Here is a 51,992-nt window from a genome sequence, read left to right on the forward strand (position 1 = left end):
TCGCCGGGGTATAGCCCTGCGGCCGTTCGCTACGAGCAGTTCCGCACCGTCGATCAGGGGGCTGCGCGCCGGTTCTTTGCCGGCGCCTACACGCCGGGCTGGCGGATCAACGGACACATCGGCCGCTGGGCCATCACCCATCAACGTTGCGCAGCGGGCTCGATGACGATCGACGAAGTGGTGATTGAGGGTCGGTTGGGCGTCGAGATTCCACCCGCCGACTCCGTCGTCGTGATCCAACCCCGGGCGGGATCGCTGGCAGTGACCGGTGTGCCGTTCCCGCATGTGGAATGCCCAGTGCTGGTGGCGCACGGCATGTCTTGCGCGCTGCAGGTGAACGGCGCCCGGTTCGACGTGGTGACTATCCAGGCGGAGGCGCTGAACAAGGTCGCCGCGGAGTCACATACGCCGTTGTCGCAGCAGGTCCGGTTCCTGAGTTGCCGCCCACGCTCGCGCGGCGCCGTGCCCGCCTGGCATCGAGCGCTGGAGTACGCGACGGCAACCCTGGCCGCCCCCGAGACCGCCCAGCAACCCCTGGTGGTCGCGATGCTGGCCCCCTTGCTGGCCGGCGCGCTGCTCGAGTGCTACCCGTCGAATGTGACCGAGCTGGATCCGGCCAGCGACCCCGCGCTCCCAGCGACGCTCAAGGACGCGGTGGCCTTCATCCACCGCCACGCCGCGGCGGACATCGGCATCAACGACGTGGCCGGCGCGGTGCATCTGACGCCCAGGGCGGTGCAGTACCTTTTCCGGCGCCAGCTCGATACCACGCCGACGGAGTACCTGCGCCGCGTCCGGCTGCACCGCGCGCATCAAGAGCTGATGGCGGGTGGGCCGACGACGGCGACCGTCACCGAGATCGCGCAGCGTTGGGGCTTCGCCCACACCGGCCGGTTCGCGGTGCTCTATCGGCAGACGTACGGGCAGAGCCCGCACACCACGCTCAAACAAACGATGTAGCCCGGCCGCGTCTAGCATGTGGGCGTGGTCGAGATTCACGTGGAGCGCACCATCAACGCGCCGGAGGAGCAGGTCTTCGACTGGCTGGCCGACCCGGTCAACCTGGCCGCCGCCCCGCTCGCCCTGCGGGGCCGTTACGCGAAGGGTTCGCCGGGGCCGGGTGCGGGCGCGGTGCGCGAGGTGCTCGGGGTGGGGACGTGGTTCCGCGAAGAGATCACGGCCTACGACCGGCCGCGCAGCTACTCCTATCTCATCGTGCGGTCGTTCCCGCCGTTCAATCATGACGGCGGCACGCTGACGTTCACCGCTTCGGGAGGCGGCACCCACGTCGACTGGCTGAGCAACTACACCCACCCCGCGCGGGCCGGGGGCAGGCTGCTGGAGGCGGTCACGTATCCCCTGCTTCGCTCCAGCTTCCTGGCGATCCTTGACGCCTGCGCGCAGCGGCTGGGGAAGTAGTCGCCGTCAACCGCTCAATCGGTGCATCAGCTGGCCGGCGGCGTATCGCCCGCTGACCACGGCGCCGGTGACGGTGGCCGGATTATTGACGCCGACGGCCTCACCCGCCAGGTAGAGCCGGTCGCCGATCGGTTCGGCCAGCCGTCGCCGGTCTTCCAGGCCGGAACCCGGCGCGTGAAACGAATACGCGCCGCGTGCATAGGGGTCGATCGTCCAATTCGACGTTCGGACCTCCACGGGGGAGATGTCGTCGCCGAACAGTCGCCGGGCGACGGGCAGGGCGGTCGCCATCAGGTCGCCGGGCGAAGACGACTCCGCCGACCGGCCGCGATCACCGGCGTTGAACGCCAACACAATTGGGCCCGCCGCGCTGGGCAGGGTGAACCACTGCGACCACACGCCCGGGGCGGTGCCGAGGAATTGGTAGAAGGCGTTCTCCACGTTCCAGGTTCGGCGGGTGAAACGGAAGAAGCTCTTGGACAGCGCGCCGAATCCCAGTGCGGTCACGGCACGCGTGTGTCCGTCGGGAAGGGGCGGATCGAACGCGATGGCACCCGATTTCAGCACCCCCAGGGGGACGGTGACGATCGCGGCGGCGCCCTCGAACGACCGGTTGGGAGCCTGCACGACGACGGAGCTGTCGCGTCGCGCGATCGCGGTGACCGGCGTGCCCAGCGTGACCTGAAGGCCGTCGGCCAGCAGCCTGGGCAGGGCGTCGTACCCGCTGGTGACCACGCACTGCTCGCCGCCGGCGTAATCGCCCTTGTCAAATGTGGTGGCCGACAGCTGATCCGCGTCGGCGGCGTATTCGTTCTCGATCTCGGTGGTGAGGTAAAAAGCCAGCTGGGCGCGGTCGGATCCGGAAAGCTCTTCGGTTTGTGCCGCGGAGTTGACGGCGGCGCCGAGGCTCCCGCCGTCCACCTGGCCACGAGCCGCTTCGACGAACTTGCGCCAGGTATTCGGGTCGTAGTGCAGCGGCTGCAGCGGGGGATCGACCGCGAGCTTCGCCCACCCGTAGTAGTCGGTGGCGGCCAGCTGGGCCCGCGCCCGGCGCGCCAGTTCCGTCACCGGGTTGTCCGCTGTGCCGTGGATCCAGGACGCGCCCATCTCGAGCGGTACGCCCCAGTCGTGGTTGGTGTATACCCTGCCGCCGATGCGATCGCGGGCTTCGATAACGCGCACCGGCCACCCGGCGTCGGCGAGGCTGCGCGCGGCGGACAGCCCCGCCATGCCGGCGCCGACGATGAGCACCGACTTGGTGTCGGGTGGCGGCGGGTGACCCGTCGCGCAGGCGGCCGCCAGCCCTCCGCCGACCACGCACGTCGAGGCCGCGAGAAACTCCCGACGGCTCATCGGGGACACGTCTGTCAGCGTCCCACACCGCAACGGGCCGTGGGCCGGGATTGTTGCACGATCGTGCTGAAAATGTCGGCGTGTATCGGCCCATTTCGCCGCGGCCATCGTTCGGTGAGGACTAAACTCGCGTACATCCGGAGTGCGGCAATGTTGCCGCGTTCGAAGGGGGAGCGCGATGGGTGCTGGGCAATCGATTCGCACAATCGGGCGGCTCCCCGACGAACTGCCGCCAAGTCGCACGCTGACCGTGCGCGCGGCCGACGGAACTCCTTTGCACACCGAGGTTTTCGGGCCACCCGACGGGTATCCGATCGTGCTTACGCACGGCATCACCTGCGCGATCCGGGCGTGGGCACACCAGATCGCCGACCTGGCCACCGATTACCGGGTGATCGCCTTCGACCATCGTGGCCACGGGCGCAGCGGCGTTCCGCGGCGCGGCGGCTACAGGCTCGAACACCTTGCCTCCGACCTCGATTCGGTCCTCGAGGCGACATTGGCGCCGGGTGAGCGCGCGGTGCTGGCCGGTCACTCGATGGGCGGCATCGCCATCGCCGCCTGGTCGACGCACTACCGCGACAAGGTCCGCCGGCGCGCCGACGCCGTCGCGCTGATCAACACCACCACCGGGGATCTGGTGCGGGAGGTCAAGCTGCTGTCGGTGCCGCGCGAGTTGCGGGGATTTTCAGAGGCGCGGGTCCTGGCCGCCCGTGGCCTGATCAACGTGTTGGGCGGGTTCCCGGTGCCCACCGCGGCCCGGCTCCCCAGCCGCTATGTGGTCGCGATGCTGGCGGTCGGACGGGACGCGGACCCGAGCGCCGCTCGGATCATCTACGAGCTCTTCGCACAGACATCACCCGCCGGGCGCGGCGGATGCGCCAAGATGCTCGTCGACGCGTTGGGGTCGCGGCATCTGCACCTGGACGGTTTGACGGTGCCCACCTTGGTCATCGGCAGCGAACGCGATCGGCTGACGCCGATCGGCCAGTCCCGCAGGATCGCCCGCACCGCGCCCAACGTGATCGGCCTCGTCGAGCTGCCCGGTGGGCACTGCTCGATGCTGGAACACCCGGGTGAGGTCAGCCGCCACCTGCGGTCGCTCGCCCAATCGGTGAGCCACGACGTGCGGATCAGCTCATAGCAGGGCGGCCACTTCTGCGGCCGCGCGTTGGCCGGACCTGACGGCGCCGTCGAGGAACCCCGTCCATTCGTCGGCGGTCTCGGTCCCGGCCCAGTGGATCGGCCCGACCGGCGCGCGCAAACACCGCCCGAATCGCGTCCATGAGCCCGGTGGCACCGCCGCCGTCGGGCCGCCCGGTGCGAAACCCTCTGCGCCCCAACGGTGATCGACATAGTCGAGGGGTTTGAGCGCCTCGTCGCCGAACAGCGACGCGAAGCAGCGCAGCGCGTCGCGGCGGCGCTGCTCGGGGAGAAGCGAGTCGAACGCGCGGGCGTCCACGAATCCCATCAGGATCCCAGGCCCGTCGGCGTGCGGGCTGACGTCGAAGGTGATGAACACCGGGCCCTTGTCGGACAGCGCCTGCCCGGAGAACCCGTCGGCGCGCCAGAACGGTGTCTCGTACGCCGCGTACGCCTTGCTGAGCCGGCCCTGCGGCCAGTGCCGGGCGAGTTGGTCGTACTCGGCGGGCAGCGGGGGAGCGAACTCGATCGACGCGCGATGGGCCGGGGGGATCGCGACGATGACGAACCCGGCCTCGACGGGGCCGGCGTCACTGGTTACGGTCACTCCCGCGCCGTGGCGGTCGATGCGGCGCACCGGCGCGTTGAGCACGACGCGCGCGCCCAGTTCGGCGGCCGCCACCTGGGCGATCTGCTGGGTGCCGCCCGGAAAACGGTCCTGCTGGGCACCGTTTTCGACGTCGAGCAGCCGGTCCAGGCCGCCGGCGGCGTGGGTGTAGCGGGCGGCGTGCAGCATCGACACATCGTCGGGTTCACACCCCCAGGTCACCCGGGCCACGATGGCCATCAGGTCGAGCGACGAGGCCGTCGCGCGCACCGAGCGCAACCACCCGCCGAGCGACATGCCGTCCAGCTCGCGCGCCCGGCGCGCGTCCCAGGGGGTCGCCACCGGCACGCCACGGGCGATCCTCTCGAATTGCCAACGCAGCCGGCCGATATCGAGCAGCCCGGTCAGCGACAGCTTGGGAATCGTGCCGCGGTACGGGCGGGCCCAGCCGCGCCAGTGGATCACATTCTTGCCGTCGTGGTGGGTCGGGGCGGTCGGGACCTCGAGCTCGGCCGCCAGCGCCAGGACGGCGTCCTGGGTTGGCCCGACGAACGTGCCGCCCAGATCGGCGGGCAACCCCGCGACGCTGCCCGTGAACGAGCGCCCGCCGACGCGGTCGCGGCCCTCGAACACCAGCACGTCGTGGCCCTGGCGCGTCAGCTCGCGCGCCGCGCACAGCCCGGCAAAGCCGGCACCGACGACGACAACGTCGACAATCCGCGGCGGCTTTGTCACGCCCCTAGTCAACCGCATCTCGACGGTGTCGCAGGCGCGAACGTGGACTTGTGGCGCGAATGACCCGAAAACTCGCCGCCGGCGGGCAAGGTCTAGGGCGCGACCGTCAGCCAGTCTTTGAAGCCGGAGGGGTCGTGGCGGCCCAGCGCGCCGTGCTCGTAGAGGCCCCAGCCTTCGACCGGTTCCCCGTCGCCGTCGCGGCACAGCGCGCGACCCACGTGGTCGATCACGCCGAAGCCCGAGCGCGCGACGATCGCCGGGTCGGTCATGTCGTAAGTCAGGCGCTCGACGAACTTTTCGCCCTTCCACATGCCGTGCAGCCAGTCGGAGTCGCCGCCGTAGCCGCCTCCGACGTGGATGGGCACGGGCAGCTTGGACTCCACGTCGAAGTGAACCGGTGTGCCGTCGGGGGCCGTCGCGTCGATCGTCGCCCCGGTGGGGATGCGGGTGCCGGAGCGGTAGTGGATCTTGACCCGCGGCCAGCCGAGCTGTTCGACGCGGCCGTCGCGCCAGATCCGGGTGCAGTCGTTGAGCGAGCGGAACCCGTTGGGCTCCTCCTGGATGATCAGCACGATGGCGAAGTCGTTGAACGCCATGGGCACGTACAGCCACCACATGCCCTCGAACGGGGGGTCGGCGGGCCGGCCCGCGGGCTCGGGCTCGCCGATAGGCCTGATGCCCCAGGACCGGTCGCGGCTGCCGAGCCAGGTTCCCGGGTCGACGGCGATCTCCTCGCCGTCAATGGCGATGCGGCCGCTCCAGCTGCCGAGCTGGGCGAACCGCTGGGCGTCCAGCGTCACCCGGTTGCCGGTCCGCAGGACGTGCGGCTGTTCCTGGACGACGTCGAACAGCCCCTCCCAAGTGAGATCGGCTGCGATGCCCTCGGTTTCGTCGAGGACGAGGCGCAGCTTGCGCAGCGGTTCGCTGACCTCGATCCGGTAGCCGTTGACGCGCTGGTTGAGCCGGTCGGAGTCGATGGCGTCGGACAGGTGCACGGCGGTCTGCGTGTCGCCGCGGCGGATGAGCACGAACGCGTCCTTGACGCCGAGGTTGGGGTAGTAGCCCATGCCGCTGATCAAGAAGATGTCGCCGGTGCGGTCGTGGGCGTTGAAGTAGGAGCGGTCGTAAAAATTGCGGTCCGAGCTACCCGGCCACGCGATGGGTTGCGGAAGCTGGTGTACCGGGAACTCGTCGAGCGGGCCAAGTATTTGCGGCATCAGCGCTCCTCTCCGATGAGACGTTTCATCAATCCGGCGTGGTAGAACAGCGATTCTGCAAAATTGGGGTCGTCGGGCATCTCTATCTCGCCGAAGTGCACCCGCCGGGCGCCGGTGCGCATGAACACGCACGCCCACATCACCCCGGAGTAGACGTAAAACCAGCGCAGGTCGCCAACCTGCACGCCGGTGAGCCGCTGGTAGGTGGCGCGAACGTCGTCCTCGCGCATCACGTCGGGCAGTCCGGGCAGCGTCGCCAGGCCGGCGAGCTCCTGAAAGACCATGTGCGCGTAGATCATCCAGGCGACATCCAGCTCGCGTGGCCCGAGCGTGACCATCTCCCAGTCGAGCACGGCGACGGGCCGGAAGTCCCGGTACAACACGTTGCCCACCCGCGCGTCGCCCCATAGCAGCACGGGTTCGCGTGCGGCCACCTCGGCCGGCCAGTTGTCTTCCAGCCATCCGAAAGTGCGCTCCAGCAAGGGCGATCGGCCGATGTCGGGCACGGCGAAGTCGTACCACGCGCGCACCCAGTTGAAGTGCCTGCGCAGCGCGGTGTCGCCGTCCTGGCCTTCGGTCAGGAAGCTGAAGGTCTTTTCCGCGTTGGGAATCGAATGCAGCGTCGCCAGCACCCGGACCGTGGCGTCCTGCAGTTCGCGCCGGCGTTCGGCGGGGGCGTCGGCAAACCAGTTGCCGCCGAAGGTATATGGCATGACGTCGGGCGGCACCACGCCATCGACGTAATCCATCAGGAAGAAGGGCGTGCCCAGGACGCTGCCCGTCGGCTCGAGCCAGCGCACGCGCGGGACGGGGACGTCGGTCAGCTCGCCGACGGTGCGTATCACCTCGAACTGGTGGTCGAGCCGGTACGTCGGGAAGACCTGCACGTCCTCGGCGGTCGGCGCCACCCGGGCCACCAGTTTTTCCTCGACCGGTTGGCCGTCCTTTTGCCAGCGGGCGCTCAGGATGATGGTTTCCGACGACATCCCCGTTGAGTCGACGCCGCTTTCCACGGTCACCTCCGGCGTCGCCCCGCCCGGTAGGACGGTCGACAGCCATTCCGACAGCACCGCGGGCAGCGTGGTGACGTCGCGGCTGGAGCGCTGAAGTCGGTCGACTTTGTCGAGCACGGGTTCCGTGGCCATAGGTGCCTCCTTCGTTGAGGCTTCTTCGCGGCAATTACGATACGGTAGGTAGCGTTATGAAAGCAGACCCATCCGACCTTGACAAGGGCCCCGGCGCCGGGCGCCCCCGGGATCCGCGCATCGATTCGGCGATCCTGTCGGCGACCGCGGAACTGCTTGTGGAGATCGGTTATTCGAACCTTAGCCTGGCCGCGGTCGCCGAGCGGGCGGGCACCACTAAATCCGCGCTCTACCGCCGGTGGTCGAGCAAGGCCGAACTGGTGCACGAGGCGGCGTTCCCGACCGCGCCCACCGCGCTGGAGGCCCCGGCCGGGGACATCGCCGCCGACGTCCGGATGATGATCGAGGCCACCCGCGACGTGTTCACCACGCCGGTGGTACGTGCCGCATTGCCCGGCCTGGTCGCCGACATGACGGCCGACCCCGCGCTCAACGCCCGGGTGATGACACGCTTCGCCGACGTGTTCACCGCGGTCAGGGTGCGCCTGCGCGAGGCCGTCGACCGCGGCGAAGCGCATCGCGAGGTGGACCCGGACCGATTGATCGAGCTGATCGGGGGAGCGACGATGCTGCGGATGCTGTTGCGCCCGGAGGAAAAGCTGGACGACACGTGGGTGGAGCAGACCACGGCCATCGTCGTGCACGGAGTGACGGGATGACCCAGCGGCTCGCGGGCCGGGCCGCGATCGTCACCGGCGCCAGCCGCGGGTTGGGCCGCGCGATCGCGCTGGCCCTCGCGGCGGAGGGCGCGGCGGTGGCCGTCGCGGGGCGCACCGAACAGGTGTGGGACGACCGGTTGCCCGGCACCATCGGGGAGACGGTCGCCGCCATCGAGGCGGCGGGCGGGCGCGCCGTGGCGATCCGGGCCGACCTGACCGACCGCGACGACGTGGCCCGCCTGGCCGCCGAGACGCGAGAAGCCTTGGGCCCCATCACCATTCTGGTCAACAACGCGGCGTTCACCGCGCCCGGCCGTCCGCCGGTGCGCGGGGCGCCGCCGCGCGCCAAGCCCACCAGGCCCGCTGCTCCCGGTGGCAAACCCGGCTGGCCGGGCTTCGTCAGCACGCCGTTGCAGGCGTTTCGCCGCCACTTCGACATCGCGGTGTTCGCGGCCTACGAGCTGATGCAGCTGGTGTGCCCCGACATGTTCGACGCCGGCGGCGGCTCGATCGTCAACATCACCTCGGTGGCGTCTCGCATGCCCGGCGACGGGCCTTATCCGGACCGCAGCGGCGGGGTGCTGCCCGGCTACGGCGGGTCGAAGGCGGCCCTCGAGCACCTCACCCAGTGCGCCGCCTACGACCTCGCCGACCACAACATCGCGGTGAACGCACTAGCGCCATCCAAACCCATCCTGACGCCGGGCCTGGCCTACTATGCCCGGGACTTCGTCGATACCGCACCGGCGGACGAATTCGCCCGGGCCGCGGTCGAACTGGCGCTGGTGGACGCCGCGGCCGTCACCGGCCGCACCATCGGCCACCTGCAGGTGCTCGACGGCAGCTTCGGGCCGTTCACACTGGACTAGTCATCCGGCGGGTCGGGATCTCCGCGCAACAGTTCTTCGGGGTGGTGGGCGTGGTTGATTCGAGGTGGGCCGGTGCCGTCGGTCCAGCCGAGTCGCCCGCTGTTCGTGACCACGGTGTGCCATTCGCCGCGGCTGGCCCCGCCGTGGTCGCAATCGCAGGCAAAGTACAGCTTGTCGGCGTCGGTCCGCCCACCCTTTGCCCAGTCCGGTGCGTGGTGCACTTCGCAGCGATAACCCGATTCCAGGCAGTTGGGTCGGGTGCACCCGCGGTCGCGCGCATAGCAGATGAGTCGCTGGTCGGCGGTGGCGATGCGTTTTTGGCGGCCGAGATACAGCGGCCGGCTGGTGTGGTCGTCGAACACCGCCAAGTAGTGAATGGCCTTGGCGGCCATGCGAATCAGGTCTCGCATCGGCAACCGGGACCCGCCCCCGGTGCGCGCGGGCGCCGGCATCGGGATCGAGTCGTTGAGGACGGCGTGGGCGGCCTGGTTGAGTTCGGCCAGTGTCGTGGTGACGATGACGGTGACGGGGTGGCCGCGGTGTGTGCCGAGCTTGCCCGAGGCGATCGCGGCCGCCAGGCCCAGCTTGAGCGCGTCGTGGCAGCGTTGCGCCGGGGTGCGCTGATCGCGCTCCTCGGGCTGGGTGCCCTCGGGTTGGTGCCGGCCCGGCCGCACGGCCGCCTCGATCGCTTCGAAGTAGGCGCGGGCCTCGGGGTCCAGCAACCCCGAGAGACGCGACATGCCGTCGGGGCCCTGCGGCCCCAGGCGCAGCCCGCGCCGGCGCGCCCGGTCCTCGTCGGTGAACAGCCCGTCGGGATTGAGGTAGTCGGCGATGCGCTGGCCCAGCCTGACCACGACGCCGGCATCCAGCTTGGTGGCATGGCGCACCAGGGTGCGCTCGGCCTCGGCCACGTCGGTCGGCGAAACACAGGCCGGCAGCACGTCGACCGCCTGGCAGACCGCGCGGATATGGTCCTCACCGACCGCGCCGGCTTCCACCGCGGCCGCCAGCTCCGGAAGCTCGGGCTGCACCGGGGGACCGGTCAGCGAGCGGCGCGGCCGTATCCGGGCGGCGAGTTTGAAGCGCCGCACGATCTCCCTGGGCGTCACCCGCAGCCGCGCGCAAAGCGCTGCCCGCGTCGACGGGATGCACTCGCTGCCATCGGGCGGGTCGGCGATCTCCCCGAAAAACCGGTACATCAGCCCGCGGTTGATACGGTCCTGCGTCTCCAGCCGCTCGGCGACGTCGACGCGGAAACCGTTGCCCACCACGTCCGATGACGTGTCGCGCAGCACGTCGTGCGCGGCGTCGATAGCGTCGAGAGCAGCGCCGATCCGCTCCCGTGCCTCGTTGGCGCCCAAGCAGGAACCCATGCCCCGACACTATGAATCACCTCTGTCACGGTCGCCCGACCGGACAAGCCGTCGTCGCCGGCCTGTGGATGAAATCGCAACTGTGGATAAGCTCTCCGGCGCCACACGGGCGCCGTTCCTGGCGGCGAGACCTCCTGACGTGCCAGTATGAAGAAAGTCAGTGCCGCAACGGCGGCAGGCAACCGGCCGAGTGGTGTGCCAATGCCCGGTATCGACAAGCCGACGGGGCGGGTCATCGCCCTGATCGTCCTCTTGATCTTTGTTGCTGCCGCGCTGCGCGGCTATCTTCCGGCCCAAGACCACGCCGTGCACCGGGAGCCGGGCAGCAGCCGGGCGGCGCTGATGTTCGTCATCGCGGCCCTGAGCGGGACCCTCGCGCTCTTGACGATCGCGGTGGTCGCGCGGCTGCGCGATCCACGCGCCGTGGCACCAAAGCAGGGCGACCTGTCTGAGCTGCTCGGCACCGGCATTGGTCGTCCGAGCTGGCGGGTGCTGCTGATCGGGCTCGTGCTCATCCTGGCGTGGCTCTTGATCGTGACGCTGCTGATCCGATTCGTGATGCCGCACTCCGCCACTCCCACCGCGCCCAACGCGCCTCCGAACGCGCCGCCGTCGGGGCACGCCAGCACCGCGCCGCCCCCGCAACGACCGCCGAACAACACCGGGGACATGTTCGGTGTCCTGCTTGCCGGCGCGATCCCGATGATGCTGGTCATCGTCGCCGGTTCGGTGATCATGTCGCGGCGGCGGTGGCGCGCGACGACACCCGCCGCCATCGTCGGGGAGGATTCCGAGCCGCCGGCGCCGACACCGCCGTCGGAGTCGCTGGCCCGCGCGGCCGAACTGGGCCTGGCCGAGATGGGCGACCTGAGCCGGGAACCGCGCGAGGCGATCATCGCCTGCTATGCCGCGATGGAGCGCGAGCTCGCCAATGTCCCGGGAGCCGCCCCGCAGGACTTCGACACACCGACCGAGGTGCTGGTCCGGGCCGTCGAACACCACGCGCTGCACCCCGACAACGCGGTGCAGCTGGTGAACCTGTTCGAAGAGGCGCGTTTCAGCCCGCACGTGATGAACGAGGGCCACCGTGAGGTGGCGGTCAACGTGCTGCGGCTCGTCCTCGATGAGTTGCGGAGCCCGGTATGAGAAAGCTGGTGGCCCTGGGCGTTTGCCTCATCGTCGGGATCGAGCTGATGGCGCTCATCCTGCACGGTCGCCAACTTTTGTTGATTGCATCGGGAATCGCCCTGGCGCTGGTGTTGCTCAACATCCGCCGTTACCTGGGACGCGTCCCGGAACCCGCGGACGAGTCGGACCCCGACGACCGGACGGACTCGTTGCGTCGCTGGCTTTCCACTACCGAGACGACGCTGCGCCGGTCGGACTCCACCCGCGCGGACTGGGATCGGCATCTCCGTCCGATGCTCGCCCGACGGTACGAAATGACCACGGGGCAAAAGCAATCCAAGGATCCGGTGGCGTATCACGCCACCGGCCGGATGCTCTTCGGTGTCGAACTGTGGGAGTGGGTCAATCCCAACAACGTCACGCGCACCGGTGACCGGGAGCCTGGTCCCGGCCGTGCGGCGCTGGAAGAGATTCTGCGAAAGTTGGAGCAGGTATGAGGGGAGCCAGCCAGATATGACACTGCCGGCCGCGACTACCACCGCACGCTGCGAGGCGGTGCTCGACGAAATCGAACGTGTGGTGGTGGGCAAGCGCTCGGCACTCACCCTCATCCTCACCGCGGTGCTCGCGCGCGGACACATCCTGATCGAGGACCTGCCCGGCCTGGGCAAGACGCTGATCGCCCGGTCCTTCGCGGCAGCGCTGGGGCTTCGGTTCACGCGCGTGCAGTTCACGCCGGACCTGCTGCCCGCCGACCTGCTCGGCTCGACGATCTACGACATGCAGTCGGGCCAATTCGCGTTCCGGGCGGGACCGATCTTCACCAATCTGTTGCTGGCCGACGAGATCAACCGCACGCCGCCGAAGACCCAGGCGGCGTTGCTGGAGGCGATGGCCGAGGGCCAGGTGAGCATCGACGGCGAAACCCACAAGCTGCCAACGCCATTCATCGTTTTGGCGACCGACAACCCGATCGAGTACGAGGGCACCTATCCGCTGCCCGAAGCGCAGCTGGACCGGTTCGCCATCCGGCTGGAGCTGCGCTACCTCTCCGAGCGCGACGAGACCGCGATGCTGCGCCGCCGCCTGGACCGTGGCTCGGCCGAACCGACGGTCAACCAAGTGGTCGACGGCCACGATCTGGTGGCGATGCGCGAATCGGTCGAGCAGGTGACCGTGCACGAGGACGTCTTGCACTATGTGGTCTCGCTGGCCAAGGCCACCCGGCATCACCCGCAGGTCGCCGTCGGCGCCAGCCCGCGCGCGGAACTCGACCTGGTTCAGCTCGCGCGTGCCCGTGCGTTGTTGCTCGGTCGCGATTATGTGATCCCCGAGGACGTCAAGGCGCTGGCAGTTCCGGCCGTCGCCCACCGGATCACCTTGCGCCCGGAGATGTGGGTGCGAAAGATCCAGGGCGCCGACGTCGTCGGGGAACTGTTGCGGCGCTTGCCGGTTCCCCGAACAAACGGGGGACACGGGCCAACCGAATGAGCGCGGTGTGATCGAGAGCCGTGAGGTCGAGTTCCGTTGGCGGCCAGCGCCGCTGGCGCGGACGATCGCCACCTGCGCCGGGGTCGCGCTGGCCGCCGCCGTGATCGGTGCGCGCTGGCAGCTGATCGCCTTCGCCGCACCACTGCTCGGGGTGCTGTGCTCCATCAGCTGGCAGCGCCCGGTGCCCAAGATCCGGGTGCACGGAGAACCCGACTCGCAGCGCTGCTTCGAAAACGAACCGGCGCGGGTGACCGTGTGGGCTACCGACGAATCCGGAACGGCCGGGACCGCGGCGCTCGAACTCACGCTTTCGGCCGTCGCGGGCATGGACCTCGAAGCGCTCGACTCGGATGCCAGTCACACGAAAACCATTGGGGCGACCGCACATCGCTGGGGCCGCTATCCCATTCGGGCCCGGGTGGACGTGCTCGCGCGCGGTGGGCTGCTGATCGGAACGGCCACCGTCGACGCCGCCGACGTGATCGTGTTTCCGCTGACGCCGCCGCAGTCGACGCCCATCCCGCAGATCGAGCTGCTCGACCGGCTGGGTGCCCACCTGACCAGGCACATCGGACCGGGCGTCGAGTATGCCGACATTCGCCCCTACGTGCCCGGTGACCAACTGCGGGCGGTGAACTGGCCGGTGAGCGCGCGCCGCCGCCAGTTGCACGTGACGCAGCGGCTGACCGACCGGGCCGCCGACGTGGTGGTGCTGATCGACACGTATCGACAGCCGGCGGGTCCGGCGACCGAGGCCACCGAACGAGTCGTACGCGGCGCGGCGCAAGTGGTGCAGACCGCGCTGCGCCACGGCGATCGGGCCGGGGTCGTCGCCCTCGGCGGCAACCGCCCCCGATGGCTCGGCGCCGACATCGGCCAGCGCCAGTTCTACCGCGTGCTCGATACTGTGCTCAGTGCCGGCGAACGATTTGAAAACACCACCGGCACACTGGCTCCGCGCGCGGCCGTCCCCGCCGGGGCGATCGTCATCGCGTTCTCGACGCTGCTCGACACCGAGTTCGCACTGGCGTTGATCGACCTTCGCAAGCGCGGCCACGTCGTGCTCGCCGTCGACGTTCTCGACACCTCGCCGTTCGATGCCCAGCAGGATCCTCTGGTCGATCGGATGTGGGCGCTGCAGCGCTCCGCCATGTATCGCGACATGGCCACCGTCGGCGTGGACATCGTGGCCTGGCAAGGGGACAGCACGTTGGATCAGTCGATGGGGGTACTGCCGGACCGCCGGCATCGGGTGCGGGGGCGGCTCCGCACATGAAGTCGATGCCGCTGGTCGTCTCCACGCTTTTCGGTGCCCTGATGGTGGGCCTGGCCGCCGTCGGGACTCATGGCATGGCGGTTGGCGCCTGGGTGGCGGCCCTGATCGCGGTGAGCGCCGGGGTGGTTTACCGGCCGGCCGTTACCGCTGCCGTATTGCTCTGCGTGGCAACCATCTCGGTGTCCGATCCGTCGCTGGTCTTCGCGGCTTGGTCCGGCCTGTGCGCCGCCGCCTACCTGGTCTGCCGCCATGCGGTCGGTACCCCTGAGGGGGTCGTCCTGTGGAGCTGGCCGACAGTTCTTGGCGCCGTTGGGTTTACCGTCGCCGGGTTGGTCGCGACGTCGTTCCCGCTGCAGCTGCCGTGGCTGCCGCTGGCGGCGCCATTGGCCGCCCTGGCCATCTACATCGTGGCGATGCGCCCGTTCGTGCGCTGAGCCGGCTCAGCGCAGCAGTTGGGCCGCCTGGTCCGCCAGGTCGAGCACTGGCTGCGGGAAGATGCCCAAAACCACTGTGACGGCGGCACACACCGCGATCGCGGCCTTGCTCAAGATGCCCGGCGCCACCACATGTGGCGTGTCGTCGGTCGTCTCGGTGAAGAACATCGACACGATGACACGCACGTAGAAGTAGGCGGCAACACCGCTGGCCACCACACCCACGATCACCAGCGGCACAGCGCCGCCCTGGGCGGCCGCCTTGAACACCGCGAGCTTGCTGACGAAGCCGCTCGTCAACGGAATGCCGGCGAAGGCCAACAGAAACATCGAAAACATCACGCCCACAATGGGTGAGCGCTGCCCGAGGCCCGCCCAGTGCGACAGGGTGGCGTCCTCGACCCCGTCGCCGTTGCGGATCAGGCTCACGATGGCGAACGCGCCGACGGTGCTGAAGCTGTAAGCGACCAGGTAGAACAGGGTGGCGGAGAGGCCCGCCTGGTTGTCGGCGATGACACCGGTGAGGATGAACCCGACGTGGGCGACCGACGAATAGGCCAGCATCCGCTTGACGTCGGTCTGGTTGACCGCCGTGATGGTGGCCACCGCCATGGTCAGGATCGCAATTGTCCATAGCACCGGACGCCATTGGTCGTGCAGCGGCGGCAGGGCCACGTAGACCACCCGAAGCAGCGCGCCGAACGCCGCGACCTTGGTGGCCGCCGCCATGAATCCCGTGATCGGGGTCGGCGCGCCCTGGTACACGTCGGGGATCCACGAGTGGAACGGGACCGCACCGACTTTGAAGAGCAGGCCGACCGACAGCAGCGCGACGCCGATCAGCGCCATCGTGCTATCGCCGTGGGCCGCCAGCGCATCCCGGACGCCGGACAACGTGAGCGTGCCCGTCGCCCCGTAGATCAGCGCGACGCCGTACAGGAAAAAGGCCGACGAAAAGGCTCCCAGTAGGAAGTACTTCATCGCCGCTTCCTGGGACAGCAGGCGGCGATGGCGGGCCAGCCCGCACATCAGGTACAGCGGCAGCGAAAGAACTTCCAGCGCAACGAACATCGTCAAGAGGTCGTTGGACGCGGGGAACACCATCATGCCGCCGACGGACAGCATCAGCAGCGGGAAGAGCTCGGTCTGCGCGGCCCCGGCCCGCTGCGCCTCGCGCTCGGCGTCGCTGCCCGGCACCGCGGACGCCTGCGGGGTAAACGAATCCAGGCCCCCCGAACCTGCGCCGACGGCAACCTTGCTCTCCGACTTGGCTTGCGTCCGCTCGGCGATGAAGATCACCGCCAGCATGGCGACCAGCAGCACGCTGCCCTGCAGAAACAGAGTCGGGCGATCGATGGCCACCGCGCCCAGCACCGCGGGGCGGCCGGAGGCTTGAATCGACCGGCTGACCTCGACGACCGCCACGAATGCCGCCACCAAGCCGCCGAGGGCAAGCGTCACCTGGGCGCCGTAGCGAATTCGCCTCGGCAGGAACGCTTCGCCCAGCACGCCGACCACCGCGACCGAGAACACGATGAGCATCGGGCAGAGCAGGAAGTACTCGACGCTGGGAGTGGGCAGGATCATCGGTGCGGTCCTTCAGCTCTCCGGGGTGGCGCGGTGGGCGCGGGATCGTGCTGGCCGATGGTGGTCATCGTGTTCGTGACGGCCGGATTGATCAGGTCCAGCACCGGCTTGGGGTAGACCCCGAGCGCGATCAGCAGCGCGATCAACGGTGCGACGACGATCATCTCGCGCGCCCTCAGGTCACCGATGCGTTCGTTGCCGCTGGCCACCGGCCCGGTCATCACCCGCTGGTAGAGCCACAACATGTAGATCGCCGACAGCACCAGCGCGGTGACGCCGATCGAGGCCGCCAACCAATACCGGTTGAAAGTTCCCAGCAGGACCAGGAATTCGCTGATGAATGGCGCCAGGCCGGGGAGCGACAGGGTGGCCATCGCCGAGACGAGGAAAGTGCCCGCCAGGATGGGCGCCACCTTCTGCACGCCGCCGTAGTCGGCGATCGCCCGGCTGCCGTGCCGGGTTATCAGGAAGCCGGCGATCAGGAACACGGCCGCCGTGGACAGGCCGTGGTTGAGCATGTACAGCGTCGACCCGCTCTGACCCTGGCTGGTCATCACGAAGATGCCCAGGATGATGAACCCGAAGTGCGAGATCGAGGTGTAGGCGATCAGGCGCATGATGTCGGCCTGGCCGATCGCCACGATCGCGCCGTAGACCACCCCGATGACGGCCAGCACCACGATCAGGGGGCGGAAATACGTTGAGGCGCTCGGGAACAGCTGTAGGCAGTAGCGCAGCATGCCGAACGTGCCGACCTTGTCCATCACCGCCATCATCAGCACCGCGGCCGCGGGTGTGGCCTCCACCGCGGCGTCGGGCAGCCAGCGGTGGAACGGCCACAGCGGCGCCTTGATGGCGAACGCGAACATGAAGCCCAAGAACAGCGCCTTGAACACCGCGGGGTCCGCGCCGTAGCGCCCGGACGCGACGCCGGCCACGATGTCGCGGAAGTCAAAGGTGCCCGCGCCGTGCTGCGCGGTTACCACATACAGCCCGATGACCGCCGCGAGCATGATCAGGCCGCCGAACAGGTTGTACAGCAGGAACTTCACCGCCGCGCGCGACCGGCCGGGGCCCTGGCCGAAGCCGCCGATCAGGAAGTACATCGGGATGAGCATGGCCTCGAAGAACACGTAGAACAGCAACACGTCCAGCGCGATCACCGAGATCAGCACCATCGACTCGATGGCCAGGGTCAAGGCGACGTAGGCGTGCACGCCGCGGGTTCCCTCGCCGCCGTCGTTCCAGCCCGCGACCTGGAGCAGCGGGATCAGCACCGCTGTCAGCAACACCAGCACCACCGCGATACCGTCCACGCCGAGGGAGTAACCCGCGCCCAGCGCCGGTATCCAGCGGTGGGTTTCGACGAATTGGTAAGTGGCACCTCCGGTCTTGAAGCCGACCGTGATGACGGCCGCCACCGCCAGCGTCAGCACGCCGAAGACCAGGCCGGTCCACTTGGCCAGCTGGCGCAGCCCCGGCGGCAGCAGGATGGTCAGCACGGCGCCCGCCAGCGGCACCAGCCACAGCACGCTCAGCCACGGCACGTCGGTCAGCAAAGCCCCGTTCATCGGCGCCGCTCCTCCTCATCGCTAAGCTCTGCATCGTCGCCGGCGTGAGTCATTGGCGCCGCTCCTCCTCATCGCCCCGCTCTGCATCGTCGCCGGCGCGCATCACCAGACTCTCACCGCCAGGATCAGCGCGGCCACCAGTACCGCGCCCGCGAGCATGGACAGGGCATAGTTGCGGGCGAAGCCGGTTTGCACCCGCCGCAGGCGATTTGAGGTCCGGCTGACCAGCGCCGCCAGCGCGTTGACCGAGCCGTCCACGCCCGCGTCGTCGACTTCGACCAGCGCGGAAGTCAGTTGTGCGCCGGGGCGCATGAACACGTCTTCGTTGAAGGCATCGCCGTAAAGGTCCTTGCGCGCGGCCGTAGTGAGCGGGTTGACGGCCAGCGGGGCCACCCTCGGAATCGGTGCGGTGGCGTACATCCGGTAGGCCACCGCGATGCCGATCGCGACGACGCCCAGCGCCACGACGGTGGTGACCCAGGCCGGCAGGGCATGGGCGGCTTCTTCCCGCACCCCGACGACCGGCTCGAGCCAGCGCTGCAGGCTGCCGCCCCACCACATCAGGAACCCGGAGAACACCGAACCGACCGCGAGCAGGATCATCGGCCACGCCATGACGGCCGGCGCCTCATGCGGGTGCGAGCCTGGGGCCCAACGCTTTTCGCCGAAGAAGGTCATCAACATGACCCGCGTCATGTAGAACGCGGTGACGCCGGCTCCCAGCAGCGCGGCCCCGCCCAGCACGTAGCCCCGGGTGTCGCCGGTGGACAGCGCCGCCTCGATGATCTTGTCCTTGGAGAAGAAGCCCGCGAACGGCGGCACGCCGATGATGGCCAGATATCCCAGCCCAAACGTGGCGAAAGTAATTGGCAGGGCGGTCCGCAGGCCTCCGTAGCGGCGCATGTCCTGTTCCTCGTGCATCGCGTGGATCACCGCGCCGGAGCCAAGGAACAAACCGGCCTTGAAGAAGCCGTGGGTCAGCAGGTGCATGATCGCGAACGCGTAACCGGCCGGTCCCAGCCCGGCGGCCAGCACCATGTAGCCGATCTGGCTCATCGTCGAGGCCGCCAGCGCGCGCTTGATGTCGTCCTTGGCGCAGCCGATGAACGCCCCGAGCAGCAGCGTGACGGCGCCGACGATCACCACGGCCAGTTGCGCGCCGGGCGCCAGGTTGTACAGCGGGTTGGACCGCACGATCAAATACACCCCGGCGGTCACCATGGTGGCGGCGTGGATCAGCGCGGACACCGGGGTGGGGCCCTCCATCGCATCGCCCAGCCACGCCTGCAGCGGGACTTGCGCGGACTTGGCGCAGGCGCCCAGCAGCAACAGCAGCCCCATCGCGGTCAACGCGCCCCGGCCGGCGGCGGGTGCCCCGGCGAACACCCCGGCGTACGACAGCGTGCCGAAGGTGCTGAACATCAAGAACATTCCCAGCGCCAGCCCGGCGTCGCCGACCCGGTTCATCACGAACGCCTTCTTGGCCGCCGTGGCCGCCGTCGGCTTGTGATACCAGAAACCGATGAGCAGGTAGGAGGCCAGGCCGACGCCCTCCCACCCGACGTAGAGCACCACGTAGTTGTCGGCGACGACCAGCAGCAGCATCGAGGCCAGGAACAGGTTGAGGTAGCCGAAAAAGCGGCGACGGTCCGGGTCGTCGGCCATGTAGCCGACCGAGTAGATGTGGATCAGCGACCCGACCCCGGTGATCAGCAGCACGAAACACATGGACAGCTGGTCGATCTGGAGCCCGAGGTCGACCTGGAGCTGCCCGACCGGGATCCAGCTGAACAGCTTCTGGTGGATGACGCGGTCATCCCCACTTCGATTGAGCATGTCGGCGAGCAGCGTCGCGCCCACCCCGAACGCCGCGAGCGCGGTGGCGCAGCCCAGCAGGTGGCCCCACGGGTCGGTGCGCCTGCCGCCGAAGAGCAGGATCGCGGCACCCGCCAACGGCAGCGCCACCAGCAGCCAGGTGTATTGAGTCATCTCCGCGTTCTTAGCCTTTGAGTAGGTTCGCGTCGTCGACCGAAGCCGATTTGCGGGCACGGAAAATCGTCATGATGATGGCCAGGCCGACGACCACCTCGCAGGCGGCCACCACCATGGTGAAGAACGCGATCATCTGCCCGTCCAGATGGCCGTGCATCCGCGCGAACGTGACGAACGCCAGGTTGACGGCGTTGAGCATCAGCTCGACGCACATGAACATGACGATGGCGTTGCGGCGCAACAGCACACCCGAGGCCCCGATCGTGAACAGCAGCGCCGAAAGGTAGAGGTAGTTGGCCGGATTCACGACGCACCGCCCTTCACAGCCTCGGCGGACCGGGTGTCTCGGGTGTCTCGGGTGTCTTTGCCGTCCGCGCCGCGCAGGCGCAGGATCGGCGACACCGACAACTCCGAGTACGAGCCGTCGGGCAGCAGCGCCGCCACGTCGACCGCGTTGTGTCGCGCGTAGACACCGGGATTAGGCATCGGGGTGGCGTGCCCGCCCGCGCGGAAGCGCTCCTCGGACAGTTCCCGCTGCGTCTTGCGGCGCTCGAAGCGCTCCCGGTGCGCCAGCACCATCGCGCCGACGGCCGCGGTGATCAGCAAGGCGCTGGTGAGCTCGAACGCCCACAGGTATCGCGAAAAGATCAGTGCGGCCAGGCCTTCGACGTTGCCACCGGAGTTGGCGGTGGTCAGTCCCACAAAACCTCCGGTCGCGACGTTACCGATGCCGGCCAGCAGCAGGATGCCGAATCCGAGGCCGGTGACCACCGCCGCGACCCGCTGACCGCGCAGCGTCTCCTTCAGGGACTCCGCGGAGTCGACGCCGATCAGCATCAGCACGAACAGGAACAACATCATCACCGCGCCGGTGTAGACGACAACCTGGACCACACCCAAGAACAGGGCGTCCTGGACCATGTAGAACACCGCCAGGATGATCATCGTCATGGCCAGGAACATGGCCGAGTACACCGCGTTGACCGCCAGCACCACCCCGAGGGCGCCGATCAGCGCCAGCGCGCCCAGCACCCAGAACGTCACCGCTTCACCGGTGGAGGTGCGAACGATGGTGTCTGTAGCCAGATTTGACGCCAGGTTCGAGGCCGCCGGCCCGGTCACCGCGCTTCTCCGGCGCCGGGGGACTCACGCAACCCGTCCGCGGTCACGTTGCCCTCGTAGTAGTCCTTGTCGGTGGCGCCCGGTGCGCGCGGATGCGGTGCCGGGGTCATCTCGGGCAGCAGCGGCGCCAGCAGCCGGTCCTTCTCGTAGATCAGGTCGGCGCGGTTGTCGTCGGCCATCTCGTAGTCGTTGGTCATCGTCAGCGCCCGCGTCGGGCAGGCCTCGATGCACAAACCGCAACCGATGCAACGCAGATAGTTGATCTGGTACACCCGCCCGTAGCGCTCGCCCGGCGAGTACCGCAGCTCCTCGGTGTTGTCGGCGCCCTCGACGTAGATCGCGTCGGCCGGGCAGGCCCAGGCGCACAGCTCGCAGCCGATGCATTTCTCCAGGCCGTCGGGGTACCGGTTGAGTTGGTGCCGGCCGTGGTAGCGCGGCGCCACCGGTCCGGGTTTCTCCGGATAGCCCTCGGTGACCCTCTTTTTGAACATCGAACCGAACGTCACGCCGAAGCCGGCTACGGCGTCGAGAAACTTAGGCACGTGCTTTCTCCTTGCTCGCACCGGCGGCCGGTAGCGGCGGTGTCGGGAATGCGGGCCCGAGGGTTTCGGGGCTCTGCGGCTCGGTGATCTCGTCGCGCCCGCGGCGCAGTTCCCGCTCCATCGCGCGAATACCGGGTGCGGTGAACGGCTTTCGCAGCAGCAGCACAAGCGCCGTGGCCACGACGATGCTGCTGACCACCAGCAGCGGGGTCCAATGCGCATAACCCTGGTTGCGCAACGTGCGGATGACGGCCGCGATGATGATCCACACCAGCGCCATGGGGATCAGCAGCTTCCAGCCCAGCGCCATGAACTGGTCGTAGCGCAGCCGGGGCAGGCTGGCCCGCAGCCACATGTAGATGAACAGGAACGTCCACATCTTCGCGGTGAACCAGAGCACCGGCCACCACCCGACGTTGGCCCCCGGCCACATGTCGATCGGCCAGGGCGCATGCCAGCCGCCGAAGAACATGACCGTTGCGAGCGACGAAACCGTCATCATGTTGACGTACTCGGCCAACATGAACATCGCGAACTTCAGCGACGAGTACTCGGTGTGGAAGCCGGCGACCAACTCGCCCTCGGCCTCGGGCAAATCGAATGGGGCGCGGTTGGTTTCACCCACCATGGAGATCAGGTAGATGATGAACGACGGCAGCAGTAGGAACACGTACCAGACCCGGTCCTGGGCCGCCACGATTCCCGAGGTCGACATGGTGCCGGCGTAGAGGAACACCGACGCGAAGGACAGGCCCATCGCCACCTCGTAGGAGATGACCTGCGCGGTGGAGCGCACCCCACCGAGCAGCGGGTAGGTGGACCCCGACGCCCAGCCGCCCAGCACGATGCCGTAGACCCCGATCGCCGAGAGGCCCAGTATGAACAGGACCGCGACCGGAAGGTCGGTCAGCTGCAAGGGGGTTCGGTGGCCGAACACCGACACCTCCGGGCCGAACGGGATGAACGCGAACGCGGTGAACGCGGGAATCGTCGAAATGACCGGCGCGGCAAAGTAAACGAACCAGTCGACGCCACGCGGGGTGATGCTTTCCTTGAGCGCCAGCTTGATCCCGTCTGCCAGGCTCTGCAGGGCGCCCCATGGGCCCACCCGGTTGGGCCCGGGCCGCAGCTGCATCCAGCCCAGGATCTTGCGCTCGAGCAGGATCGCGATCAATACGTTCAGCATGAGGAACACGAAGATGGCCAGCGCCTTGCCCAGGACCAGCCACCACGTGTCGTGTCCGAAGGCGGCCAACGTGGTGGTCATGACTCCACTCCAATCCGCACGACGCTGCCGATGGCCACACCCAGCTTCCGGTGCACCGCCGAGCCCGGCGAGTTCAACGGAAGCCACACCACCCGGTCGGGCATGTCGGTGATGGTGAGCGGCAGGGTGATCGATCCGCGCGACGTGCTGACGGTGACCCGGTCACCCTCGGCGGCGCCGATCTCTGCGGCGGTGTCGGCCGAGAGCCGGACGACGGGCTCGCGCGCCGTGCCCGCCAAATACGGCTCCCCGTCCTGCATTCGGCCCTCGTCGAGCAGCAACCGCCATCCGGTCAGCACGGCTTGTCCTGTTTCAGGCCCGTTCGCGGCGTCGGCCGCTTCCGTCGTGGCGATCTGCGGACCGGCGGCGCGGTCGCCGTCCCAGGTGCCCAGCCCGGACAGCTCCTTGCGGGCCGCCTCGACGGTGGTGGTGCCCAAGTAGACACCCATTTCGTCGGCCAGCGTGTCGAGCACCCGATGGTCGGACTGGCGGGCCTGCTGGGTGGTGCCGCGCAGCGCGGGCTCGAACCCGCGGTAGCGGCCCTCCCAGTTGACGAAGGCGCCGGACTTCTGCGTCGTCGGCGCGATGGGGAACACCACGTCGGCTCGTTCGGTGACGGCGCTCGGCCGCAGTTCCAGGCTGACGACGAAGCCGGCGGCGTCCAGCGCCGCGTGCACCGCCTCCGGATCGGGGAAGTCGCCGGGTTCGACGCCGCCGACGAGCAGCGCCCCCAGGGATCCGTCGGCCGCGGCGGCCAGGATGCCCTCGGCGTCTCGTCCTGCGGCGGAAGGCAATTCGTCGACGTTCCACGCCGCGGCGACCTGCGTCCGGGCCGCGTCGTCGGCCACGGGGCGCCCACCGGGAAGCAGCGTGGGCAGCGCGCCGGCGTCCAACGCGCCGCGCTCGCCGGCCCGGCGGGGCACCCACGCCAGCCGGGCGCCGGTGGTGTCGGCGAGTCGTGCCGCGGCGGACAACCCGCCCGGCGCCGTGGCCAGGCGTTCCCCGACCATGATGACCGCGCCGGGTTTGCCGAGCAGGTCGCCCAGCTCACCGGTGGCCAGGCCGTCCAGCGCCGAAGCTTCGGCTCCCGGAACGGTTTTGATCAGCCGCCCCGCCATCTTCGTCAGCCCGCGGGTGGCGAAGGGCGCGACCGCGTAGACGGGGACGCGGTGCTTGCGGGCGGCCTTGCGCAACCGCAGGAACACGATCGGCGACTCGTCTTCCGGCTCGAACCCGACCAGCAGCACCACCGGCGCCGATTCGAGGTCGGAGTAGCTGACGGTCACCGGCCGGCCAGCGACGCGCGCCGCCAAGAAGTCGGCCTCCTCGGCCGAGTGCGGGCGGGCGCGGAAGTCTATGTCATTGGTATCCAACACGATTCGCGCGAACTTGCTGTAGGCGTAGGCGTCTTCCCAGGTCACCCGGCCGCCGACCAGCACGCCGGTGCGCCCGCGGGCCGCCTCGAAACCCTGGGCCGCCGCCACCATCGCCGCCGACCACGACGCGGGCACCAGCTGGCCGTCCGCGTCGCGGATCAGTGGGGTGGTGAGGACGTCCTGCTGCGTCGCGTAATTGAAGGCCCACCGGCCCTTGTCGCAGTTCCACTCCTCGTTGACTTCGGGGTCGTCACCGGCCAGCCGGCGCAGCACCTTGCCGCGGCGGTGGTCGGTGCGCTGCGCGCAGCCCGACGCGCAGTGCTCGCACACGCTCGGACTGGAGACCAGGTCGAACGGGCGGGCCCGGAACCGGTACGCGGTCCCGGTCAGCGCGCCCACCGGGCAGATCTGCACCGTGTTGCCCGAAAAGTACGAGTCGAACGGCTCATTGGCGTAGATGCCGACCTGCTGCAGGGCGCCGCGCTCCTGCATGTCGATGAACGGATCGCCGGCGATCTGCTCGGAGAACCGCGTGCAGCGTGCGCACAGGATGCAGCGCTCGCGGTCCAGCAGCACCTGCGACGAGATGTTGATCGGCTTGGCGAAGGTGCGCTTGACGTCGGTGAACCGAGAGTCTCCCCGCCCGTTGGACATTGCCTGGTTCTGCAGCGGGCATTCGCCGCCCTTGTCGCACATCGGGCAGTCCAACGGATGGTTGATCAGCAGCAGCTCCATCACGCCGTGCTGGGCCTTGTCCGCGGCCTCCGAGGTGAGCTGGGTGCGTACCACCATGTCGTCGGTGGCGGCGGTGGTGCACGACGCCATCGGCTTGCGCTGCCCCTCAATTTCGACCAGGCACTGGCGGCACGCGCCCACCGGGTCCAGCAGCGGGTGATCGCAGAACCGGGGGATCTGGACCCCCATCAACTCGGCAGCGCGGATCACCAAAGTGCCCTTGGGAACGCTGATTTCGACGCCGTCGATGGTCAACGTGACCATCTCGGGCTGGCTCACCTGATTCTCGGTGTCAGCCGCCTGAGTCATAGGCGCCGCTCCTTCTCATCGCTTCGCTCTGCATCGTCGCCGGCGCGGGTCATGGGCGCCGCTCCTTCTCATCGCTTCGCTCTGCATCGTCGCCGGCGCGGGTCATGCCTTACCTCCATTGGGTACAAGCATGGAGTCTTTGGGGTCGAACGGGCAGCCGCCGCCTTCGATGTGCGCGACGTACTCGTCGCGGAAGTACTTGATCGACGACATCACCGGGCTGGCGGCGCCGTCGCCCAACGCGCAGAACGACTTTCCGAGGATGGTGTCGGAGATGTCGAGCAGCTTGTCGAGATCTTCCTGGGTGCCCTCGCCGGTTTCCAGCCGCTTGTAGATCTGGGTCAGCCAGTAGGTGCCCTCCCGGCAGGGCGTGCATTTGCCGCACGACTCGTGCTGGTAGAACTCGGTCCAGCGGCGCACGGCACGCACCACACACGTGGTCTCGTCGAAGATTTCCAGCGCCTTGGTGCCCAGCATCGAGCCGGCGGCGCCCACGCCCTCGTAGTCCAGCGGCACGTCGAGATGCTCGTCGGTCAGCAGCGGTGTCGACGACCCGCCGGGCGTCCAGAACTTCAGCCGGTGCCCGGCCCGCACCCCGCCGGCGTAAGCGAGCAACTCGCGCAACGTGATTCCGAGCGGCGCCTCGTACTGGCCCGGCCGGGTGACATGCCCGGACAGCGAATAAAGCGTGAAGCCGGGCGATTTCTCGTTGCCCATCGACCGGAACCACTCGACCCCGTTGAGGATGATCGGCGGGACGCTGGCGATGGTCTCGACGTTGTTGATTACCGTCGGGCAGCCGTAAAGCCCGGCCACCGCGGGGAACGGCGGCCGCAGCCGCGGCTGACCGCGCCGGCCCTCCAGGGAGTCGAGCAGCGCGGTTTCCTCGCCACAGATGTATGCGCCGGCGCCGGCGTGCACCACCAGCTCCAGATCGAAGCCGGAACCGTTGATGTCGCGGCCCAGGTAGCCGGCGGCATAGGCCTCGGCCACCGCGTTCTGCAGGCGGCGCAACACCGGCAGCACCTCCCCGCGCACGTAGATGAACGCATGGTTGGCCCGGATCGCGTAGGCGGCGATGATGACGCCCTCGACCAGCACGTGCGGCGTCGCGAACATCAGCGGAATGTCTTTGCACGTACCGGGTTCCGACTCGTCGGCGTTGACCACCAGGTAATGCGGCTTGGCCGCCGGGCCGGTGTCGCCCTGCGGGATGAACGACCACTTCGTCCCGGTGGAGAAGCCCGCGCCACCGCGGCCGCGCAGCCCGGAGTCTTTGACGGCCCCCATCACCGCGTCCGGCTCCATCCCCAGGGCCTTCTGCATCGCCTGGTAGCCGTCGTGGCGGCGGTAGGTCTCCAGCGTCCACGACTCGGGGTCGTCCCAAAAGCGGCTGATCACCGGTGTCAACGGCGTGGCCTGGGCGGTGGGGGCGGCCATCAGTCGTCCTTCCGGTCCGACGGCGACTGAGGCGCGGGTGGGGCCTCCATCCCGAGTTCGTTCGCTATTCGCAATCCGGCCAACGTCGCCGCGCCCGCGCCGCCCTGGCCCTGGTCCGGCCGCTCGTCGGGCAGCCCGGCCAGGATGCGCGACGTCTCGCGGAAGGCGCACAGCGGCGCACCCCGGCTGGGCTCCTTAGGATTCCCGGCACGCAGGGAGTCGACGAGCTCGCGCGCCGACTCCGGCGTCTGGTTGTCGAAGAATTCCCAGTTGACCATCACGACCGGTGCGTAGTCGCACGCGGCGTTGCATTCGATGTGTTGCAGGGTGACCGACCCGTCGGAGGTGGTCTCGTCGTTGCCGATGCCCAAGTGCTCCTTGAGGGCGTCGAAGATGGCGTCGCCACCCATCACCGCGCACAGCGTGTTCGTGCACACGCCGACCAGGTAGTCGCCGGTGGGCCCGCGGCGATACATCGAGTAAAAGCTTGCCACCGCGGACACTTCGGCACCCGTCAGCCCGAGCTGCTCCCCGCAGAACTCCAAACCCGCGGGCGTCAGGTAGCAGTCCTCGGCCTGCACCAGGTGCAGCAGCGGCAGCAGCGCCGAGCGTTTGCTCGGGTAGCGGCCCATGATCTCTTTCGCGTCGACCTCGAGCCGCGCCCGCACCTCCGGCGGATACGTCTTGGGGGCACCCTCGACGACGAAGGCGTTGGGCTCCCCGGGCGGCGGTCCGAGCCGGATGAACACCGGCTGGCCCTGCGGCCCGGTCATCGGTCCACCCCGCCCATCACCGGGTCGATGCTGGCGACCGCGGCGATCAGGTCGGCCACCATCCCGCCCTCGCACATCGCGGCGACCGCTTGCAGGTTGGTGAAGGACGGATCCCGGTAGTGCACCCGGTAGGGGCGGGTGCCGCCGTCGCTGACCATGTGCACGCCGAGCTCACCGCGGGGCGACTCCACCGCGGTGTAGACCTGGCCCGCCGGAACGCGAATGCCCTCGGTGACGAGCTTGAAATGGTGAATCAGCGCCTCCATCGAGCTGCCCATGATCTTGGCGATGTGCTCGGGCGAGTTGCCCATGCCGTCCGGGCCCACCTTCAGGTCGGCGGGCCACGCGATCTTGCGGTCGGAGACCATCGTCGGGCCCGGCCGCAACTTGTCCAGACACTGCTCCACGATCTTTAGCGACTCCCACATCTCTTTGACGCGAATGATGTAGCGCCCGTAGGCATCACAACCGTCGTCGGTGATCACGTCGAACTCGTAGTTCTCGTAGCCGCAATAGGGCTCGCTCTTGCGCAGGTCGTGCGGCAGCCCGGTGGCACGCAGGATGGGGCCGGTGATGCCCAGCGCCATACACCCGGTCAGGTCCAGGTAGCCCACGCCCTCGGTGCGGGCCTTCCAGATGGCATTCTCGTTGAGCAGCTCGCCCAGTTCGCGCAGCGGCTGCCGCAGCTGCTTGACGGCTTCCGCGATCTCGGTGGCCGCGTTGGGCGGCAGGTCCTGCGCCACGCCGCCGGGCCGGATGTAGCCGTGGTTCATCCGCAGGCCGGTGATCGATTCGAAGACGTTGAGGATGATTTCACGCGCCCGGAATCCGATGAACATCGCGGTCATCGCGCCCAGCTCCATGCCACCGGTGGCCAGCGCGACCAGGTGCGACGAGATCCGGTTGAGCTCCATCAGCAGCACCCGGATGACGTTGACCCGCTCCGGGATCTCGTCGGTGATGCCGAGCAGCTTCTCCACACCCAGGCAGTAGGCGGCCTCGTTGTAAAACGGTGCCAGGTAATCCATTCGGGTCACGAAGGTGACTCCCTGGGTCCAGTAACGGTATTCGAGGTTCTTCTCGATTCCGGTGTGCAGGTAGCCGATTCCGCAGCGGACCTCGGTCACGGTCTCGCCCTCGATCTCGAGGATGAGCCGCAACACGCCGTGGGTGGACGGGTGCTGGGGCCCCATGTTGACGACGATGCGTTCACCGGGATCCGCGTTGCGGGCGGCGTCGACGATCTGGTCCCAGTCCTGGCCGCCGGCGATCAAGACTGTGTCAGGTTCGCTCATCTCGGTTTCGGTCATCTTTGATCTTTTTCCGGCATCAGTTGTAGCCCCTGCGCTCGTCGGGTGGGGGTATCTTGGCGCCCTTGTATTCGACCGGTACCCCGCCCAGCGGGTAGTCCTTGCGCTGCGGATAGCCATGCCAGTCGTCGGGCATCTCGATTCGGGTCAGCGACGGGTGGCCGTCGAAGATGATTCCGAAGAAGTCGTACGTTTCGCGCTCGTGCCAGTCGTTGGTCGGGTAGACCCCGAACAGCGACGGGATGTGCGGATCGCTGTCCGGCGCAGCAACTTCCAGCCGTAGCCGGCGGTTGTGGGTGATTGACTGCAGCGGGTAGACGGCGTGCAGCTCCCGGCCCTTCTCGTGCGGGTAGTGCACCCCGTTGACGCCCAGACACATCTCGAAGCGCAGCTCCGGTTCGTCGCGCAGCCGCTGGGCGACCTGCGGCAGCCGATCGCGGCGGACGTGCAGGGTCAGTTCGTCGCGGTCGACCACGACTTTCTCTATCGCGTCGGTGAATTCGACGCCGTCGCGCTGCAGCGCCTCGGCCAGCCGGTCGGCGATGTCGTCGAAGTAGCCGCCGTAGGGACGTGGGCTGCTGCCCGGCAGGGTGACCTCGCGCACCAGCCGTCCGTATCCGGAGGTGTCGCCGGTGCCGCGGACCCCGAACATGCCGCGGCGCACGTCGATCACCTCTTCGTCGGGGCCAGGGATGGATCCCCCCACTTCGGTGGCCGCCACCTTCGGGTCGTGGTCGGGGGAGCTCATCGCAGCAGTCCGCGCATCTCGATGGTGGGACGGGCCGCCATCGCCGCCTGCTCGGCCTCGGCAATGGCGTGTTCGCGGTTGACGCCCAGCGGCATTTCCTGAATCTTCTCGTGCAGCTTGAGGATTGCGTACAGCAGCATCTCCGGGCGCGGCGGGCAGCCGGGCAGGTAGATGTCCACCGGAACCACGTGGTCGACGCCCTGCACGATCGCGTAGTTGTTGAACATCCCGCCCGACGACGCGCACACGCCCATGGCCAGTACCCATTTCGGCTCGGCCATCTGGTCGTAGATCTGCCGCAGCACCGGGGCCATCTTCTGGCTGACCCGGCCGGCCACGATCATCAGATCCGCCTGCCGCGGTGTCGCCGAGAACCGCTCCATGCCGAACCGCGCGATGTCGAACCTCGGCCCGGCGGTTGCCATCATCTCGATGGCGCAGCAGGCCAGCCCGAACGTCGCGGGCCACAGCGAGTTTTTGCGGACGTAGCCGGCCACCTTTTCGACGGTTGACAGCAGGATGCCACCGGGCAGCTGTTCTTCCAGGCCCACGTTTTACCTCAATCCCAGGTCAGGCCGCCGCGGCGCCACACGTAGGCGTAGGCCACGAAGACCGTGAGCATGAACACCACCATTTCGACCAGCGCGAACGTGCCCAGCGCGTCGTAGCTGACCGCCCAGGGATACAGGAACACGATTTCGATGTCGAACACGATAAATAGCATTGCGGTCAGGTAATACTTCACCGGGAACCGCTGCCCGGCCGTCGCCTTCGGGCCGCTCACCGGCGCTTCGGTCGGCTCGATCCCGCACTCGTAGGCCGCCAGCTTCGACTTGTTGTAACGCTTGGGGCCGACCAGGCTGGCGAGCACCACCGAGCCCACGGCAAAGGCGGCGGCGATCGCGCCTAGCACCAGGATGGGTATGTAGACGTTCAACTCGCTCCAGATCCGTCGTGTGGCCCGCCTTCTCAGGCCGCTGAGCGGCGGCCAGGCGGTGACCGGGCTGCTGTGACGAGCCGGGTCTGTAGCACGTCACAGTGATCTTCAACATAGCGTCGTCGCGGCCGACGCACGTGGCCGGGGTAGCGCTAACCCATAGTTCGGTGTGTGAGATCCGGCACGTCTTTGCCGCGCGGGAAACGCGGCGCCACGACGATGCTGCCTGGGGACGGGGTGTTAGCTCTAGCGAGCGGGGGTGCGCAGCAGCCCGAGCACGGTGCGGCCCAGCACGATGGGGTCGAGCGGGTGGGGCACCGCGGCCTCGGCGCGCGACCAGCTGGCCAGCCAGGCGTCGTCGCGGCGGCCGGTGAGCACCACGATCGGCGGGCAGGTGTCGAGTTCGTCTTTGAGCTGTTTGGCGATTCCCATGCCGCCGGTCGGGGTCGCCTCACCGTCCAGGATGGCCAAATCGATGCCACCCTCGTCCATCGTGCGGATCACCATGGGGCCCGTCGCCACCTCGACGTAGCTGAGCTCCGGCAGGTCGGGGTGCAGACGGGTGCCCAGCGCCCGCATCACGTTCTCGCGGGTTTCGGCGTTGTCGCCGTAGACAAGGATCCGCAGGACGCTGGTGGAGTCGGGCACGCTCAGATGGTACTGGTGCCGCACCGAGTTTACCGGGGCGCCTGAACGAAGACGGCCTGCGCGGCGGCCGTTGCCGTCGCACCGATCATGCCGAACCTGTTCCAGCCCAGACCGAATTGGGATCGATCGACCTTGGTTTCGCCGGAGATCCGAATCGAGCCGTCCTCGAGCTCGGTGACGGCGACGGGCAGGGGCAGCGGCGCGGTGACGCCCTTGATGGTGAAGTTGGCCCGCAGTTCGGCGGCTTTGCCTTTAGGGGGGCCCTCGGTGGGATGCGCCGCGGTGACGACGACGCTGATGTCACCGAAGCGCTCGACGTCGAAGAAGTCGGCTGAGCGCAGGTGCTTGTCGCGGCGTCCGATGCCGGTGTTCAACGACGCGGTCCGGATGTCGAGGCGGCCGAACACCGCGCCGGTGCCGGTGAGCTGCCCGTCGCCGCTGAACTCGGTGAAGCGGCCTTTCACGTTCAGCAGGCCCCAGGCGTTTTTGACCTTGAAGGTCACGGTCGAGCGGTCGGGGACCAGATTCCACACCCCGGCCATGTCCGGATCGGTCAGCAGGGTTTCCAGAGTCGTCATGTCGCCTCTTTCATTCGGCTAGTCGAGCAACGGCGCGATCGCGGCCGGGTCGAAGTACTCGTCGATCCGGTCGATCAGCCCTTCGGCGCCCACCCGGATCACGATGCAGACGCGCGTGGAGATCGATTGGCCGGCATGACCGGTGGCGCGCAGCACGTGCTGCTGGACGAAGCCGCCGTCAAAGAGCTGACGATCGAGGATCTCATAGTGGCGCTCGGTGGTCGTCGTGACGAACCAGTCGATGACCCGCAGCGCGCGACGCTTGTCGTTATCGCGGCGGGCGCCGACCCGCCAGACCGCGATGTCATCGCTCCACAGCCGGTCGACCGCCGCGACGTCGCCCCGCTCGATCGCCGCGAACAGGCGGTCGGCCACGTCCACGATGGCCTCGGCGGTGGTGGCGGGCATGGTCGCTCCTACTCCGATCGCTCGTATCCCGGGTGCGCAACGGCCAACCGGTGTCGCACCAGTGTGCGCAGGCAGGCCAGCACCTCGTCGGCGCGCCCGTCCATCGCGCCGGCCCGGATGGCTCCGGCCAGCCCGTCCTCGTCGGCGAAACCCAAGCCGGCCAGCGCCTCGCGGCACTCCGCTTCGCCCTCGTCGAGCAGTTCGCGCTCGACGATCCGCAACGCGTTGGCGGCCACCCTGGCATGGAAGTTGACCTGTCCGGTGGTCGCCTCGCGGACGTCGGTTTCGAGGAACTCGGCCACCGCGGCCACGAGCTCGGCCGCGACCGGGCGGCCGTAGGAGCCGATCACCGGAGCGCCCCGTCCGATTGCCCGCCTCCTCCTCGCGCCGCTGCGCGGCGCGCATCGTCACCGGGCGCGTCCGATTGCCCGCCTCCTCCTCGCGCCGCTGCGCGGCAAACATCGTCACCGGGCGCGTCCAACAATTCGAGCAGGTCCCACTCGGTCTCGCACACTCGGCGCCCGATGGCCGCCAGCTCCACCGAGCGGAATTGACCGCTCAGGTGCCGCTCCGCCTGGTGCCGGCAGATGACGCCCCACCGCAGCGTGGCCAGCACCAGCCACCAGTGAAACGCCGCCCGATCGACGGTGGTCGCGCTGGCCTCCTCGTAGGCCTGAAGGAAGCTTTCGACGCTGCCGAGGCCGCCGGCGCCCAGGCCGGCAGGGGCGCCGAACCGCCAGGCCCGGATGCAGAACCAGGCCAGGTCTTCGTATGCCTCACCGGCGTGCACCAGCTCCCAGTCGAGGACGGCGGCCAGCTCTGACCCGTCGACGATCAGGTTGCCCATCCGGTAGTCCCCGTGCACCAGGACCGTGGTCGACGGGGGTGGCCGGTGGGCGGCCAGCCAGCGAAACGCCCATTCGAAGGTGGCGGTGGTATCGGCCATCGCGTCGAGGCGCTCGCGCCACTCGTCGAGCTGGTCCCGATGGGCCAGGCCAGGGATCCGCGGGTCGGCCCGGTGGATGGCGGCCAGCGCCTGGGCGCACCGCCGCAGCAGCCTCGTACGCGCCGCGTGCCCATCGGCATTGTCGAGCCGACGTTGGATGCGCCTAACGATGGTCTCGCCCTTGATCTCGTCGCAGATCAGGAACGGGTTGCCCAGCGCGGCAACGGAATCGTCGGCCACCAGGATGCGGGGGACAGGTGCGCCGGCCGCCGCGGCGGCGGCCTGGGCGCGGGCTTCCAGTTCCATCCCGGCATGCACGTCGTCGGGCGGCCCGGTCCGCAGGATCAGCGGCCGGCGTTGCTCGCCGCTGACGGCGTCGAACGCCCATGTGGTGCGGCTGGCACCCCCGGTCAGCGCGCGCAGGTTCTCGATCGCCAAGAATTCAGTGCCGGCGCCGAGCGCCGGGGCCAGCACCGCGGTCAGGCGGTCTTGCAGGTTCACTTCTGGCCGAACTTGAACAGCCGCTGCGCCACACGGCGGATTTGGATCTCCTCGGCGCCCTCGGTGATCCGGTAGCGGCGGTGGTGGCGGTAGATGTGCTCGAACGGCTCGTGACGGCTGTAACCGAGGCCGCCGAAGATCTGCATGGCCCGGTCTGCGGCGTCGCAGACCAGCCGGTTGGCCCGGTAGTTGGCCATCGACACCTTGTCCGATACCTCCATGTGGTGGTCGCGGTCCAGATGCCAGGCCGCGTAGTGCACCAGCAGCCGCACCATCTGGGCCTCGGTCTGCAGCTCGGCCAGGGGCCATTGCACGGCCTGGTTGACCGACAGCGGCTTGCCGAACACCGTTCGCTTGCCGGCGTACTCGGCGGCGCGGTCGATGCAGTACTGCGCCGCACCCAGGCTGCTCGCCGCCTGCCGGATCCGGTTCTCGTGCAAAAAGGTCTGCGCGACCTCCAGGCCGCGGTCCACCTCGCCGAGCACCGCGTCGGTCGGCACTCGCACGTCGGTCAGCTCGACCTCGGCGTGGTCGGTGGGCATGTTGAACGTCCACCAGTAGTAGGGGACGCGGAAGCCGGTCGCGTCGGTCGGCACCAGGAACGCGGTGATACCCAGGGGCGCCCCGGGCTCACCGGAGGTGCGGGCGAAGATCAGGTCGTGGGTGGCGCGGTGCACTCCGGTGTTGAACCGCTTGGCGCCGTTGATCACCCATCCGTCCCCGTCGGGTTCGGCGCGGGTTTCCAGCCAGGTCGCGTCGGAGCCGTGCCGCGGCTCGGTGAGCCCGAACGCCATTGACCGCTCCCCGGTGATCAGCGCCTCCGACCACAGCCGGCGCTGCTCGTCGGTGCCGAAGCGCTCCATCATGATCACCTGCGGAAAATTCCCGACGATCGACGACTCGTTCTGCAGGTCGTTGTGCAGGCCGAGCCCCTTGTGTGCCAGGTGTTCCCGGATGACGGCCATGTCGAGGTTGGTGCCGTCGCGGCCGCCCAGCGCCGCGGGCAAGCCGTAGCGCAGCCAGCCCGCCTTGTCGGCGCGCCTACGCATCTCAGCGAGCAGGTCCTCCCAATCCCGCGACGGGATGCCGTCGTGGTCCCAGTCGGTGCGGGCGTGCTCGCGGCGCTGGTCGAAATACTGGATGTTCTGGGCCTGCAGCGGGGCGATTTCGCGCTCGATGAACTCGTCCATCTCCGCGAGAAGCTCCGGAAGATGTTGCGGCAGAGTGAAATCCACTATTATCTCCTAAGTCTCCTTGCCGCTGCCGTACAGGGTTTTCTTCCAGACCGTCGACAAGGTGGCAACGGCGTCTTGATCGCTGATATGCAGGCCCAGGCCGGACGGCCCCACGAACACGGTGGTGAAGTTCTCGAAGAGCAGCGCGATGGCCGCCGCGGTGTGTTCCGGATTCAGCTCCGTTCCGTACCCCTGCTCCTGGGCCCGGCGGACCGAGGCGGCCACGATGTCCATGCCGAAGCGGCGGAATTCGTTCTGGACGTCCGCGAAGCGTCGCTGGGTGGCGGCGAGCTGGGCGACGGCGATCATGATGCCGATGTTCTGCTTGAACATCTCCCAGTAGCCGGTGACCACCGACGTGAAGAACGCGTCGTCATCGGGCGAATCCGGCAGGTGCAGGCGCAGCCCGGACGGTTCGACGACCTCGTGCAGAAAAGATTCCGCCAGCGCGGCCAGGAGGTCCTCCTTGTCGGCGAAATACCGGTAGAACACCGCCGGCGACTTGCCCGCGGCCGAGGTGATGTCGGCGAGCGTGGTACCGTGAAAGCCCCTTTCGGCGAACAGCTTTCGGGCGGCCTGCTCGATGGCCTGCCTGGTCTGGCGGCCCTTCGCGGTCAGCAGTTCGGCCGGCATCAGTCCCGGATCCGGTCGCCGGCGCGCAGTAGCCCGCTCGGTAGGTCATGTCCGACAAGCGATTTCGCCACCTCGGCCGCGGCGATGGCGGCCTCCAGGTCGACGTCGACGTCGATGTCGCTGTCCCGCAACAGGTAGACCAGATCCTCGGTGGCGATGTTGCCGGTCGCGCCCGGCGCGAAGGGGCAACCGCCCAGCCCACCGACCGACGCGTCCAGCCGGGTGACCCCGGAGCCGACCGCCGCATAGGCGCTGGCCAGCCCGGCGCCGCGGGTGTTGTGGAAATGCCCGCCCAGCGGCATGTCGCCGATCACCGGGCGCAGCTGCGCAATCAGCGAACTGGTCCGCCGCGGGGTGGTGGTGCCGATGGTGTCGGCGATCGAGAACCGGTCGACGCCCCGGTCGCGGGCGGCCGCGCCGATCTCGAGGATCCGCTCCGGTGGGGTCGGCCCGTCGAACGGGCAATCCCACGCCGTGGCCACGATGACCTCGACGGTGACGCCGGCCTCGTGCGCGATGGCGACGATGTCCTCGATCTGCTCGGTGGCCTCGGCGCTGGTTCGCCCGACGTTGGCCTGACTGAACGCGTCGCTGGCGGCGACCACGTACTCGATCGATCGCAGTCCCGCGGCGACGGCGCGCTTCGCGCCGTTCGGACTGGCCACCAGGGCGGAGAACTCGATGTCGGGGTAGTCGTGCAGGTGCGCGGCGAGCTCGGCGGCGTCGGCCATCGACGGCACCTTCGACAGGGACACGAAGGCGGTGGCCTCCACCTCACGAACCCCGGTGGCCGCGACCGCCGCCAGCAGTTCCAGCTTGGCCGCCAACGGGATTGGCGTTTCGATCTGCAGGCCGTCGCGCAGCGACACCTCGCGAATGTCGACGTGGGGCGTCATAGCACCTCCCCGGCCCTTAGCGCTTCGAGCTCGTCGGCGGTCTTGCCCAGGAGCCCGATGTAGACCTCGTCGTTGTGTTGTCCCGGCTGTGCGGGACCGGCGTTGCGGACACCGCCCGGCGACTCGGACAGCACAGGCACGATGCCCGGGCCCAGCACGTTGCGCCCGACGCGTTCGTCGTAGTGGTCGACCAGCATGCCGCGCGCCCGCAGCTGTGGGTCGTTGACCACTTCGGCGACGGTGTTGATCGGTCCCGCGATTGCACCGGCGGCGCTCAGCGTTTCGATGATTTCGCCCGGTTGGCGCTCGGCGGCCCACGCGCCGATGATCTTGTCGAGTTCGTCTTGGTTGCGGCCGCGCGCGCCGTGCGTGGCGAACCGGTCGTCGGTGGCCAATTCGCCGCGCCCCATCGCGGTGCACAGCCGAGCGAACACGGTGTCCTGGTTGGCGGCGATCACCACCCAGGACCCGTCGGCGCTGCGGTAGATGTTGGACGGCGCAATGCCCTCCAGCCGGGTGCCCGACGGCCCGCGCACCACGCCGCCGACGTCGTAGTCGGGGATCGTTGATTCCTGGACGGCCAAACATGATTCGGTCAGCGCGACGTCGACCACCTGACCTTGCCCGGTGACGCTGCGGCGGTACAGGGCGGCCAGCGCGCCCTGAGCGCCGAACATGCCGGCCAGGCTGTCGCCGAGCGAGAGCGCCAGCCGGGGCGGCGGCCCGCCGGGGAAGCCGTTGAGGTGTCGCAGCCCGCTGGCGGCCTCGGCCACCGACGCGTACCCGGCCTTGTGGGCGTCGGGTCCGGTCTGGCCGTAGCCGGATACCCGGGCCAGGATGATGCCCGGGTTTCGGTCGCGGAGCACGTCGTAGCCCAGCCCCCATTTCTCCAGCGTGCCGGGCCGGAAGTTCTCGACCACGATGTCGGATTTGTCGACGAGATCGAGAAACAGCTCCCGGCCGCGTGGCTTCCGCAGGTCGAGCGTGATGGCCCGTTTGTTGCGCGCGTGCACCGTCCAGAAGACGCGGTGCCCGTCGAGTTCGGCCTGGCCCCAGGTCCGCAACGGGTCCGGGGTGCCCGGGGGTTCGACCTTGATGACGTCGGCGCCCATGTCGCCGAGCAGCCGGCCGGCGAACGGCCCGGCGATCAGGGTGCCGAGCTCGAGCACCCGGATCCCGTCCAGCGGACCTGGGGGTGTCATTCGTCGCTCACGAAGTCGTGGCGGATCAGCCAGTCGGTGATGATGTCGACGGCGTGCCGCAGCTTATCCCGCTGCTGGGGTCCCGCGTAATAGTGTGTGGCGCCGGGGATTTCGTGCATCTCCTTGTCCGGGTGCCCGATCGCCTCAAAGAGGCGCCGGATGTGGCTTGGCGTGCAGGCGTCGTCGGCCAGGTTACCGATTACCAGCGCCGGCACCGCGAGGTCGCGCCCGCAGGCAACCCCATCGCCGCGGGCGTCGTCGTAACTCCATTGCGACAGCCAGCCACGCAGCGTGCAGAAGCGGGCCAGCCCGACCGGACTCATGTTCACCACTCGAGGATCGCCCAGGTAGCAGGTTCCCGGGGTGCGTTCGTTGGGATCGACGCTCGGATCCAGCCAGCGCGGGTCGGCCATGGTGCCATGTACGACGAACCCGAACTCGTCATCGGGGCGGCCGGCGGCCTTCAGTTCGGCCAGTTTGGCCCTGACCCGTGCGGTGATGCGGCGGTTGCGCTCGATCTGGGCCTGCCGGTAGCGGGCCAGAAACTCCTGGCTGTAGGGCGGTTGATTGGGGTTGTCGGGGTTGTAGAGGTCCAGCTCGGGATCGCGCTTGGTCGGGTCGGATTCGTCGAGAATGGATGCGTCCAACCACTCGGTCAGGGTGCCGTGCCGGCTGATGTGCGCGGCAAGCAGCATGATCCCGTCGGCGGCGGGCAGGTCGAGCTTGGTGAGGTCCGGGCCGTCGCCCGATGGGCTCGACGTGACGGTCGGGTGCTGGGCCTGCTGCTGGTAGAACATCGACAGCGACCCGCCGCCGCTCCACCCGGCCAGCACCACCTTCGGGTAGCCCAGCCGCTTCTTGGCGTCCTTGATGCACTCGCCGAGGTCTTCGACCACCTTTTCCATCAGCAGCGCCGAGTCGGTGCCCCGGAAGCGGCTGTTGCAGTAGATGACATGGTGGCCTGCCCTGGCGAGTGCGTTGATCATCGGCAGGTACGCGCCGCCGCCGATAGGGTGCATGAACACCAACACGGTGTCGGACGGCTTGGCGTTCGGCTTGAGCAGGTAGCTTTCCAGCACGGTGATCTCGGCCAGCCCTCCGTAGACGTCCCGGATTCCCGAGTTGTTCTGGAAGGCAACGAGATAGGGGATGCGGTCGTACTCGTGCTTCACGAGTGCTGCCCCAGGTCGTGGGCGAGCACCTCGGCCGACGGCGTCAGGCGGCGCCGCGTGTCGACGGCGATGACCTGCCAGTCCACCCGCGAGTGCTCATCGAACTTGCGTCGGGCCCGCTCCCGCGCCTTTTCCGGTGCGCCGTGGTGCACCCCTTGCGGCGCATGGGTGATCAGGCCCGGCGGCATCGGGATGCCGTACAGCGACCCGCCGTGGAAGAAGGCGATCTCGTCATAGTCGACGTTGCGGTGATACCAGGGCGTGCGCTCGGTGCCCGGGACGCCCTCGGCGGGCTTGGGCAGGAAGTTCATCACGTACACGCCGGTCGCCTGCATGAACAGGTGGACCGTCGGCGGCAGGTGCACGCTGTCGGAGGTGATGACGTTGTAGTCGGCGACGTTGAAGGTGAACGCGAAGTTGTCGCCGCGCCACCCCTCGACGTCGAGCGGATTGTGTTGGTAGAAAAGCGATGTGAGGCCACCCGTGTGGACCAGCCGGACCTCGTACTCGTCGCGGTCGTCATCTGCGATCGAAGCCGGCTCGGGGATGGTGGCCTGCGACGGGTCGAACGGGAAGTGTCGGCCCAGCGCTCCGGGCGGTGGCACCCGGAACTCGTCGCTCGCCTCGATCATCAGTAACGTGGTTTCGCGATCCGGCATCTGGCGCCAGGTACACGCCTTCGGCAGGTAGACCCAGTCGCCCTCTCGGTAGCGCAGGGGCCCGAACTCGGTCTCCAGCAGCCCGGTTCCCCGGTGCACGAAGCACAGCAGGTCCCCGTCGACGTGACGGACGTAGAACGGCATCGGCTCACGCCGGCGGCTCAGCAGGATTCGGCAGTCGTCGTTGCTGAACATCAGCAGGGGGCTGCCGTTGGCATCGGTGGCGTCGCTCGGCTTCAGCTCACCCGCGAGCACGTCGACCGGGCGCAGCGGGCCGACCGCCCGATAGGCGGTGGGGTCGTGGCGGCGGTACATGTTGGCGGTGCGGCCGGTAAACCCGCCCCGCCCCAGCTCGTCGTCCTTGAGGCCGTCGAGGTCGGCGTGCAGGCGGCGCGGCGTCCTGCCCTTGCGCAGGTGGACAAAGGACTCCATGGGCGCTCCCGACTGCGGCGTTGGCAGAAACTGAAAGTGATATTACTTTTTGTTTTGCTCGCGCACAAGGGCCTGCCGCGACCTCGGGCGGTTCTGCGCAGAGGCTGGTGTTGCAGATGAGATCAAGCGCCGGCGCGTCAATCACGCACGCGCAGCACAACTTTCCCTTTGGCGGTGCGATTCTCGAGCGACGCAACCGCGGCGGCGGCCTCGGTCAGCGGGTAGACCGCGGGGTCGGGCGGGCGAAGCTGGCCCGAGGTGAGCAGCCTTTCGAGCCCCGCCCACTGCTCGGCCAGCGCGTCGGGGTGCGAAAGCGTCCAGGCGCCCCAGCCGACACCGACCACGTCAACGTTGTTGAGCAGCAATCGGTTTACCTTAACCGTCGGGATCTCACCGCCGGTGAAGCCGATCACCAGCAGCCGGCCACCGGGCGCCAGCGAGCGCAGCGAATCGGTGAACCGGTCACCGCCGACCGGGTCGACGACGATATCGGCCCCGCGGCCGTCGGTCAGTTCCTTGACCGCGTCCTTGAACCCCTCGGCCAACACGACGTCGGTGGCGCCGGCGGCCGTGGCGAGCCGGGCCTTGTCCTCCGTGCTGACCACCGCGATGGTGCGCGTTGCCCCGAGCACCGGGGCCAGCCGCAGCGTCGACGTCCCGATCCCGCCGGCCGCCCCGTGCACCAGCACGGTCTCGCCCTGCTGCAGGCGGCCCCGCACGGTGAGCGCGAAGTACACCGTCAGGTCGTTGAACAACAGGCCGGCGCCGGCCTCGAAGCTCACGTTATCCGGCAGCTTGAACACCCGGTCGGGCGCCAGCACCGCAACCTCGGCCATGCCGCCGGTGAGCATCGTCAGGCCGACGACCCGGTCGCCGGCCGCCACATGCGCGTCGGCGGGGGCCGACCGCACCACCCCGGCGATCTCCGCGCCCAGCACGAACGGCGGCTGCGGGCGGTACTGATACAGGCCCCGGGTGAGCAGGGCGTCGGGGAAGGCCGCGCCGGCCGCGTGCACGTCGACGACCACGCCGTCACCGCTGGGTTCGGCGACGTCGGCCACCTCGATCCCGTCCGGTCCATCGAGCCGAGTCACCTGTACCGCGCGCATGCCACCTCCGTCGTCCTGGGCCGTCCCAGCCGCCCGAACAGCGTACTGCTCAGAATCCGCCGGCCACCCGGACCACCGCCCGGCCGGAGAATGCGCCGGCGCGGAGCTGGTCGAGCACTCCGACCACGTCTTTGACGTCGACGTCGCTGATCACCGACTCGAGATGGCGCGGCCGCAGCGAATCACCCAACAGCGCCCACAGTTTCCGGCGCGGGCCGATCGGCAGCTGCACCGAGTCCATCCCCAAAAGCGCCACGGCGCGCAGGATGAACGGCATCACCGTGGTGTGCAACGCGGGACCGCCGGTCAGTCCGCTGGCGGCCACCGCCCCGCCGTAGTCGACGGCGCTGAGCACGTCGGCCAGCGTCGCGCCGCCCACGCAATCCACCCCCGCCGCCCAGCGCGCCTTGTTCAGCGGCCGCGGTTTGGCCTCGGGATCCTCGGGCAACCGCCCGATAACCTCCGCGGCGCCAAGTTCTTTCAGCAGATCGGTCGCCTTCTCCTTGCCGCTCGAGGCGACCACCCGGTAGCCGGCGCCGGCCAGCAGATCCACGCTGACGGAGCCGACGCCGCCGGAGGCGCCGGTGACCACGACCGACCCGGCCCCGGGCTGGACGCCCCAGTTGATCAGCGCCTGCACGCTCATCGCGGCGGTGAAGCCGGCGGTTCCGATCGCGGCGCCGTCGTGCGGGCTCAATGCGCCGAGCGCCACCACCTGGTCCGCAGGCAGCCGGGCGTATTCGGCGTAGCCGCCGTGGTGGCCGGTGCCGATCGCATATCCGTGCGCAAGCACCTTGTCGCCGACGGCGAAATCGGGTGATTCCGACGCGACGACCTCACCGGTCAGGTCGATGCCCGGGACCACCGGATAGTTGCGCACCACGCCGCCACCCGGTGTCAATGCCAGCGCATCCTTGAAGTTGACGCTCGAATACAGCACGCGGATCGTCACCTCCCCGGGCGGGAGGTCCGAGGCGCTCAGCGTCTCGACCGACGCGGTGATCCGGTCCCCATCCTGGCGCGCGACAAGCGCTTGAAACGTGTCCATACCGACGACGCTAACCTCATCGCATGGAACGCTTTCCACTCGGTGGCTTTTCGGTCTCGCGCATCGGATTCGGTGCCATGCAATTGCCCGGTCCGAACGCCTTCGGCCCGCCGCGCGACCGCGACGAGGCGCTGGCCGTGCTGCGGCGCGCGGTCGAACTCGGGGTCGACCACATCGACACCGCCCAGTTCTACGGCCCCGACGTCGCCAACGAACTGATCCGCGAGGCGCTGCACCCATACCCGGAGAACCTGGCGCTGGTGAGCAAGGTCGGTGGGCGCCGCGACGACACCGGGGCCTGGCTGCCGGTCGCCGCGCCCTCCGATTTGCGCCGCGACATCGAGGCCAACCTGCTCGCCCTCGGTGTCGACCGGCTGGCGGCAGTCAATCTGCGCTTGTTCGAAAGCGAGGGGCCGGACCGACTGTTCGACGAGCAGCTATCCGTCGTGATGCAAGCCCGCGACGAAGGTCTGATCGGTGGCATCGGGCTCAGCGAGATCAAGGTCGCGCACCTGCGCCACGCCCTGGAACGCGCCGAGATCGCCTGTGTGCAAAACGCTTTCAATCTCGTCGACCGCTCGTCGGCGCCGGTGCTGCACGAGTGCACGGCGCGCGGCATCGCCTTCGTGCCGTTCTTCCCGCTGGGTGCCGCCTTCATCAAGCCGAACCCGGTGCTCACCAACCCGCTGGTGCAGGAGATCGCGCAGCGGCTCGGGCGCACGCCGGCGCAGGTCGCCCTGGCGTGGACGCTAAGCGTGGCACCCAACGTGCTGCTGATCCCGGGCACCTCGTCGGTGCGGCACCTGGAGGAGAACCTCGACGCCGCGTCCGTCGAGCTCGACGACGAGACCCGCGAGCGGCTGAACGCCGTCAGTGCTTGATGCCGCCACGGGTCCGGGCCGCGACCGCCGCCGACGCCGCGGCGTGCCTCGACATCTACCGCCCGTACGTGCTGGACACCGCGATCTCGTTCGAGACCGATGTGCCGACGGTCGAGGAAATGGCGCGACGGATCGCCGGTGCCCACGAATGGCTGGTGCTCGAGGTCGACGGGGCCGTCACCGGTTACGCCTATGCGCACCAGTTCAATTCGCGCGCCGCATACCACTGGTCGGTCGAGACGAGCATCTACCTTGCACGCGAGCGTCACGGCAGCGGCGGGGGCCGCCTGCTCTACACCGAGCTGTTGCGGCGGCTCGCCGAACGCGGTTTCCGGCGAGCGTTCGCCGGCATCGCCCAGCCCAACGATGCCAGCAATGGGCTGCACCGGTTGTTCGGCTTTCGGCCGGTCGGCCGGTATCCACGCGTCGGGTGGAAGCTCGGCGCCTGGCACGACGTCGAGTGGTGGCAGCTCGACCTGCTCGGTGAAGACGACGATGCGGATGCGGACCCGCCGCGTCCGATCGCTACTTGAGCTTTGCGCCGGCCGCTGCCTTGCGAGTTCGTCTGATCACGTGGCGGAGCCGCCGGCCATTTTGCTCGTCGTGCCTTGGAATCGGTGCAGCGCCCACAGCACCAGCCGGTCGCGCTGCTCGGGGTCTCGTTCGTTGTCGTGCAAGTGCAGGCCCTCCACCATTGCGGCGATCGCCCGCGCAGCAGTGCGCGCGTCATCGCCCGCGAGGCCCTCGCGCTGGAAGCCTTCCTGCAGCATCCGCTCAATCAGTTCATGGAGGCCGTGATGGAAGTCGGAAACGACTACCGACTGTGCGGCCCGGTCGTGCACGGTGGCAGTCAGTGATGCGACGCGGTCGAGTTCGTGCAGCGCGGCGATGACCAGCTCGGGCAGCGGCCGCGGCTCGCTGAGCAGGCGCGGCAACGCCTCTTCCAGCCGCCGTCGTAGCACCGCAACGAGCAGATCGTCCTTGGTGGGGAAGTACCAATGCACCGAATTGGTCGCGATACCGGCCTGAGCGGCGATCGCCGCGATGGTTGTGTCCCGGTAGCCGCCCGGCCCTAAAAATGCGGCGTCGGCGGCATCGAGTATCTCCGCCAGCTTGACCTGGCGGTCGACTCCCGCACGATTCCGTGCCATACCGCCTCCTCTTGATTACCAGACAAGAAACAGGCTAGCCTCTTGATTGGCAATCAACACGCTGCGGTGACCCGGCGCCGGGATGCAGATTCGCGTGCGTAACGGGCCCAGCATTGCGTCGTCGACCAAAGGCAGACCAGGACGAGGGGGGTTTAGGCGTATGACCGCAACAGGTTGGCGAGAGAAGCTGTCGACGGTGAATGTGCTTGGCCGACCGGTTCGCGGTGGTCGCGGTGACGTCGAGCGGCTGCGCGGCAAGGTAGCGGTGGTTACGGGCGCGTCCCAAGGGCTGGGTCAGCACATCGCGCTTCAGTTGGCGGCCGAGGGGGCGCGCGTCGTCCTCGCCGCCCGTAATGCACAGCGTCTCAATGAGATTGAATCCCAGATCGCCGCCGCGGGAGGCATTGCCCGGGCAGTCGCCGCAGACCTGACGAGGGAGGAGGACTGTGCCCGCCTGATCGATACCACGGTGGCCACATTCGGCGGTATCGACGTCTTGGTACTCAACGTCGGCGTGGCAACATACGGAAGGCTAGAGGAACTCGAGTCCTTCGCGCCGATCACGGCGGCGATGCAGGCCAACTTCTTCAGCGCCGCCTACCCGACCTATCTGGCTTTAAGCCATCTCATCGCGGCGCGCGGAGTGATCGCGTATGTGACCTCCGGATCAGGACACTTCCCCATGGCCGGTTATTTGGGTTACACCACAAGCAAACACGCCATGAACGGATTCTTTGAAGCATTGCGGCTTGAGGTCTACCCTCGCGGCGTCCACGTGCTGACCATCAACCCCGGTGACATGTACAGCGGCGATGGAGCCGGGCGCACATTCATCGGACCCAGCGGTGCCGAGGACAAGATCGACCTGTCCGTGCGGCGGCGCAACGACATCGCGCGGACGCCGGCCAGCATGGTAGCGCCACGATGCGTGGACGCCATCGTCCATCGGCACCGTGAAGTTGACCTCTCGCCGCCGATCCAAAAAATCGGTACCCGCATCCGGCCGCTGCTGCCCGCCCTGGTTGACCGGCGCATCTATGCCAAGACCAAGACGATGCGGTCGGCTTTCGAAGCAGTTCCCGAATTGCACACGGCCTCAGCGCAACAGGCGGGTGGTTCGCCCGACGACGCGCCCCACCAGCGCTAATTGGTGACGCCCGACACCGCCGGATCATGAGGCGGATGGATTCAGTCGGCGAGATCGAGCGCTACACCGTCCCCAGCGAAGGAGCAGTACACCGATGGTGACCCATCTGGCCCGCTACCGATCCGGCGATGACACCGGCTGGGGGGTGGTCGTCGGCTCAGCGCTGACCCCGCTGGCGCACGAGTATCCGACCACCGCGAAATTGATCACCGGCGGTCGGCAGGACTGGAGCGCGGCAGCCAGGCGGCCGGCCAGCATCGATCTGGCCGCGGTGCAGCTGTTGTCGCCGATCACCACGCCATGCCGGGTGATATGTCAGGGCGCCAACTACCGCCAGCACGCCATCGAGGCGGGGATGAACCCCGACGAGCGCACATTCAACCTCTTCTTCGACAAAACCGATGCCGCGATCACCGACCCGACAGCACCGGTCACCCGACCCGCCCACGTGCGGCTGCTGGACTACGAGATCGAACTTGCCCTGGTGATCGGCGCGCCCATCACGGCGCCGACCACGGTGACCCCGGAGAACTTGCACGAGTTCGTGTTCGGACTCACCATCGCCAACGATCTTTCGGCGCGCGACGTGCAGCTGCCGCAGGGCCAGTTCCTCAAGGGCAAAAGCTATCGCGGGTTCTGCCCGGTCGGCCCCTTCCTGGCGGTACCTGAGTCCGACGAATACGACCTGCTCAACGATCTCGAATTGTCGTTGAGCGTCAATGGGATCCAACGCCAGCACGACAACACCCGCAACATGTTGTACCGTCCCGCCGAGACCCTCACCGAGCTCAGCGAATTCTGCGACCTGGGTCCCGGTGACCTCGTGCTCACCGGCACCCCGCACGGATGCGTTGCCACCTCGCCGCCGGCGCTAGTGCGTCGGTTGGCGACCGCTCTGTTGCCCGAGCACACCCTGTGGGCGATGTTCGTCAAGCAGAACATCTCCAAGCCCTATCTCAAGCCCGGGGACGTCATCACCGCTTCGATCCGCAATGCCAGCGGCGCAATCGATCTGGGCGCCCAGCACACGACCATCACCTCACCGACACGATGAAGGACCAACCGATGACCGGCGACACCCCGTTGCGGCGTCACACACCGCCGCCACAAATCTCCAGCCACGACAGCCCCGTCACAATGGGTAGTTCCGCGCAGCACCCCATTCCCGACCTGATGGCCCATTTCGTCGTCAAGACCGCCCGCAGCAACGAAATGATCGCCTGGTATCAGGCTGTGTTCGGCGCGCGCGTGGTGCACGAGGACGCACGCATCGCATTTTTGACATGGGACAACGAAAGTCACCGCCTCGCCCTGATCAAACTTCCCCGGTTCTTGCGGTATCTGTTTCCGCTTGCGCGGTTGCGCCGCAAGTTTTTCGGGTTTGATCACGTGGCATATACCTACAGGTCATTGGAGCAGCAGCTGTTGGCCTACGAGAAGCTGAAGAACGCCGGAATCGCACCGGTGTGGTCGATCAACCACGGCCCGACCACGAGTCTGTACTACGAGGATCCCGATGGGATCCGGCTGGAGTTTCAAGTCGAGAACTTCTCGACCGGCCAAGCCACGGCCGAGTATCTCGGCACCGCCGAGTTTGCGGCGAACCCGATCGGGGTCAACATCGACCCCGACTACCTGCTTGAGCAATTGCGCGCTGGCGCCGAGGAATCCGATCTGCTCAAGCAAAACGCCGGCGTGCGGCCGGGCACCAAATACCGCGCCAATAGGCGCACCATCTCCTGGAAGACGCTCTGACCGTGTCGTCGGGGTCTTCGGCTCAATTCGGCGATGTCACGGCACTACTGAATGTGATTCATTAACTCGGAGGCTTAGTGAGTGGACACCACCGCGATTCCCCATCCACCCCACCGCTTACCGGTGCTGGGCGATGTGTTGGGCGTCAACCCCCGCGCTCCCGTTCAGTCGGCGTTGCGGCTGGTGCGCGATTTGGGACCGATCTCGGTGCGCAAACTGTTGAACATCGAGGTTGTCACAGTAGGCGGAGCTGAGCTGGCCGCCGAGCTCAACGATGAGACGCGCTTTTCCAAGCACGTCGGACTGCACCTGCTTCCATTGCGCGCCATCGTGGGTGATGCCCTGTTTACCGCCGAGAACGACGAGCCGAATTGGCAGTTGGCCCACGACATCCTGGTGCCCGCGTTTACCCGAGAGGCGATGCGCGGCTACCACTCGATCATGTTCGAGGTGGTCCGCGAACTGCTGGCTCGCTGGGACGGCGCGGCCGAATGCGGGCGGCAGGTCGACGTCACCGCCGACATGACGCGGTTGACATTGGAGACCATCGGTTGCGCCGGGTTCGGATACCGCTTCGGCTCATTTGAGCGCGATCAGCCGCACCCGTTCGTCACCGCCATGATGCGCACTCTTCGCTACGCCCCTTTGTCGACATTCCAGGCCCTCGCCCCGGTGCGCCGAGTAGTGGTCGGCTCTGCCCGCCAGCACCGGGGCGACCTCGCGACGATGCAGCGGATCGTCGACGAGGTCATTGCGGCGCGTCGCGACGACAAGGAAGAGCCGGATCTGCTTGGCCTGATGCTGCGCAGTGCGCACCCCGAGACGGGCCGCCGCTTGGACGAGGTCAACATCCGCCAGCAGGTCATCACATTTATGATCGCCGGTCACGAAACAACTTCGGGCGCATTGTCCTTCGCGCTGTACTACCTCATCCGAGACCCGCAAGCGTTGGCCCGAGCGCAAGCGGAGGTCGACGCGCTGTGGGGCCAGGCCAGCGACCCCGAGCCCGCCTTCACCGATATCCCCAAACTGCGATACGTACGTGCGGCACTAGACGAGGCGCTGCGGCTATGGCCGACCGCGCCCGCATATCTGCGGGCCGCCCGCACCGACACCGTGCTCGGCGGCCGCTACCGAATGAATCGGGGCGACTGGGCAATGGTGCTGCTGCCGCTGCTGCACCGCGACCCGTCGGTATGGCATGATCCCGACCGGTTCGACCCCGACCGGTTCGCCCCGGGCCAGGCCAAAGCCCGCCCCGCGCACGCTTACAAGCCGTTCGGAACCGGGCAACGGGCCTGCATCGGCCGCCAGTTCGCCCTGCACGAGGCAGTGCTGGCACTCGGCCTGCTCCTGCACCGCTACGACCTTTCAACACCCGACGACTACCGCCTGCAGATCACCGAATCCCTCACCCTCAAACCGCGGGGCTTTTACCTCGTGCCGCGCCGACGCCATCGCCGGTGACGAGAGGAGGGGGCGAGCTGCGCCGGCTGACCGAACGCGGTGTCAGTGGTCAGAACGGGTAAGGGCCCAGGCGCTCCCAGGCGGTCGCGCCGGCCACGAGTGCCAGCAGTACGTTGAGGGCGACGTTCGTGTACTCGCGTCGGCGGGCGTGCGTGCTCATGGCGCCAATTAGGACGAGCAGCAATCCGATGGCGGCCAGCGGCGCCGGGATGGATGCCGTGTGCGCCCGCCGCGATCGAGGAACATGCGCATCCGGTGTCGACCATCCTGGTGGACGGTCGGCGGCTGGAGCCTCGATGAGCGCCCGATCGTTACTTGAGCTCGGAGGAAGAAAGCCCCAGTAGCCGGCGGGCAACCACCAGCTGCTGGATCTGCTGGGTGCCCTCGAAAATGTCCAGGATCTTGGAGTCGCGACCCCACTTCTCCAGCAGTGATTGCTCGGAATAGCCTGCCGTCCCTGCCAATTCGACGGTCTTGAGGGTGACGTCGCTGGCCATCCGGCCGGCCTTCGCCTTGCTCATCGACGCCTCTTTGGAGTTGGGGATCTTGTTGTCGGCCTGCCACGCCGCACGCAGCGACAGCAGATAGGCGGCCTCCCAGTCGGCCTCCATCCGCAGGAACTCGGCCGCGGCCGCGCTTTGGGCGTGCGACGGTTTGTCGTAGGAGATTTCGACCCCGGCCTCGGTAAGGATCTTGCGGATTTCCTCCAGCGCGGCGCGGCCGACGCCGACGGCCATGGCGGCGACGATCGGCCGCGTGTTGTCGAAGGTTTCCATCACGCCGGAAAAGCCCTTGCCCGCCTGGATCTCCGGGTTGCCCAGCAGGTTGTCCTTCGGTATCCGCGCGTTGTCGAACCGGATCACCGCGGTGTCGGAACCCTTGATGCCGAGCTTGTGCTCGAGCCGTTCGACGGTGACGCCGGGGTGGTCGCGCGGCACGATGAACGACTTGATCGCCGCGCGGCCCTGTGACTTGTCCAGCGTCGCCCACACCACGATGTGCGTGGCGCGCGAGCCCGCGGTGACAAAGATCTTCTCGCCGTTGATGACGTATTCGTCGCCGTCCAACTTGGCGGTGGTTGACACCGCCGCGGAATCGGATCCGAAGCCAGGCTCGGTGATGGCCATCGCCGCCCACACCTTGCCCAAGCGTTCCAGCTGTTCGTCGGTGGCGACCGCGGAGATTGCCGCATTTCCCAGCCCCTGATAGGGGACCGACAGCATCATCGCGAGGTCGCCCCAGCTGGCTTCCATTGTCTGCAGCAGCGCGGCCATGTTGGCGCCGTTGTGGTTTTTGCCTCTGTCGTCGTCCTCGTCGCGAAGCGAGTCCGCCCCGGCGAACGCGACCGATTCGGAAGCTCCCTCGAACAGATTGATCAGGGTGTCGAGCTCGACGGGGTAGGCGTGCTCCTTGAGGTCGTACTTGCGCGCGATCGGCCGCATCATCTCGGCGGCGCCCTGATGCGTCTTGACGATCACCGCTTGCAGCTTGCGGGGCAGTTCCAGATTGATTGCCATGATTGGTCTTTCGCTAGTGAAGTTCGAGTTGGATGACTGCTAGATCACTACGACACCCTCGGCCACTCCGATGGCCCGCAGGTCGCGGTACCAGCGCTCGACCGGGTATTCCTTGGTGTAGCCGTGGCCGCCGAGCAGCTGCACGCCGTCCAGGCCGATCTGCATCCCCTTGTCGGCGCCCAGCCGCTTGGCCAGCGCGGCTTCCCGGGTGAACGGGAGGCCCTGTTCGGCGCGGGCGGCGCCGCGCCAGGTGATCAGCCGCAGGCCGTCCAATTCGATGGCGATGTTGGCGCACATGAACGCCACGGCCTGACGGTGCGCGATCGGCTCGCCGAACGCACGGCGTTCCTTCACGTAGGGGACGACATAGTCGAGCACCGCGTGCGAGGTGCCGACCGCCAGGGCCGCCCAGCCCAGCCGGGACAGCGCGATCGCCTCGGAGTAATCGTCGTCGGTGGCTTCGTCCTCGCCGAGCCGGGCGCTCAGCGGCACCGACACGCCGGACAGCTCCACCTGACCCAGGGCGGCCGCGCGAACCCCCATGCTCGGATCCGCCTTGACCGTAAGGCCTTTGGTGGACGACTCGACGATGAACAGCGCCGGCTTGCCGTTCAGTTGCGCGCCGACGATGAACAGCTCGGCGTCGGCGGCGGCGGGGACCAACGACTTCACACCGTCGAGGCGGTAGCCGCTCGGGGTGCGCACCGCGGTCGTCTTGAGCCGGGTGGGGTCGAACAGCGGCTGCGGTTCGGCGATGGCCACGCACGCCTGCGGGACGTTGTCGCCGGCGAACTCGCGCAGGTAGGTGGCCTGCTGATCGCCGCTGCCCCAGTGGGTCAGCGCGGCCGCCACGCCGCCGGGGGCCAGGATCGGCAAAGCCAGGCCCATGTCCCCGTAGGCGAGGGCCTCGGCCGCCAGCACGTTGGTCACGCTGGAGCGGTGTGCGGCGATGCCCTCGAAGTCCTCGGGGATGTTGATCGCGGTGATGCCCAAATCGGCGGCCTTGGCGATCAGGCCGGGCGGGTAGGTCGCGGCCTCGTCGGCGTCGTGGGCCGCGGGACGCAGCACCTCGGCGGCGAACTCGTCGAGGGTCTCGACGATCATCGTCTGCTCGTCGTCGGGCGTCAGGTCGAAGAAGTCCTTGCCGCTGGACTTGAGCCGGGTCGGCCCGGCCCGCAGGCTTTGGACGCGCTTGAACTGCCGTGACGCGGCGCCGGCGGTGGAGAAGATCGTCTTTGTGCCGTAGCGCAGGCCCCGATTGAGCGGGTCGCGCAGGTGGTATTTGTCCAAAAATTCCTGGCCGACGAGCGGGGTGAGCAGCGCCAGGGTGACGTCGATCCCGGTCCGCTTGTGCGGCTGCAGGCCGACGCCGGTCTTGCGGCCGCGCCGCTTGGAGCGTGAGCTGGGCTTTGAAGTCTCTTTTGAAGAAGCCTGTTTTGAACCGGTACGAGCGTCGGTCATTTCAGCACCCTCTGTTGTTGGGGCGATGCGGATGGAGCCTATCTTACTCCGGAGTAAGATAGGTGGGGCCGCATTTGTTAACTAATTCACAGCGACTTCGCGCGCAGGCTGGCCAGCACCCGTTCGTGCAGCAGGCCGTTTGTCGCCACGGCGCTGCCGCGGTGGGGTCCAGCCGTACCGTCCAAGCCGGTGAATTTCCCGCCCGCCTCGCGCACCACGATGTCGAGCGCCGCCAGGTCCCACACCGACACCTCCGGTTCGGCGGCAATGTCGACCGCCCCCTCGGCAACCAGGCAATAGGAAAAGAAGTCACCGTAGGCGCGCACCCGCCACACCGCATCGGTCAGCTCGATGAAGCGATCGCGCAGGCCGCGCTGCGCCCAGCCCGACAGGCTGGAGAACGAGAGGCTGGCCGAATCAAGCTGTGCCACAGAGGAAACCGAGAGCGGACGCGGCGGCCCGCCGTCGAACGCGGCGAACGCCCCGCGGCCGCGGGGGCCCCCCCCCCCCCCGCGCCCCCCCCCCCCCCCCCCCCCCCCCCCCCCCCCCGGCCCCCCGGGGCGGACACCCGGAGAAAAGAGCCAACCG

The 51,992-nt window shown here is 68.3% G+C and carries 51 protein-coding genes and 2 pseudogenes (1 of these 53 running past the window's edge); 16 read left to right on the forward strand and 37 right to left on the reverse strand.

Features of this window, described 5'->3' with window-relative positions; genetic code table 11:
- Positions 1 to 960 carry the 3' portion of a helix-turn-helix transcriptional regulator gene (locus tag A5764_RS03485; protein WP_067108787.1) on the forward strand. The gene continues 39 nt to the left of window position 1, outside the view, so the window shows 960 of its 999 coding nt (coding positions 40–999); the start codon falls outside the window, past its left edge; its stop codon occupies positions 958 to 960.
- Between the two features lie 24 nt (positions 961 to 984).
- On the forward strand, positions 985 to 1,419 hold the full coding sequence (locus A5764_RS03490; protein WP_067108790.1) for an SRPBCC family protein: 435 nt from the start codon (positions 985 to 987) through the stop codon (positions 1,417 to 1,419).
- 6 nt (positions 1,420 to 1,425) lie between these two features.
- Here the strand turns inward: A5764_RS03490 and A5764_RS03495 are convergent, their stop codons facing one another.
- On the reverse strand, positions 1,426 to 2,772 hold the full coding sequence (locus A5764_RS03495) for an NAD(P)/FAD-dependent oxidoreductase (RefSeq protein ID WP_082951456.1): 1,347 nt from the start codon (positions 2,770 to 2,772) through the stop codon (positions 1,426 to 1,428).
- Positions 2,773 to 2,950: 178 nt separating this feature from the next.
- Between A5764_RS03495 and A5764_RS03500 the strand changes: the two genes are divergently transcribed.
- A complete protein-coding gene (locus A5764_RS03500) occupies positions 2,951 to 3,916 on the forward strand; it encodes an alpha/beta fold hydrolase (RefSeq protein ID WP_067108549.1) in 966 nt (321 codons plus the stop codon).
- Here the strand turns inward: A5764_RS03500 and A5764_RS03505 are convergent.
- The 3 genes from A5764_RS03505 to A5764_RS03515 all read right to left on the reverse strand — a co-directional run bounded on the left by A5764_RS03505 (position 3,911) and on the right by A5764_RS03515 (position 7,619).
- Entirely contained in the window at positions 3,911 to 5,257 is a 1,347-nt protein-coding gene (locus tag A5764_RS03505; RefSeq protein WP_067108552.1) for a flavin monoamine oxidase family protein, read from the reverse strand. The genes A5764_RS03500 and A5764_RS03505 overlap by 6 nt on opposite strands.
- Positions 5,258 to 5,349: 92 nt before the next feature.
- Positions 5,350 to 6,474, reverse strand: coding sequence for a hypothetical protein (locus A5764_RS03510; protein ID WP_156664472.1), 1,125 nt, complete (start codon positions 6,472 to 6,474; stop codon positions 5,350 to 5,352).
- Positions 6,474 to 7,619 carry a phosphotransferase family protein gene (locus A5764_RS03515; protein ID WP_067108555.1) on the reverse strand — a complete coding sequence of 382 codons (1,146 nt, stop codon included), beginning with the start codon at positions 7,617 to 7,619 and terminating at the stop codon, positions 6,474 to 6,476. The genes A5764_RS03510 and A5764_RS03515 overlap by 1 nt, the downstream gene beginning before the upstream one ends.
- 56 nt (positions 7,620 to 7,675) lie before the next feature.
- Here A5764_RS03515 and A5764_RS03520 point away from each other — a divergent pair, with 56 nt between their 5' ends.
- The gene (locus A5764_RS03520; RefSeq protein ID WP_067108558.1) at positions 7,676 to 8,278 is read left to right on the forward strand and encodes a TetR/AcrR family transcriptional regulator; all 603 of its coding nucleotides are present in this window, start codon (positions 7,676 to 7,678) and stop codon (positions 8,276 to 8,278) included.
- Positions 8,275 to 9,147, forward strand: coding sequence for an SDR family NAD(P)-dependent oxidoreductase (locus A5764_RS03525; protein ID WP_067108561.1), 873 nt, complete (start codon positions 8,275 to 8,277; stop codon positions 9,145 to 9,147). The genes A5764_RS03520 and A5764_RS03525 overlap by 4 nt, the downstream gene beginning before the upstream one ends.
- Here A5764_RS03525 and A5764_RS03530 read toward each other — a convergent pair.
- Positions 9,144 to 10,520: a 13E12 repeat family protein gene (locus A5764_RS03530; protein ID WP_067108563.1), complete on the reverse strand. Its 1,377-nt coding sequence runs from the start codon at positions 10,518 to 10,520 to the stop codon at positions 9,144 to 9,146. The two genes, A5764_RS03525 and A5764_RS03530, sit on opposite strands and share 4 nt — an antisense overlap.
- Positions 10,521 to 10,721: 201 nt before the next feature.
- Here A5764_RS03530 and A5764_RS03535 point away from each other — a divergent pair, with 201 nt between their 5' ends.
- From A5764_RS03535 to A5764_RS03555, 5 genes are read left to right on the forward strand one after another with little or no spacing between them, the layout of a single operon-like run.
- Positions 10,722 to 11,666: a DUF4129 domain-containing protein gene (locus A5764_RS03535; protein ID WP_067108566.1), complete on the forward strand. Its 945-nt coding sequence runs from the start codon at positions 10,722 to 10,724 to the stop codon at positions 11,664 to 11,666.
- The gene (locus tag A5764_RS03540; RefSeq protein WP_067108568.1) at positions 11,663 to 12,145 is read left to right on the forward strand and encodes a hypothetical protein; all 483 of its coding nucleotides are present in this window, start codon (positions 11,663 to 11,665) and stop codon (positions 12,143 to 12,145) included. The genes A5764_RS03535 and A5764_RS03540 overlap by 4 nt, the downstream gene beginning before the upstream one ends.
- 16 nt (positions 12,146 to 12,161) lie before the next feature.
- Positions 12,162 to 13,139 carry a MoxR family ATPase gene (locus A5764_RS03545; RefSeq protein ID WP_067108571.1) on the forward strand — a complete coding sequence of 326 codons (978 nt, stop codon included), beginning with the start codon at positions 12,162 to 12,164 and terminating at the stop codon, positions 13,137 to 13,139.
- Positions 13,140 to 13,146: 7 nt separating this feature from the next.
- On the forward strand, positions 13,147 to 14,415 hold the full coding sequence (locus A5764_RS03550; RefSeq protein ID WP_067108574.1) for a DUF58 domain-containing protein: 1,269 nt from the start codon (positions 13,147 to 13,149) through the stop codon (positions 14,413 to 14,415).
- Positions 14,412 to 14,849 carry a hypothetical protein gene (locus A5764_RS03555; protein WP_067108577.1) on the forward strand — a complete coding sequence of 146 codons (438 nt, stop codon included), beginning with the start codon at positions 14,412 to 14,414 and terminating at the stop codon, positions 14,847 to 14,849. The genes A5764_RS03550 and A5764_RS03555 overlap by 4 nt, the downstream gene beginning before the upstream one ends.
- 6 nt (positions 14,850 to 14,855) lie before the next feature.
- Here the strand turns inward: A5764_RS03555 and nuoN are convergent, their stop codons facing one another.
- The 27 genes and pseudogenes from nuoN to A5764_RS03690 form a co-directional block, all read right to left on the reverse strand.
- Positions 14,856 to 16,436 carry an NADH-quinone oxidoreductase subunit NuoN gene (gene nuoN / locus A5764_RS03560; protein ID WP_067108579.1) on the reverse strand — a complete coding sequence of 527 codons (1,581 nt, stop codon included), beginning with the start codon at positions 16,434 to 16,436 and terminating at the stop codon, positions 14,856 to 14,858.
- A complete protein-coding gene (locus A5764_RS03565) occupies positions 16,433 to 17,992 on the reverse strand; it encodes an NADH-quinone oxidoreductase subunit M (RefSeq protein WP_197501196.1) in 1,560 nt (519 codons plus the stop codon). The genes nuoN and A5764_RS03565 overlap by 4 nt, the downstream gene beginning before the upstream one ends.
- 117 nt (positions 17,993 to 18,109) lie before the next feature.
- On the reverse strand, positions 18,110 to 19,996 hold the full coding sequence (gene nuoL, locus A5764_RS03570; protein ID WP_067108582.1) for an NADH-quinone oxidoreductase subunit L: 1,887 nt from the start codon (positions 19,994 to 19,996) through the stop codon (positions 18,110 to 18,112).
- A 10-nt stretch (positions 19,997 to 20,006) separates the two neighbouring features.
- A complete protein-coding gene (gene nuoK, locus A5764_RS03575) occupies positions 20,007 to 20,306 on the reverse strand; it encodes an NADH-quinone oxidoreductase subunit NuoK (RefSeq protein WP_007168303.1) in 300 nt (99 codons plus the stop codon).
- A complete protein-coding gene (locus A5764_RS03580; protein WP_156664478.1) occupies positions 20,303 to 21,097 on the reverse strand; it encodes an NADH-quinone oxidoreductase subunit J in 795 nt (264 codons plus the stop codon). The genes nuoK and A5764_RS03580 overlap by 4 nt, the downstream gene beginning before the upstream one ends.
- A gap of 20 nt (positions 21,098 to 21,117) precedes the next feature.
- On the reverse strand, positions 21,118 to 21,663 hold the full coding sequence (gene nuoI / locus A5764_RS03585; RefSeq protein WP_067108589.1) for an NADH-quinone oxidoreductase subunit NuoI: 546 nt from the start codon (positions 21,661 to 21,663) through the stop codon (positions 21,118 to 21,120).
- Positions 21,656 to 22,918 (reverse strand): NADH-quinone oxidoreductase subunit NuoH, encoded by a 1,263-nt coding sequence (nuoH, locus tag A5764_RS03590; RefSeq protein ID WP_197501197.1) that lies wholly within the window; start codon positions 22,916 to 22,918, stop codon positions 21,656 to 21,658. Before nuoH ends, nuoI begins: the two co-directional genes overlap by 8 nt.
- 8 nt (positions 22,919 to 22,926) lie before the next feature.
- Entirely contained in the window at positions 22,927 to 25,350 is a 2,424-nt protein-coding gene (locus tag A5764_RS03595; RefSeq protein ID WP_067108595.1) for an NADH-quinone oxidoreductase subunit G, read from the reverse strand.
- Positions 25,351 to 25,452: 102 nt separating this feature from the next.
- The gene (gene nuoF / locus A5764_RS03600) at positions 25,453 to 26,790 is read right to left on the reverse strand and encodes an NADH-quinone oxidoreductase subunit NuoF (protein WP_067108598.1); all 1,338 of its coding nucleotides are present in this window, start codon (positions 26,788 to 26,790) and stop codon (positions 25,453 to 25,455) included.
- Entirely contained in the window at positions 26,790 to 27,563 is a 774-nt protein-coding gene (gene nuoE, locus A5764_RS03605) for an NADH-quinone oxidoreductase subunit NuoE (RefSeq protein ID WP_067108600.1), read from the reverse strand. Before nuoE ends, nuoF begins: the two co-directional genes overlap by 1 nt.
- Positions 27,560 to 28,873 (reverse strand): NADH dehydrogenase (quinone) subunit D, encoded by a 1,314-nt coding sequence (gene nuoD, locus A5764_RS03610; protein ID WP_067108603.1) that lies wholly within the window; start codon positions 28,871 to 28,873, stop codon positions 27,560 to 27,562. The genes nuoE and nuoD overlap by 4 nt, the downstream gene beginning before the upstream one ends.
- 19 nt (positions 28,874 to 28,892) lie before the next feature.
- Positions 28,893 to 29,621, reverse strand: a complete 729-nt coding sequence (locus tag A5764_RS03615) for an NADH-quinone oxidoreductase subunit C (protein WP_067108606.1) — start codon at positions 29,619 to 29,621, stop codon at positions 28,893 to 28,895.
- A complete protein-coding gene (locus A5764_RS03620) occupies positions 29,618 to 30,172 on the reverse strand; it encodes an NADH-quinone oxidoreductase subunit B family protein (protein ID WP_067108609.1) in 555 nt (184 codons plus the stop codon). Before A5764_RS03620 ends, A5764_RS03615 begins: the two co-directional genes overlap by 4 nt.
- An 8-nt stretch (positions 30,173 to 30,180) precedes the next feature.
- Positions 30,181 to 30,558: an NADH-quinone oxidoreductase subunit A gene (locus A5764_RS03625; RefSeq protein WP_067108612.1), complete on the reverse strand. Its 378-nt coding sequence runs from the start codon at positions 30,556 to 30,558 to the stop codon at positions 30,181 to 30,183.
- A 246-nt stretch (positions 30,559 to 30,804) separates the two neighbouring features.
- Entirely contained in the window at positions 30,805 to 31,206 is a 402-nt protein-coding gene (locus A5764_RS03630; protein WP_067108795.1) for a response regulator transcription factor, read from the reverse strand.
- Between the two features lie 29 nt (positions 31,207 to 31,235).
- On the reverse strand, positions 31,236 to 31,784 hold the full coding sequence (locus tag A5764_RS03635) for a YceI family protein (protein WP_067108615.1): 549 nt from the start codon (positions 31,782 to 31,784) through the stop codon (positions 31,236 to 31,238).
- Between the two features lie 18 nt (positions 31,785 to 31,802).
- A complete protein-coding gene (locus tag A5764_RS03640; protein WP_067108618.1) occupies positions 31,803 to 32,192 on the reverse strand; it encodes a nuclear transport factor 2 family protein in 390 nt (129 codons plus the stop codon).
- An 8-nt stretch (positions 32,193 to 32,200) separates the two neighbouring features.
- Entirely contained in the window at positions 32,201 to 32,542 is a 342-nt protein-coding gene (locus tag A5764_RS29170; RefSeq protein WP_067108621.1) for a DUF6285 domain-containing protein, read from the reverse strand.
- 125 nt (positions 32,543 to 32,667) lie between these two features.
- Positions 32,668 to 33,639 (reverse strand): annotated as a pseudogene (locus A5764_RS03650) (phosphotransferase family protein); the annotation flags it as partial.
- A complete protein-coding gene (locus A5764_RS03655) occupies positions 33,636 to 34,874 on the reverse strand; it encodes an acyl-CoA dehydrogenase family protein (RefSeq protein WP_067108624.1) in 1,239 nt (412 codons plus the stop codon). The pseudogene A5764_RS03650 and the gene A5764_RS03655, both read right to left, overlap by 4 nt.
- 9 nt (positions 34,875 to 34,883) lie before the next feature.
- Positions 34,884 to 35,507, reverse strand: coding sequence for a TetR/AcrR family transcriptional regulator (locus A5764_RS03660; protein ID WP_067108629.1), 624 nt, complete (start codon positions 35,505 to 35,507; stop codon positions 34,884 to 34,886).
- Positions 35,507 to 36,403, reverse strand: coding sequence for a hydroxymethylglutaryl-CoA lyase (locus A5764_RS03665; protein WP_067108632.1), 897 nt, complete (start codon positions 36,401 to 36,403; stop codon positions 35,507 to 35,509). The genes A5764_RS03660 and A5764_RS03665 overlap by 1 nt, the downstream gene beginning before the upstream one ends.
- Positions 36,400 to 37,605, reverse strand: coding sequence for a CaiB/BaiF CoA-transferase family protein (locus A5764_RS03670; protein WP_067108635.1), 1,206 nt, complete (start codon positions 37,603 to 37,605; stop codon positions 36,400 to 36,402). Before A5764_RS03670 ends, A5764_RS03665 begins: the two co-directional genes overlap by 4 nt.
- Positions 37,602 to 38,777, reverse strand: coding sequence for an alpha/beta fold hydrolase (locus A5764_RS03675; RefSeq protein ID WP_067108638.1), 1,176 nt, complete (start codon positions 38,775 to 38,777; stop codon positions 37,602 to 37,604). The genes A5764_RS03670 and A5764_RS03675 overlap by 4 nt, the downstream gene beginning before the upstream one ends.
- A complete protein-coding gene (locus tag A5764_RS03680; RefSeq protein WP_067108639.1) occupies positions 38,774 to 39,868 on the reverse strand; it encodes a homogentisate 1,2-dioxygenase in 1,095 nt (364 codons plus the stop codon). Before A5764_RS03680 ends, A5764_RS03675 begins: the two co-directional genes overlap by 4 nt.
- Positions 39,869 to 40,005: 137 nt before the next feature.
- Positions 40,006 to 40,977, reverse strand: coding sequence for an NADPH:quinone oxidoreductase family protein (locus A5764_RS03685; RefSeq protein WP_067108641.1), 972 nt, complete (start codon positions 40,975 to 40,977; stop codon positions 40,006 to 40,008).
- A gap of 49 nt (positions 40,978 to 41,026) precedes the next feature.
- A complete protein-coding gene (locus A5764_RS03690) occupies positions 41,027 to 42,025 on the reverse strand; it encodes an acryloyl-CoA reductase (protein ID WP_067108643.1) in 999 nt (332 codons plus the stop codon).
- Positions 42,026 to 42,048: 23 nt separating this feature from the next.
- Here A5764_RS03690 and A5764_RS03695 point away from each other — a divergent pair, with 23 nt between their 5' ends.
- Positions 42,049 to 42,906, forward strand: coding sequence for an oxidoreductase (locus A5764_RS03695; protein WP_067108652.1), 858 nt, complete (start codon positions 42,049 to 42,051; stop codon positions 42,904 to 42,906).
- Positions 42,906 to 43,439 (forward strand): GNAT family N-acetyltransferase, encoded by a 534-nt coding sequence (locus tag A5764_RS03700; RefSeq protein WP_067108654.1) that lies wholly within the window; start codon positions 42,906 to 42,908, stop codon positions 43,437 to 43,439. The genes A5764_RS03695 and A5764_RS03700 overlap by 1 nt, the downstream gene beginning before the upstream one ends.
- A gap of 36 nt (positions 43,440 to 43,475) precedes the next feature.
- Here the strand turns inward: A5764_RS03700 and A5764_RS03705 are convergent, their stop codons facing one another.
- A complete protein-coding gene (locus A5764_RS03705) occupies positions 43,476 to 44,057 on the reverse strand; it encodes a TetR family transcriptional regulator (RefSeq protein ID WP_067108661.1) in 582 nt (193 codons plus the stop codon).
- A 202-nt stretch (positions 44,058 to 44,259) separates the two neighbouring features.
- Here A5764_RS03705 and A5764_RS03710 point away from each other — a divergent pair, with 202 nt between their 5' ends.
- From A5764_RS03710 to A5764_RS03725, 4 genes are all read left to right on the forward strand, one after another.
- Positions 44,260 to 45,204: an SDR family oxidoreductase gene (locus A5764_RS03710; RefSeq protein ID WP_197501190.1), complete on the forward strand. Its 945-nt coding sequence runs from the start codon at positions 44,260 to 44,262 to the stop codon at positions 45,202 to 45,204.
- A gap of 94 nt (positions 45,205 to 45,298) precedes the next feature.
- On the forward strand, positions 45,299 to 46,258 hold the full coding sequence (locus A5764_RS03715) for a fumarylacetoacetate hydrolase family protein (protein WP_067108667.1): 960 nt from the start codon (positions 45,299 to 45,301) through the stop codon (positions 46,256 to 46,258).
- 11 nt (positions 46,259 to 46,269) lie between these two features.
- Positions 46,270 to 46,959 (forward strand): VOC family protein, encoded by a 690-nt coding sequence (locus A5764_RS03720; protein WP_369807267.1) that lies wholly within the window; start codon positions 46,270 to 46,272, stop codon positions 46,957 to 46,959.
- 81 nt (positions 46,960 to 47,040) lie between these two features.
- Positions 47,041 to 48,426: a cytochrome P450 gene (locus A5764_RS03725; RefSeq protein WP_067108670.1), complete on the forward strand. Its 1,386-nt coding sequence runs from the start codon at positions 47,041 to 47,043 to the stop codon at positions 48,424 to 48,426.
- A 49-nt stretch (positions 48,427 to 48,475) separates the two neighbouring features.
- On the opposite strand, the gene A5764_RS29640 is transcribed toward A5764_RS03725, so the two are convergent.
- The 4 genes and pseudogenes from A5764_RS29640 to A5764_RS03740 form a co-directional block, all read right to left on the reverse strand.
- Complete coding sequence (locus A5764_RS29640) at positions 48,476 to 48,781, reverse strand: DoxX family protein (RefSeq protein WP_082951459.1); 306 nt, start codon at positions 48,779 to 48,781, stop codon at positions 48,476 to 48,478.
- A complete protein-coding gene (locus A5764_RS03730) occupies positions 48,738 to 49,943 on the reverse strand; it encodes an acyl-CoA dehydrogenase family protein (RefSeq protein WP_067108673.1) in 1,206 nt (401 codons plus the stop codon). The genes A5764_RS29640 and A5764_RS03730 overlap by 44 nt, the downstream gene beginning before the upstream one ends.
- 39 nt (positions 49,944 to 49,982) lie before the next feature.
- Positions 49,983 to 51,404, reverse strand: a complete 1,422-nt coding sequence (locus A5764_RS03735; protein ID WP_067108677.1) for an acyl-CoA dehydrogenase family protein — start codon at positions 51,402 to 51,404, stop codon at positions 49,983 to 49,985.
- Between the two features lie 86 nt (positions 51,405 to 51,490).
- A pseudogene (locus tag A5764_RS03740) lies at positions 51,491 to 51,898 on the reverse strand (inositol monophosphatase family protein); the annotation flags it as partial.
- Between the last annotated feature and the right edge of the window lie 94 nt (positions 51,899 to 51,992).

This window comes from Mycobacterium sp. 852002-51057_SCH5723018 (assembly GCF_001667035.1).
Classification (GTDB): Bacteria; Actinomycetota; Actinomycetes; order Mycobacteriales; family Mycobacteriaceae; genus Mycobacterium.

Coding starts and splice junctions, on each gene's coding strand:
- A5764_RS03495 (WP_082951456.1), bottom strand. CDS start 2,772: ATGAGCCGTCGGGAGTTTCTCGCGGCCTCGACGTGCGTGGTCGGCGGA.
- A5764_RS03500 (WP_067108549.1), top strand. CDS start 2,951: ATGGGTGCTGGGCAATCGATTCGCACAATCGGGCGGCTCCCCGACGAA.
- A5764_RS03510 (WP_156664472.1), bottom strand. CDS start 6,474: ATGCCGCAAATACTTGGCCCGCTCGACGAGTTCCCGGTACACCAGCTT.
- A5764_RS03515 (WP_067108555.1), bottom strand. CDS start 7,619: ATGGCCACGGAACCCGTGCTCGACAAAGTCGACCGACTTCAGCGCTCC.
- A5764_RS03520 (WP_067108558.1), top strand. CDS start 7,676: ATGAAAGCAGACCCATCCGACCTTGACAAGGGCCCCGGCGCCGGGCGC.
- A5764_RS03525 (WP_067108561.1), top strand. CDS start 8,275: ATGACCCAGCGGCTCGCGGGCCGGGCCGCGATCGTCACCGGCGCCAGC.
- A5764_RS03530 (WP_067108563.1), bottom strand. CDS start 10,520: ATGGGTTCCTGCTTGGGCGCCAACGAGGCACGGGAGCGGATCGGCGCT.
- A5764_RS03535 (WP_067108566.1), top strand. CDS start 10,722: ATGCCCGGTATCGACAAGCCGACGGGGCGGGTCATCGCCCTGATCGTC.
- A5764_RS03540 (WP_067108568.1), top strand. CDS start 11,663: ATGAGAAAGCTGGTGGCCCTGGGCGTTTGCCTCATCGTCGGGATCGAG.
- A5764_RS03545 (WP_067108571.1), top strand. CDS start 12,162: ATGACACTGCCGGCCGCGACTACCACCGCACGCTGCGAGGCGGTGCTC.
- A5764_RS03555 (WP_067108577.1), top strand. CDS start 14,412: ATGAAGTCGATGCCGCTGGTCGTCTCCACGCTTTTCGGTGCCCTGATG.
- nuoN (WP_067108579.1), bottom strand. CDS start 16,436: ATGATCCTGCCCACTCCCAGCGTCGAGTACTTCCTGCTCTGCCCGATG.
- nuoL (WP_067108582.1), bottom strand. CDS start 19,996: ATGACTCAATACACCTGGCTGCTGGTGGCGCTGCCGTTGGCGGGTGCC.
- A5764_RS03595 (WP_067108595.1), bottom strand. CDS start 25,350: ATGACTCAGGCGGCTGACACCGAGAATCAGGTGAGCCAGCCCGAGATG.
- nuoF (WP_067108598.1), bottom strand. CDS start 26,790: ATGGCCGCCCCCACCGCCCAGGCCACGCCGTTGACACCGGTGATCAGC.
- nuoE (WP_067108600.1), bottom strand. CDS start 27,563: ATGACCGGGCCGCAGGGCCAGCCGGTGTTCATCCGGCTCGGACCGCCG.
- nuoD (WP_067108603.1), bottom strand. CDS start 28,873: ATGACCGAAACCGAGATGAGCGAACCTGACACAGTCTTGATCGCCGGC.
- A5764_RS03615 (WP_067108606.1), bottom strand. CDS start 29,621: ATGAGCTCCCCCGACCACGACCCGAAGGTGGCGGCCACCGAAGTGGGG.
- A5764_RS03635 (WP_067108615.1), bottom strand. CDS start 31,784: ATGACGACTCTGGAAACCCTGCTGACCGATCCGGACATGGCCGGGGTG.
- A5764_RS03640 (WP_067108618.1), bottom strand. CDS start 32,192: ATGCCCGCCACCACCGCCGAGGCCATCGTGGACGTGGCCGACCGCCTG.
- A5764_RS03660 (WP_067108629.1), bottom strand. CDS start 35,507: ATGCCGGCCGAACTGCTGACCGCGAAGGGCCGCCAGACCAGGCAGGCC.
- A5764_RS03665 (WP_067108632.1), bottom strand. CDS start 36,403: ATGACGCCCCACGTCGACATTCGCGAGGTGTCGCTGCGCGACGGCCTG.
- A5764_RS03670 (WP_067108635.1), bottom strand. CDS start 37,605: ATGACACCCCCAGGTCCGCTGGACGGGATCCGGGTGCTCGAGCTCGGC.
- A5764_RS03680 (WP_067108639.1), bottom strand. CDS start 39,868: ATGGAGTCCTTTGTCCACCTGCGCAAGGGCAGGACGCCGCGCCGCCTG.
- A5764_RS03685 (WP_067108641.1), bottom strand. CDS start 40,977: ATGCGCGCGGTACAGGTGACTCGGCTCGATGGACCGGACGGGATCGAG.
- A5764_RS03690 (WP_067108643.1), bottom strand. CDS start 42,025: ATGGACACGTTTCAAGCGCTTGTCGCGCGCCAGGATGGGGACCGGATC.
- A5764_RS03695 (WP_067108652.1), top strand. CDS start 42,049: ATGGAACGCTTTCCACTCGGTGGCTTTTCGGTCTCGCGCATCGGATTC.
- A5764_RS03700 (WP_067108654.1), top strand. CDS start 42,906: ATGCCGCCACGGGTCCGGGCCGCGACCGCCGCCGACGCCGCGGCGTGC.
- A5764_RS03705 (WP_067108661.1), bottom strand. CDS start 44,057: ATGGCACGGAATCGTGCGGGAGTCGACCGCCAGGTCAAGCTGGCGGAG.
- A5764_RS03715 (WP_067108667.1), top strand. CDS start 45,299: ATGGTGACCCATCTGGCCCGCTACCGATCCGGCGATGACACCGGCTGG.
- A5764_RS03720 (WP_369807267.1), top strand. CDS start 46,270: ATGACCGGCGACACCCCGTTGCGGCGTCACACACCGCCGCCACAAATC.
- A5764_RS03730 (WP_067108673.1), bottom strand. CDS start 49,943: ATGGCAATCAATCTGGAACTGCCCCGCAAGCTGCAAGCGGTGATCGTC.
- A5764_RS03735 (WP_067108677.1), bottom strand. CDS start 51,404: ATGACCGACGCTCGTACCGGTTCAAAACAGGCTTCTTCAAAAGAGACT.